General features: G+C 62.3%; 51 protein-coding genes and 23 tRNA genes (1 of these 74 cut by a window edge). 50 read left to right on the top strand and 24 right to left on the bottom strand.

What is annotated here, in order from left to right; translation table 11 throughout:
• Positions 1-1,047, bottom strand: partial view of an allophanate hydrolase gene (atzF, locus tag AC1DU8_RS21510; protein ID WP_457282328.1) — the 5' portion only. The gene continues 651 nt to the left of window position 1, outside the view; 1,047 of the gene's 1,698 nt are visible here — the first part of the coding sequence; it begins with the start codon at positions 1,045-1,047; the stop codon falls past the left edge of the window.
• Between the two features lie 248 nt (positions 1,048-1,295).
• Between atzF and AC1DU8_RS21505 the strand changes: the two genes are divergently transcribed.
• The 6 genes from AC1DU8_RS21505 (at position 1,296) to AC1DU8_RS21480 (ending at position 9,160) form a co-directional block, all read left to right on the top strand.
• The gene (locus AC1DU8_RS21505; protein WP_457282327.1) at positions 1,296-2,003 is read left to right on the top strand and encodes a haloacid dehalogenase type II; all 708 of its coding nucleotides are present in this window, start codon (positions 1,296-1,298) and stop codon (positions 2,001-2,003) included.
• 76 nt (positions 2,004-2,079) lie between these two features.
• Entirely contained in the window at positions 2,080-4,308 is a 2,229-nt protein-coding gene (locus tag AC1DU8_RS21500) for a malate synthase G (RefSeq protein WP_457282326.1), read from the top strand.
• 495 nt (positions 4,309-4,803) lie between these two features.
• Positions 4,804-7,347 (top strand): DUF1631 family protein, encoded by a 2,544-nt coding sequence (locus AC1DU8_RS21495; protein ID WP_477727230.1) that lies wholly within the window; start codon positions 4,804-4,806, stop codon positions 7,345-7,347.
• Between the two features lie 76 nt (positions 7,348-7,423).
• Positions 7,424-8,242, top strand: coding sequence for a fused MFS/spermidine synthase (locus tag AC1DU8_RS21490; RefSeq protein WP_457282324.1), 819 nt, complete (start codon positions 7,424-7,426; stop codon positions 8,240-8,242).
• A gap of 172 nt (positions 8,243-8,414) precedes the next feature.
• Positions 8,415-8,852, top strand: a complete 438-nt coding sequence (locus AC1DU8_RS21485; protein WP_457282323.1) for an OsmC family protein — start codon at positions 8,415-8,417, stop codon at positions 8,850-8,852.
• Positions 8,853-8,881: 29 nt separating this feature from the next.
• Entirely contained in the window at positions 8,882-9,160 is a 279-nt protein-coding gene (locus AC1DU8_RS21480) for a hypothetical protein (RefSeq protein ID WP_457282322.1), read from the top strand.
• Positions 9,161-9,181: 21 nt separating this feature from the next.
• On the opposite strand, the gene AC1DU8_RS21475 is transcribed toward AC1DU8_RS21480, so the two are convergent.
• Together AC1DU8_RS21475 and AC1DU8_RS21470 are read right to left on the bottom strand one after the other, a co-directional pair.
• On the bottom strand, positions 9,182-9,517 hold the full coding sequence (locus AC1DU8_RS21475) for a hypothetical protein (protein WP_457282321.1): 336 nt from the start codon (positions 9,515-9,517) through the stop codon (positions 9,182-9,184).
• Positions 9,518-9,650: 133 nt separating this feature from the next.
• Complete coding sequence (locus tag AC1DU8_RS21470) at positions 9,651-11,036, bottom strand: zinc-binding metallopeptidase family protein (RefSeq protein ID WP_477701587.1); 1,386 nt, start codon at positions 11,034-11,036, stop codon at positions 9,651-9,653.
• A gap of 277 nt (positions 11,037-11,313) precedes the next feature.
• Between AC1DU8_RS21470 and AC1DU8_RS21465 the strand changes: the two genes are divergently transcribed.
• The 3 genes from AC1DU8_RS21465 to AC1DU8_RS21455 are packed head-to-tail and all read left to right on the top strand — an operon-like array spanning position 11,314 to position 13,806.
• A complete protein-coding gene (locus AC1DU8_RS21465; RefSeq protein WP_411881369.1) occupies positions 11,314-11,505 on the top strand; it encodes a 4-oxalocrotonate tautomerase in 192 nt (63 codons plus the stop codon).
• A gap of 17 nt (positions 11,506-11,522) precedes the next feature.
• Positions 11,523-13,010 (top strand): MFS transporter, encoded by a 1,488-nt coding sequence (locus AC1DU8_RS21460; RefSeq protein WP_477727229.1) that lies wholly within the window; start codon positions 11,523-11,525, stop codon positions 13,008-13,010.
• A 1-nt stretch (position 13,011) separates the two neighbouring features.
• The gene (locus tag AC1DU8_RS21455; protein WP_457282318.1) at positions 13,012-13,806 is read left to right on the top strand and encodes a class II glutamine amidotransferase; all 795 of its coding nucleotides are present in this window, start codon (positions 13,012-13,014) and stop codon (positions 13,804-13,806) included.
• Between the two features lie 19 nt (positions 13,807-13,825).
• On the opposite strand, the gene gshB is transcribed toward AC1DU8_RS21455, so the two are convergent.
• The 9 genes from gshB to AC1DU8_RS21410 all read right to left on the bottom strand — a co-directional run bounded on the left by gshB (position 13,826) and on the right by AC1DU8_RS21410 (position 20,784).
• Positions 13,826-14,791, bottom strand: a complete 966-nt coding sequence (gene gshB / locus AC1DU8_RS21450; RefSeq protein ID WP_457282317.1) for a glutathione synthase — start codon at positions 14,789-14,791, stop codon at positions 13,826-13,828.
• Positions 14,788-16,035, bottom strand: coding sequence for a benzoate/H(+) symporter BenE family transporter (locus AC1DU8_RS21445; protein WP_457282316.1), 1,248 nt, complete (start codon positions 16,033-16,035; stop codon positions 14,788-14,790). The genes gshB and AC1DU8_RS21445 overlap by 4 nt, the downstream gene beginning before the upstream one ends.
• A 136-nt stretch (positions 16,036-16,171) precedes the next feature.
• Entirely contained in the window at positions 16,172-16,789 is a 618-nt protein-coding gene (locus AC1DU8_RS21440; protein ID WP_457282315.1) for a DUF2238 domain-containing protein, read from the bottom strand.
• Positions 16,786-17,259: an OsmC family protein gene (locus tag AC1DU8_RS21435; RefSeq protein ID WP_457282314.1), complete on the bottom strand. Its 474-nt coding sequence runs from the start codon at positions 17,257-17,259 to the stop codon at positions 16,786-16,788. The genes AC1DU8_RS21440 and AC1DU8_RS21435 overlap by 4 nt, the downstream gene beginning before the upstream one ends.
• A 15-nt stretch (positions 17,260-17,274) precedes the next feature.
• On the bottom strand, positions 17,275-18,207 hold the full coding sequence (locus tag AC1DU8_RS21430; RefSeq protein WP_457282313.1) for an alpha/beta hydrolase: 933 nt from the start codon (positions 18,205-18,207) through the stop codon (positions 17,275-17,277).
• A 34-nt stretch (positions 18,208-18,241) separates the two neighbouring features.
• Positions 18,242-18,730, bottom strand: a complete 489-nt coding sequence (locus AC1DU8_RS21425) for a nuclear transport factor 2 family protein (RefSeq protein ID WP_457282312.1) — start codon at positions 18,728-18,730, stop codon at positions 18,242-18,244.
• A gap of 85 nt (positions 18,731-18,815) precedes the next feature.
• Positions 18,816-19,331, bottom strand: coding sequence for a CinA family protein (locus AC1DU8_RS21420; RefSeq protein WP_477666898.1), 516 nt, complete (start codon positions 19,329-19,331; stop codon positions 18,816-18,818).
• On the bottom strand, positions 19,328-19,864 hold the full coding sequence (locus AC1DU8_RS21415) for a phosphatidylglycerophosphatase A family protein (protein ID WP_477666897.1): 537 nt from the start codon (positions 19,862-19,864) through the stop codon (positions 19,328-19,330). Before AC1DU8_RS21415 ends, AC1DU8_RS21420 begins: the two co-directional genes overlap by 4 nt.
• A 5-nt stretch (positions 19,865-19,869) precedes the next feature.
• Positions 19,870-20,784 (bottom strand): LysR family transcriptional regulator, encoded by a 915-nt coding sequence (locus AC1DU8_RS21410; protein ID WP_457282309.1) that lies wholly within the window; start codon positions 20,782-20,784, stop codon positions 19,870-19,872.
• Between the two features lie 147 nt (positions 20,785-20,931).
• Here AC1DU8_RS21410 and AC1DU8_RS21405 point away from each other — a divergent pair, with 147 nt between their 5' ends.
• Together AC1DU8_RS21405 and AC1DU8_RS21400 are read left to right on the top strand one after the other, a co-directional pair.
• Positions 20,932-21,123 (top strand): hypothetical protein, encoded by a 192-nt coding sequence (locus AC1DU8_RS21405; RefSeq protein ID WP_457282308.1) that lies wholly within the window; start codon positions 20,932-20,934, stop codon positions 21,121-21,123.
• A 78-nt stretch (positions 21,124-21,201) separates the two neighbouring features.
• Positions 21,202-22,599, top strand: coding sequence for an esterase-like activity of phytase family protein (locus AC1DU8_RS21400; RefSeq protein ID WP_457282307.1), 1,398 nt, complete (start codon positions 21,202-21,204; stop codon positions 22,597-22,599).
• A 28-nt stretch (positions 22,600-22,627) separates the two neighbouring features.
• Here the strand turns inward: AC1DU8_RS21400 and thiL are convergent, their stop codons facing one another.
• From thiL to apaG, 5 genes are all read right to left on the bottom strand, one after another.
• On the bottom strand, positions 22,628-23,620 hold the full coding sequence (thiL, locus tag AC1DU8_RS21395; protein ID WP_477701579.1) for a thiamine-phosphate kinase: 993 nt from the start codon (positions 23,618-23,620) through the stop codon (positions 22,628-22,630).
• A gap of 35 nt (positions 23,621-23,655) precedes the next feature.
• Positions 23,656-24,795, bottom strand: coding sequence for a YbdK family carboxylate-amine ligase (locus tag AC1DU8_RS21390; RefSeq protein ID WP_457282305.1), 1,140 nt, complete (start codon positions 24,793-24,795; stop codon positions 23,656-23,658).
• Positions 24,785-26,044, bottom strand: coding sequence for a cation:proton antiporter (locus AC1DU8_RS21385; protein ID WP_457282304.1), 1,260 nt, complete (start codon positions 26,042-26,044; stop codon positions 24,785-24,787). The genes AC1DU8_RS21390 and AC1DU8_RS21385 overlap by 11 nt, the downstream gene beginning before the upstream one ends.
• A gap of 398 nt (positions 26,045-26,442) precedes the next feature.
• Complete coding sequence (locus AC1DU8_RS21380; protein WP_457282303.1) at positions 26,443-28,404, bottom strand: site-specific recombinase; 1,962 nt, start codon at positions 28,402-28,404, stop codon at positions 26,443-26,445.
• Positions 28,405-28,425: 21 nt separating this feature from the next.
• Positions 28,426-28,821: a Co2+/Mg2+ efflux protein ApaG gene (apaG, locus tag AC1DU8_RS21375; protein ID WP_457282449.1), complete on the bottom strand. Its 396-nt coding sequence runs from the start codon at positions 28,819-28,821 to the stop codon at positions 28,426-28,428.
• Positions 28,822-28,918: 97 nt separating this feature from the next.
• On the opposite strand from apaG, the gene rpe reads away from it, so the two are divergent.
• From rpe to AC1DU8_RS21355, 4 genes are all read left to right on the top strand, one after another.
• Entirely contained in the window at positions 28,919-29,614 is a 696-nt protein-coding gene (gene rpe, locus AC1DU8_RS21370) for a ribulose-phosphate 3-epimerase (RefSeq protein ID WP_457282302.1), read from the top strand.
• A 97-nt stretch (positions 29,615-29,711) separates the two neighbouring features.
• Positions 29,712-31,292 carry an adenylate/guanylate cyclase domain-containing protein gene (locus AC1DU8_RS21365; RefSeq protein ID WP_457282301.1) on the top strand — a complete coding sequence of 527 codons (1,581 nt, stop codon included), beginning with the start codon at positions 29,712-29,714 and terminating at the stop codon, positions 31,290-31,292.
• 126 nt (positions 31,293-31,418) lie between these two features.
• Entirely contained in the window at positions 31,419-32,171 is a 753-nt protein-coding gene (locus AC1DU8_RS21360; RefSeq protein ID WP_457282300.1) for a response regulator, read from the top strand.
• 42 nt (positions 32,172-32,213) lie between these two features.
• Positions 32,214-34,742 carry a PAS domain S-box protein gene (locus AC1DU8_RS21355; protein ID WP_457282299.1) on the top strand — a complete coding sequence of 843 codons (2,529 nt, stop codon included), beginning with the start codon at positions 32,214-32,216 and terminating at the stop codon, positions 34,740-34,742.
• Between the two features lie 157 nt (positions 34,743-34,899).
• Here AC1DU8_RS21355 and AC1DU8_RS21350 read toward each other — a convergent pair whose 3' ends face one another.
• Entirely contained in the window at positions 34,900-35,331 is a 432-nt protein-coding gene (locus AC1DU8_RS21350; protein ID WP_457282298.1) for a hypothetical protein, read from the bottom strand.
• Positions 35,332-35,806: 475 nt separating this feature from the next.
• On the opposite strand from AC1DU8_RS21350, the gene AC1DU8_RS21345 reads away from it, so the two are divergent.
• The 23 genes from AC1DU8_RS21345 to gph all read left to right on the top strand — a co-directional run bounded on the left by AC1DU8_RS21345 (position 35,807) and on the right by gph (position 39,860).
• A tRNA-Gly gene (locus tag AC1DU8_RS21345) sits at positions 35,807-35,882 on the top strand.
• 174 nt (positions 35,883-36,056) lie between these two features.
• A tRNA-Thr gene (locus AC1DU8_RS21340) sits at positions 36,057-36,141 on the top strand.
• A gap of 8 nt (positions 36,142-36,149) precedes the next feature.
• Positions 36,150-36,227: transfer RNA gene (locus AC1DU8_RS21335), tRNA-Glu, on the top strand.
• Positions 36,228-36,357: 130 nt separating this feature from the next.
• A tRNA-Ser gene (locus tag AC1DU8_RS21330) sits at positions 36,358-36,448 on the top strand.
• A gap of 10 nt (positions 36,449-36,458) precedes the next feature.
• Positions 36,459-36,537, top strand: a tRNA-Gln gene (locus AC1DU8_RS21325).
• 10 nt (positions 36,538-36,547) lie between these two features.
• Positions 36,548-36,622: transfer RNA gene (locus tag AC1DU8_RS21320), tRNA-Ile, on the top strand.
• A gap of 21 nt (positions 36,623-36,643) precedes the next feature.
• A tRNA-Arg gene (locus AC1DU8_RS21315) sits at positions 36,644-36,722 on the top strand.
• A 21-nt stretch (positions 36,723-36,743) separates the two neighbouring features.
• Positions 36,744-36,823: transfer RNA gene (locus AC1DU8_RS21310), tRNA-Arg, on the top strand.
• Positions 36,824-36,850: 27 nt separating this feature from the next.
• Positions 36,851-36,926, top strand: a tRNA-Pro gene (locus AC1DU8_RS21305).
• Between the two features lie 28 nt (positions 36,927-36,954).
• Positions 36,955-37,030, top strand: a tRNA-Asp gene (locus AC1DU8_RS21300).
• A gap of 80 nt (positions 37,031-37,110) precedes the next feature.
• Positions 37,111-37,188, top strand: a tRNA-Leu gene (locus AC1DU8_RS21295).
• An 11-nt stretch (positions 37,189-37,199) separates the two neighbouring features.
• Positions 37,200-37,284: transfer RNA gene (locus tag AC1DU8_RS21290), tRNA-Leu, on the top strand.
• A 17-nt stretch (positions 37,285-37,301) separates the two neighbouring features.
• Positions 37,302-37,378 (top strand) — tRNA-Trp (locus AC1DU8_RS21285).
• A 9-nt stretch (positions 37,379-37,387) separates the two neighbouring features.
• Positions 37,388-37,473 (top strand) — tRNA-Cys (locus AC1DU8_RS21280).
• 14 nt (positions 37,474-37,487) lie between these two features.
• Positions 37,488-37,566, top strand: a tRNA-Arg gene (locus tag AC1DU8_RS21275).
• A gap of 35 nt (positions 37,567-37,601) precedes the next feature.
• On the top strand, positions 37,602-37,787 hold the full coding sequence (locus AC1DU8_RS21270; protein ID WP_457282297.1) for a hypothetical protein: 186 nt from the start codon (positions 37,602-37,604) through the stop codon (positions 37,785-37,787).
• 27 nt (positions 37,788-37,814) lie between these two features.
• A tRNA-Asn gene (locus AC1DU8_RS21265) sits at positions 37,815-37,890 on the top strand.
• 13 nt (positions 37,891-37,903) lie between these two features.
• Positions 37,904-37,978: transfer RNA gene (locus AC1DU8_RS21260), tRNA-Ile, on the top strand.
• Between the two features lie 15 nt (positions 37,979-37,993).
• Positions 37,994-38,069: transfer RNA gene (locus AC1DU8_RS21255), tRNA-His, on the top strand.
• Between the two features lie 7 nt (positions 38,070-38,076).
• Positions 38,077-38,151: transfer RNA gene (locus tag AC1DU8_RS21250), tRNA-Lys, on the top strand.
• 26 nt (positions 38,152-38,177) lie between these two features.
• Positions 38,178-38,253, top strand: a tRNA-Val gene (locus AC1DU8_RS21245).
• A gap of 32 nt (positions 38,254-38,285) precedes the next feature.
• Positions 38,286-38,846: an HNH endonuclease gene (locus AC1DU8_RS21240; RefSeq protein WP_477727228.1), complete on the top strand. Its 561-nt coding sequence runs from the start codon at positions 38,286-38,288 to the stop codon at positions 38,844-38,846.
• Positions 38,847-39,149: 303 nt separating this feature from the next.
• Entirely contained in the window at positions 39,150-39,860 is a 711-nt protein-coding gene (gph, locus tag AC1DU8_RS21235) for a phosphoglycolate phosphatase (RefSeq protein ID WP_477727227.1), read from the top strand.
• Positions 39,861-39,906: 46 nt separating this feature from the next.
• Here the strand turns inward: gph and AC1DU8_RS21230 are convergent, their stop codons facing one another.
• Positions 39,907-40,494 carry a chalcone isomerase family protein gene (locus AC1DU8_RS21230; RefSeq protein WP_477666893.1) on the bottom strand — a complete coding sequence of 196 codons (588 nt, stop codon included), beginning with the start codon at positions 40,492-40,494 and terminating at the stop codon, positions 39,907-39,909.
• Between the two features lie 464 nt (positions 40,495-40,958).
• Here AC1DU8_RS21230 and trpE point away from each other — a divergent pair, with 464 nt between their 5' ends.
• From trpE to trpD, 6 genes are read left to right on the top strand one after another with little or no spacing between them, the layout of a single operon-like run.
• Positions 40,959-42,458, top strand: a complete 1,500-nt coding sequence (gene trpE / locus AC1DU8_RS21225; RefSeq protein ID WP_477727226.1) for an anthranilate synthase component I — start codon at positions 40,959-40,961, stop codon at positions 42,456-42,458.
• Positions 42,455-42,775 (top strand): chorismate mutase, encoded by a 321-nt coding sequence (locus tag AC1DU8_RS21220; protein ID WP_457282292.1) that lies wholly within the window; start codon positions 42,455-42,457, stop codon positions 42,773-42,775. Before trpE ends, AC1DU8_RS21220 begins: the two co-directional genes overlap by 4 nt.
• A gap of 3 nt (positions 42,776-42,778) precedes the next feature.
• Entirely contained in the window at positions 42,779-43,360 is a 582-nt protein-coding gene (locus tag AC1DU8_RS21215) for an aminodeoxychorismate/anthranilate synthase component II (protein ID WP_457282291.1), read from the top strand.
• Positions 43,361-43,420: 60 nt separating this feature from the next.
• Positions 43,421-44,470 (top strand): low-specificity L-threonine aldolase, encoded by a 1,050-nt coding sequence (gene ltaE, locus AC1DU8_RS21210; RefSeq protein WP_477727225.1) that lies wholly within the window; start codon positions 43,421-43,423, stop codon positions 44,468-44,470.
• A 12-nt stretch (positions 44,471-44,482) separates the two neighbouring features.
• Positions 44,483-45,133, top strand: coding sequence for a LysE family translocator (locus AC1DU8_RS21205; protein ID WP_457282289.1), 651 nt, complete (start codon positions 44,483-44,485; stop codon positions 45,131-45,133).
• Positions 45,134-45,174: 41 nt separating this feature from the next.
• Positions 45,175-46,215 (top strand): anthranilate phosphoribosyltransferase, encoded by a 1,041-nt coding sequence (gene trpD, locus AC1DU8_RS21200; RefSeq protein WP_477690182.1) that lies wholly within the window; start codon positions 45,175-45,177, stop codon positions 46,213-46,215.
• A 33-nt stretch (positions 46,216-46,248) separates the two neighbouring features.
• On the opposite strand, the gene AC1DU8_RS21195 is transcribed toward trpD, so the two are convergent.
• The 4 genes from AC1DU8_RS21195 to AC1DU8_RS21180 all read right to left on the bottom strand — a co-directional run bounded on the left by AC1DU8_RS21195 (position 46,249) and on the right by AC1DU8_RS21180 (position 51,227).
• A complete protein-coding gene (locus AC1DU8_RS21195) occupies positions 46,249-47,310 on the bottom strand; it encodes an ABC transporter ATP-binding protein (protein ID WP_477702635.1) in 1,062 nt (353 codons plus the stop codon).
• Positions 47,311-47,367: 57 nt separating this feature from the next.
• The gene (locus tag AC1DU8_RS21190) at positions 47,368-49,287 is read right to left on the bottom strand and encodes an ABC transporter permease (protein WP_477727224.1); all 1,920 of its coding nucleotides are present in this window, start codon (positions 49,285-49,287) and stop codon (positions 47,368-47,370) included.
• A 52-nt stretch (positions 49,288-49,339) separates the two neighbouring features.
• Positions 49,340-50,380, bottom strand: a complete 1,041-nt coding sequence (locus AC1DU8_RS21185; RefSeq protein WP_477666891.1) for an ABC transporter substrate-binding protein — start codon at positions 50,378-50,380, stop codon at positions 49,340-49,342.
• Between the two features lie 67 nt (positions 50,381-50,447).
• On the bottom strand, positions 50,448-51,227 hold the full coding sequence (locus AC1DU8_RS21180; protein ID WP_477666890.1) for an inositol monophosphatase family protein: 780 nt from the start codon (positions 51,225-51,227) through the stop codon (positions 50,448-50,450).
• Positions 51,228-51,410: 183 nt separating this feature from the next.
• On the opposite strand from AC1DU8_RS21180, the gene trpC reads away from it, so the two are divergent.
• Entirely contained in the window at positions 51,411-52,217 is an 807-nt protein-coding gene (gene trpC / locus AC1DU8_RS21175) for an indole-3-glycerol phosphate synthase TrpC (protein ID WP_457282283.1), read from the top strand.
• A gap of 11 nt (positions 52,218-52,228) precedes the next feature.
• Positions 52,229-52,960, top strand: coding sequence for a uracil-DNA glycosylase (locus tag AC1DU8_RS21170; protein WP_477727223.1), 732 nt, complete (start codon positions 52,229-52,231; stop codon positions 52,958-52,960).
• Positions 52,961-53,038: 78 nt separating this feature from the next.
• Here the strand turns inward: AC1DU8_RS21170 and AC1DU8_RS21165 are convergent, their stop codons facing one another.
• Positions 53,039-54,154, bottom strand: a complete 1,116-nt coding sequence (locus AC1DU8_RS21165; protein ID WP_457282281.1) for a patatin-like phospholipase family protein — start codon at positions 54,152-54,154, stop codon at positions 53,039-53,041.
• 342 nt (positions 54,155-54,496) lie between these two features.
• On the opposite strand from AC1DU8_RS21165, the gene AC1DU8_RS21160 reads away from it, so the two are divergent.
• The 4 genes from AC1DU8_RS21160 to AC1DU8_RS21145 all read left to right on the top strand — a co-directional run.
• Positions 54,497-54,582, top strand: a tRNA-Tyr gene (locus AC1DU8_RS21160).
• 117 nt (positions 54,583-54,699) lie between these two features.
• Positions 54,700-54,773, top strand: a tRNA-Gly gene (locus AC1DU8_RS21155).
• Between the two features lie 64 nt (positions 54,774-54,837).
• Positions 54,838-54,912 (top strand) — tRNA-Thr (locus AC1DU8_RS21150).
• A gap of 91 nt (positions 54,913-55,003) precedes the next feature.
• Positions 55,004-55,255, top strand: a 252-nt coding sequence (locus tag AC1DU8_RS21145; RefSeq protein ID WP_477727222.1) for a GTP-binding protein, incomplete at its 3' end; no start/stop codon positions are given.

Genomic DNA, 55,255 nt, shown 5'->3' with positions numbered 1-55,255 from the left:
CGTGATGGGGTCGCGCTGCATGGCCTGCAGCGTGTAGTGCGTGGGCGCGGTCGGCAGGAGCAGCACGTCAATGTCGCGCCACATTGCGCCCGCCTGCTGGCCCAGCGCGCGCAACTTTGTTTGGGCTGCATACAGGTCGGCGGCGCTGTATTGGCGGCCTGCGCCGATGATGCTGCGGACCGGTTCGATCACTGCGTCTTCATGTGTGTCGAAAAAATCGCGTACGGCGGTGTAGCGTTCAGCCACCAGCGCGCTTTCATAGAGCAGCGCGGCCGCCTCGGCCAGCGGCGCGAAATTGATGGGCACCGGCACGCCGCCCAGGGCCTGCATGCGGGTGACAGCTTCGCCAAAAGCCTGCTCGGCCAGCGCGTCGCCGCAGAAGCCCAGTGTTGAAGGCACACCGAAACGAAAGCCTGCGGGCAAGGCGGTGTCGGCCATCGCCAGCACGCGCGAGTAGGGATCCAGCGGGTCGTAGCCCATGGCCGCTTCGAGCACGCGGGCGGCCGTGGCCACGGTGCGCGCGAAGATGGAGACGCAGTCCACGCTCTGCGCGGCCGGCACCACGCCGCGCGCGCTGACCAGACCCCTGGACGGCTTCAATCCCACGATGTTGTTCAGGCCGGCTGGTACGCGCCCCGAGCCGGCCGTGTCTGTACCCAGTGCAAAGTCGGCTTGCCCGGTCGCTACTACATAGGCGGAGCCGGAGCTCGATCCGCCTGATACATAGTCGGGGTTGATGGCGTTGGGCACCGCGCCATACGGCGAACGCGTGCCGTTCAAGCCGCAGGCGAACTGGTCCAGGTTGGTCTTGCCCAGCAGTTGCGCACCCGCATCGAGCAGCTTTTGCACCACGGCGGCGTGCGCCGTCGGCGTGTAGGCGAAAGCGGGGCAGGCGGCGGTGGTTGGCACGCCCGCTACATCAATATTGTCTTTGGCCGCAAATGAGAGCCCGGCCAGCGCGCCGCCGCGGCCGGTCGGGAAAGACGATGTCCTGGTAATCCAGGCCTCGGGAGCCCAGCCGGCGTCCGTGCCCGCAGATGTCGTCACCTGCTCAGGTGCAGCAAGCGATTGAGGAGAGTTCGGCGATGAAGAGATGTGCACCAATTGAAAGCATCCATACTTGTGTACAAGATGAGATGCAAGAGCTGTGCCAATCCGTAGAGCCGTCCCAGCACTGCCAGTGACGAAAAGGACTTTGATGTCTGCTTGTTATCCGATTAGGCGTATGAATGTCATGGATAAAGCGATTCTTGGGTAATTAATCACGCTCGATGTATCAAATACAGTAGAGGCTTATGGAAAAGTCCCGCTCCAACCCACAGCCCAAGCTTCGTGCTGTGCTGTTTGACGCCTACGGCACGCTGTTTGACGTGTACAGCGTGGGCTTGCTGGCGGAGCAGTTCTTTCCGGGCAAAGGCGAAGTGCTGGGCGTGCTGTGGCGCGACAAGCAGATTGAGTACACGCGCCTGGTGACCATCAGCAACGGCGGCGCGCATTACCGGCCGTTCTGGGACCTCACACGCGCAGGCCTGCGTTATGCGTGCAAACGCCTGGGGCTGGATTTGAATGCCGCCCGTGAGGAGCAGCTCATGAACCAGTACCGCCACCTGTCGGCGTTTCCCGAAAACCGGGAGGTGCTGCAGGCGCTGAAGGCGCGTGGCATCACCACCGGCATCCTGTCCAACGGCGACCCCTCCATGCTGGATGTGGCCGTCAAGTCGGCCGGGCTTGAAGGTCTGCTGGACCACATCATCAGCGTGGACAGCATTCGCAAATACAAGACCGCGCCCGAAGCCTATGCGCTCGGGCTGAAAGCCACCGGGCTGGAGGCGAAACAGATCGCCTTCGTGAGCTGCAACAGCTGGGACGCACTGGCGGCCACCTGGTATGGCTACCAGACGCTGTGGGTTAATCGTTACCAACTGCCGTTTGAAGAGCTGGGCACGCAGCCCCTGTACACCGGCAGCAGCCTGCGTGAAGTGCTCTCGCTGCCGCTGCACTGATTTCGCAGGCTCGTTCTATTTTTTGTCTTTTAGTTTTTTTGATTCTTCTGATGCTTTTGAGAAAAGGGACCGCACCATGAACACAACCACCAACACACGCACCTCCAGCCACCGTCTGCAGGTCGCCACCGGGCTTTACCGTTTCATCGAAGACGAGGTGCTGCCTGGCACGGGTGTGCCCAGCAGCGCTTTCTGGAAGGGCTTTGACGCCATCGTGGCCGATCTGGCGCCCAAGAACCTCTCCCTGCTGGCAGAGCGCGACCGCCTGCAGGCCGAGATGGACGCCTGGCACAAGGCCCACCCCGGCCCCATTGCGGACATGAAGGCTTACCGCGCTTTCCTCGAAAAAACCGGCTACCTCGTGCCTTCGCCGAAGAAGGTCACCATCACCACTGCCAACGTGGACGCCGAACTCGCCAGACAGGCCGGCCCGCAACTTGTGGTGCCCATCCTGAACGCGCGCTATGCGCTTAATGCCGCCAATGCGCGCTGGGGCAGCCTGTATGACGCGCTCTACGGCACCGACGCCCTTTCCGAGGATGACGGCGCCACCAAAGGCAAAGGCTACAACCCCGTGCGCGGCGCCAAGGTGATCGAGTACGCACGTTATGTGCTGGATCGCACCGCGCCGCTGAAAAAGGGCTCGCACATCGATTCGATCGCCTATGCGGTCAAGGGCGGCAAGCTCGTCGTTACCCTGAAAGGCGGCAAGACAACGGCGCTGGAAGACGCCAGCCAGTTCATCGGCTACCAGGGCAAAGCCTCCGCGCCGTCGTCGGTGCTGCTGCAGCATAACGGCCTGCACATCGACATCCGCATTGACCGCGGCACGCCCATCGGCAAGACGGATCCGGCCGGCGTGAGCGACCTGGTGATAGAGGCTGCGCTGTCGACCATCATGGACCTGGAAGACTCTGTGGCCGTGGTGGACGCCGACGACAAGGTGCTGGCCTATCGCAACTGGCTGGGCATCCTGCAGGGCACACTGACCGAAAGCGTGACCAAGGATGGCAAGACCTTCACCCGCGGCCTGAACCCGGACCGTGAATACACCTCGCCGAAAGGACCCAAGGGCAAAGCAGTGGTACTGCACGGCCGTTCGCTGATGTTCGTGCGCAATGTGGGCCACCTGATGACCAACCCGGCCGTGCTGTACACCGCCGCGGATGGCAGCACGAAGGAAATTCCGGAAGGCATCCTGGACGCCGTGATCACGACCACGATCGCCATCCACGACCTCAAGCGCAAGGGCAAGCCCGGCATCAGGAACTCGCGCAAGGGCTCGGTCTACATCGTCAAGCCCAAGATGCACGGCCCCGCTGAAGTGGCATTCGCCGCCGAACTTTTCAGCCGCGTCGAAAAGATGCTCGGCCTGCCGGGCAGCACGGTCAAGCTCGGCATCATGGACGAAGAGCGCCGCACCAGCGTCAACCTCAAGGCCTGCATCGCCGCCGCTTCCAGCCGCGTGGCCTTCATCAACACCGGTTTCCTGGACCGCACCGGCGACGAAATGCACACGGCCATGCAGGCCGGCCCGATGATCCGCAAGGGCAACATGAAGATCAGCCCCTGGCTCAGCGCCTACGAACGCAGCAACGTGCTGGTCGGCCTGGCCTGCGGCCTGCGCGGCCGCGCCCAGATCGGCAAGGGCATGTGGGCCATGCCCGACCTGATGGCCGACATGCTCAAGGCCAAAATCTCGCACCCGCAGGCCGGCGCCAACACCGCCTGGGTCCCCTCGCCCACGGCCGCCACGCTGCACGCGCTGCACTACCACCAGGTCAATGTGGCGGCGGTGCAAAAAGACATCGAGAAGACGGTCGACCTGAAGTCCGAAATCGCCCGCCTGCTGCCCGAGCTGCTGCTGGTGCCGGTCTCGCCCGACGCTCAATGGACGCCTGCCGAGAAGCAGCAGGAGCTGGACAACAATGCCCAGGGCATCCTCGGCTACGTGGTCCGCTGGATCGACCAGGGTGTGGGTTGCTCCAAGGTGCCCGACATCCACAACGTCGGCCTGATGGAAGACCGCGCCACGCTGCGTATTTCCAGTCAGCACATCGCCAACTGGCTGCTGCATGGCGTGGTCACGAAAGCGCAGGTCAAGGAAACCTTTGAACGGATGGCCGCCGTGGTCGACGGCCAGAACGCGGGCGATCCGCTGTACAAAAAGATGGCGGGCAACTTCGAGGCGTCAGCGGCCTACAAGGCAGCGTGCGACCTGGTCTTCAAGGGCCTGGAGCAACCCAGTGGCTACACCGAGCCGCTGCTTCACGCCTGGCGGCTGAAGGTAAAAGCCGGCTTGTGAGCTGTTAAGTCTGCGGCAGGGGTGCGGACGGGGGCTTGCGCCTGCTGAAGCCTGTGCCTGACAGAGCCAGCTTGCTACTGAATTGATAGCTGTTAGCGCAGGCTGCTATTGGCCTGCAGGCCAAATACTCTTGGAAATCTGGGTTCGGCCCGCTGGCGCCGGTGCGCCCCCCATGGCGGATGACAGCCGGTCAGGCGTTGATAACCCCTGAGCTTGCGGAGGTGTTGCGCCAAACTGACCTTTACAGAGAGCCGCCGATCTTGCAAAACCGGCCGCTCATCGCCATTCGCGGGATTTAAGGGCTGGTTATGGACCGTTCCGTGACAAAAACCCTGTAATTCATATGTATGCGTTGGAAACCAAGTGAAACACTTTGCAAGTACTTCAATGAAATCGCGGTTGGCCCTTACGCTAGCGTCTCCCCCTTCTCCGGCCACAGATCGGTTGCAAGCCGGCCGGCAAATGTGATTAATACCAATTTTCCCGAACTCCTCGATGGCTTCGCAACCTGACGTCCTTCAATCCTGTCTTCAGGCGGCTGCCAAAGCAGCCCGGCCTGCGCTGGAACGGTGCATTGATGACGCCGTGGCGGGGCTGCAGATTGCCGAGTCACAAAGCCCAAAAGTGGCCGAGCGCGACGAACTCGCGGCGGCCTGGCGGGGACTTCAACAAAACAAGCCCGTCTGGGTCGTGCAATACCCGGCAGACCTGCTGGTGCATTTCAAGGCGAATGTGGCTGTTGCGGTGCAGGCGGTGCGCACGCCGGCAGCATCGCCAGACCAGCTCGCTGCTTCAGCCGCCGCCGCATCCAGCACCTTTGCCGCCCTGTCTTATGCCAGTTTCGCCCTCGTCGACGACGAGGACGTGTCCCAGGCCATTGAATCGTCACGGCTGCTCCAGCTGGTGCTGCCGGCGGTCGACCACGTCCTCGCCGAACTCAACAAGCTGATCAGCACCGTGCAGGGGCTGCCGAATGTGCGCCCGGAGCTCAATCCGCTGCGCCCTGAAGTGTTTGCACAAACCCTGCGCGAAATGATCACCGCAAGCAATGCGGGCCCGGCCGTCGTTTCGCTGTGGCTCAGGTATCTTGCCGAGCCTCTGGGGCGCGAACTCGGGCAGGTCTACGAACGCCTGGTTAACCAGCTGGAACTTGCCAACGTGCAGGGTGCCAGCTACCGCGTATTGCAGACCCCTGCAAGCGCAGCCCCCGGCCGTGGCAGGGGCGCGGGCGGCGCGGGCAACGGGTCGGGCACCGGTACCGGCGGCGCAGGCGGCGGTGAGGGCGGAAACGGTGGGAGCTCCGTGGAATCCGGCCACCACCAGCCGCCCCCGCAATATGCCGACCTCTCCAACTATGAGATCCGGGACGAGCTGTTCCAGGATTTCCTGTTCCATGGCGGCAGCAACGCCCATCACGGGCTGGCGCCGTCCTATTACGAAACGGTCGAGGAAGAGCTGGTTGCCCTTCAGGAAGCGCCCGACTCTTCGGGCGCGCCGCTGGGTGAGTCGCAAGCCCCGCCCTCACATGAATACCAAAACCTGCCGGCGGTAGACCGTCCGCAGCGGATGGTCGATGAGCGCAGCCAGCTCAGCCCGCAGGTTTGGGGCTCGTACGCCCGCCCCCGCGAGCGCGCCATCGTCCGGACCCAGCTGAAGAAAGAGGCCAAGCAGGTCGGTCAGGTGCTGGGCCTGGAAGTGGTGCGCAAGCTGGTCAAACAGGTCGCGCAAGACCCGCGCCTGCTGGTGCCGGTGCGGGAGGCCATCGTGGCGCTGGAGCCTGCGTTGCTGCGCCTGGCCATGGTGGACCCGCGCTTTTTCAGCGACGAAGGCCACGCCGGGCGCCGCGTCATGGAGCGTGTGGCGCAGCGCAGCTTCAAGTACAACGACGAATTCAGCCCTGAGTTCCTGGCGTTTTTTGAGCCGGTCACGCGCGCTTTCAACGGGCTGAACAGCCTGACGATCGAAGATGCCCAGCCTTTCGCGATGGCACTGGCCGAGCTCGAATACGGCTGGGACGAGCAGGACCAGCTCGAAGCGGAAAACCGCAACAACGTGCTGCAGGCCCTGCGTTTCGCCGAAGAGCGCCAGACGCAAGCGGACCAGATCGCCTTTGAGCTGAGCACACGCTCGGACCTGGACAAGGTGCCGGGCCTGGTGCTGGACTTCCTGTTCGGCCCCTGGGCGCTGGCCATGGCGCACGCCAGACTCTCCGATACACGCAACCAGGTTGATCCGATGGGCTTCGGTTCGGTGGTGCCTGACCTGCTCTGGAGCGTCAAGCGGGAAGTCACCCTGAAACGCCCGGCCAAACTGATCGAGATGATTCCCAGCCTTTTGGGCAAGCTGCATGAGGGGCTGGAGTTGCTGGGGCAGGACCCGCGCGAAAGTGAGCCTTTCTTCGAGGGCCTGATGATGCTGCACCGGCCCGTGCTCAAGCTGCGACGCCTGAAAAGCCGGCGTGACGCCGAAGAATCGGGCGCCGTGCCACTGGAGGCCGAAGAAGATTCGGCCACGCCTGAACAGCGTCTTGCCAAGGCCGCCGCGCACCCCTGGCTTGCGCGCGACGACCTGGACGCCGCAGGGTTTGAAGACACCCTGCCGACTGTGCCCGGAGAACTTGCTCCGATCGAGGAAGACGAACCGCCGCCGATAGAACCCATGCAAGCGGCAAATGAGCCCGACTCCAGCCATCCGGAATACCTTGCCGCGGCGGCAGCCTCCGCAAATGCAGTACCGGCCATGGCTCAAAGTGAAGCCGAGCGCCTGTTGCTCAGCCTGCGTTCCGGCCACTGGGTGGATATGTACTCCAGGCGCCGCTGGCTGCGAGCCCAGCTGATCTGGGCCAGCACCAAGGGCACGCTGTTCATGTTCGTGAGCCACGGCGGCCAGCCCCACTCGATGACCAAGCGTAGCTGCGAACGGCTGATCCGTGAACGCCTGCTCCGGCCGGTCGACAGCCAGGGTGTGGTGGCGCAGGCCCTGGATGCGGTCGCTTCGGAAGTCGCAACCACAGCGCAGCCGGAATCCCAGCCGGTCTGAAGGGGGAGGCCGCACGAGGTGGCAGTTACCTGCCGCCGGATACATGGCGGAACCCACCCGTACAGCTTAAAGCCTCATGACCTCCTGGCCCGACCTCAATCAATTTCCTGCCGCCGCTGTACCTGCTGGCCCTGCTGAATTGCAGCAGCCAGCGCATGCCCAGCCCTTTGTGCATGACGACGGAAGCACCCGGTCGCTTCACTTCACGATGGGTGAACTGCAAAGCCGCATGCTGATGCACAGCCCCTGGCACCTGGAAGTGGACTACACGCTGACGATGATGGGTTTCCTGCTCTTTCGGCCCGTGCCCCTGCACATCGGAATGATCGGCCTCGGAGGCGGCTCCCTGGCCAAGTTCTGCCACCGGCAGCTGCCGTCCAGCCAGATGACTGTGCTGGAGATCAACCCTCAGGTGGTGGCGCTGCGGCGCGAATTCCACGTGCCCGACGATGACGCGCGGTTCCGCGTCATCGCCGCTGACGGGGCCGATTTTCTGCAGGCCGGTACCTCCCGGTTCGACGTGCTGCTGATCGACGGGTTTGACCACCAGGGGCAACCGCCGGCCCTCTGTTCGCAACGCTTTTATGACGACTGTTTTGCCGCGCTGTCGCCGGGCGGCGTACTGGCGGTGAACCTGCACTACGATGACCCGGACTATCCGCTGCTGGCGGGCCGCATTGCGCGCAGTTTCGATGGCAATTCCGCAGAAATTCTTGCCCAGGAAAAAACCAACAGCATCGTGTTTGCCTACCGCGGGAAGCCCGTTTCCGCGCGCAGGCTCTCGGTTGCGCAAGCTCTTTCCGCACTGGCGGACGACGAGGGCCGGGCCCAGCTCAGGGCCGAGTTTGGGCGGATCACCTGGTACATGAAAGACCCGGGCGCAGACGACGCCTGACCGGTGCATCCCGGCTCACACCGGATCCGGCCACGGCGGGAAGGCCTTACCCCGACGTGCGGTGCTGTCCGACGGCCAGCCCCCAAAAAAACAGGCACGCTGGAACGTTCAACATTTCATTTCACTGTCCTGCACGGATATACCCTGCACGCGCACAAACCTGGAGAACCCCATGACCGAAAAAACCGCATCTGTTCACTGGGAAGGCCGAGGCAAAAAGGGCCAGGGCCAGATCAGCACCGACACCGCTGCACTCAAGTCGTATCCCTACGGCTTTGGCAGCCGCTTTGAGGACGACCGCAGCGGCACCAATCCTGAAGAGTTGCTGGGCGCCGCGCATGCAGCCTGTTTCACCATGGCATTTTCTTTTGCCTGCGACAAGGCTGGGTTCGGCACCAGCTCGGTGGACACCCGCGCCAGGGTCCGTCTGGTGCCGCAGGGTGATGGCTTCCTCATCGACCGCATTGCGCTGACCCTGGAGGCCGTGATTCCGGATATCGATGAAGCGAAATTCCAGGAACTCGCCGAAGGCGCCAAAAAGGCCTGCCCGCTCTCCAGGGCCCTGGCCAGCGTTCCCGAAATCACCCTCGCAGCGACATTACGCCGGTAGCTTTTTCCGCACCCAGAAAGAAACCCGATATGAATCCCAGGACGAATTTTTCTTTTGAGGTTCAATATGCCGCACAGTCAGGCGCCGCGCAGGACGAGCGCGACGGCCTGATGGGGTCGCTGGGCCCTTCGCTGCAGAAGCTGTTTGCCGCAGACGACCCTTCGGCCACCGTGACGGTGAGCGACAGCCACAAGGGTGACGGCAACAAGATCATTGAGTTGACGACCACCCTGCAGGATCCCCAGGTCGCCGCAACACTCCAGGCGTTTTCGAAGCAGCACGGCGTGGCCGTGAGTGCACTCGAATAGCCGGCCCTGGTGCGGCCTCGCTCAGGCTTGCCACACACCGTAACCCGCTTCGCGCAGGGCAATACCCAGTTCGACTTCCATGTCGCGCGCCGCGTCGTAGGGCATGGGGTTGTACATCTCGTACAGCTTGGGTAAAAGCCGCACGCCGAAATCACGGGCGAAACGGTTGGATTGAATGCCGGCCTTGTGTTTGTCAAAACGCACATCCGGGTCCAGCCCGGTCATGCCCACATACACAAAAGGCTTGCCCAGCTGGTAGTCCGGATTGGCGCGGCGAAAGCGTGCCACGTTCCACACTTCGGGCCCAAGCTCGATCACATAGACGCTGTAGTGATGGCCTCTGGGTCGGGTGGGCATGAATGGGCGGGCGTGGAGGGTGGGCGTTGTGCCGACTTTAACGCATCGCAATCCATTCAGGCGCTATCAAAAAAATAGCTGCTTGCGCGCGTCCTTATTGGCCTGCAACTTCTTTCTGCCTGAAAATCGCGCGCTAGCCTTGCTGTTGCTGTTGCTGCTGCGATTCCTTCATTTCTCCATTTTCTTCCTCTGTTGGGCTCTGGGTCTGCGTCTGTGCCTGTGTCTCATCCGGGGCCTGCTCCTGCAGCCAGCTGCCCGACGACACCACCAGGTGAATGAAGTGCAGCTTGGCGACCGCCTCCGTTGGCAGGATGAAGGGATAGAAATCGGGCTGGCCCATGCTGCGCGACATCTCGTTGAGCATGGTGGTCAGCCGCGTCCAGTGGTTCAGGAAGGTGAGGAACTGTTCGGCATCCGGGTGATCCGGTTGATACAGCGCATCTATCGTGAACGGCGTGAACTCCAGGTCGAAGTGATCGACGCTCAGGCCGAAACTTAAAGCGGTGTCGATCGCATCGCGCATGTGCAGGTAATGCGCCCAGCACTCGGCCCAGTCCTCCCAGGGGTGAGTACTGGCGTAGGCGCTCACGTAATGCAGCGGCCAGTCCGCGGGCGGGCCCTCGTCGTAGTTGCGCTGCAGGCTGGCCTTGTAGTCCAGGGTTTCGTCGCCGAAGAGTGCGTGAAAGCCGTCCATCCAGGCAGTGCCGGCCAGCAGGCGGTCCCAGTAGTAGTGGCCCACTTCATGGCGGAAATGCCCAAGCAGCGTGCGATAGGGCTCGCGCATGGCCTTGCGCACCGCCTCGCGCTTGGCGTCGTCGGCCTCGTCCACGTTGAGCGTGATGAGGCCGGTGTTGTGGCCCGTCATGATGTGCGGGCCGTTCACCGGCGAACGCAGGAAGTCGAACATCAGGCCGCGCTCGGTGTCTTCGCTCATGCGGGACGCCACCGGCAGCCCGAGCAGGATCAGCGCGGACACCAGGCGGCGCTTGGCCAGCTCGACCAGCCCCCAGAGGTAACCGTTGTCGGGCAGGGCTGGGTCCGTCAGGTCCGGAATGGTCCGGTTGAGGCGGCAGGCCCGGCACATGTCGGCGGGGTCCTCCACCGGCACCAGCCAGTTGCACGATGCGGGGGTTGAGAGATTGAGGCATCGCCTGTAAAGAGGTTCGCCGTTTTCGGCAGGCTGAGCGGGCGGTGCCTGCGTCGCCTCGGCTTCCTCAACGGGTGCGGCAGGCGCAGATTCCTGGCCAGGAATTTCCTCGAGCAAAGGCGGCTGGATGTCGTCGGGCGGCGCGCCGGCCGGTGCGCCGGCGGCCTGCCATTCCTGCCAGGTGCCCTCTTGCGGCCCAGGCATCAACGGCAGCAGCAGGCCGCGCTCACAGTCATAACCCAGCGGCGTGCCGCAGGCCAGGCATTTGCTGTTGCGAAAAAAGACGGGCTGCCCGCAATGGCAACGGTAGTTGCGCCCGGCCAGCAAAGGCAGGGGTTGGTCGGTGGATCTGGATGGCGTGGTGAAAAACAAGTGGCTTGCCCGAATGAATGGTGGGCCCGCAAGGCCGAAAGCGCAAAGCACCTGGCAGGAGAACACCCGGCAGGAGAACCCGAGGGTACAGGATAGCCCCGGCGAAGCCTCCGGGGCCCGGCGCCAACACCTGTCATGCTGTCAGTGGAGGCCGACAAAACAAGGCCGGGCTCTTGCTTTTATCATCGGGTATCAGACATGTTTGCGGGCCAGTTAACCGGACACCCGTAAAACCCTGTGTTCAACCCGCATCAACCACCACACCCCAGAGGACACCATGCCCACTTACCACGTCGAAATGATGGAAGGCCGGACCATCGAGCAGAAGAAAAAGCTCGTCGAGGCCATTACCCGCGTCAGCGTCGAAATTCTCGGCGGCCAGCCTGACTCGGTGGACATCCTGATCACCGACATCAAGCGCGAAAACTGGGCGACCGGCGGCAAACTCTGGTCCGAGCCGAGAGACTGACGACGGACACCCGGGCCATGCCCGCATCCCTTGCCGGCCTGCAGGCGCGCCACGGTCCGCGTTACCGGCGGTTGCTGCTGCTGTCGGTCATGATCGGCACGATGGCTTCCATCATGTCGTCGACCATCGTGAACGTGGCGATTCCCGACATGAGCCATTACTTCACGCTGGGGCAGGAGCGCGCGCAGTGGGTGAGCTCGGGCTTTATGGTGGCCATGACGGTCTCCATGCTGACCACGCCCTGGCTGCTTTCGCGCTACGGCTATCGCCGCACCTATGTGGGCACCATGGTGCTGCTGATGGCCGGCGGCATTGTGGGCGGTCTGGCCAACAGCTTTGGGCTGGTGCTGGGTTCGCGCGTGGCCGAGGGCCTGGCGGCCGGTGTGGTGCAACCGATTCCCGCGATCATCATCATGCGGGCCTTCGGGCCACACGAGCAGGGGCGCGCCAGCGGCCTCTTCGGCATGGGCGTGGTGCTGGCGCCGGCGCTGGGCCCCAGCGTGGGCGGGGTCCTGGTCGACCTGTTTGGCTGGCGCTCGATTTTTTTCATGGTGGTGCCGCTTTGCCTGGTATCTCTGTGGATGGCTTACCGCTACGTGCCCGACACAGCGCCCGGCGGCGTGGAGCCCAACCGCAATGGCGCGATGATCGACTGGCGCGGCCTGTTGCTGGGCGCGGTGGGCACGCTGTGCCTGCTCAACGGCATGGTTGAGCTGCACGGCGCCGGGCGCGCGCATGCCTTTGTATTGCTGGGCGCCGCGCTGGTGGCGCTGGCAGCATTCATCTGGTGGCAACGTCGCCTGGCGGCTTCGGGCGGTGCACCGCTGATGAACCTGGCGCTCTTTGGCTACCGGCCTTTTGCCATGGGCAGCATCGTGGCTTTCATCTACGGCACCGCGCTGTTTGGCTCCACCTACCTGCTGCCGGTGTACCTGCAGCTGGGCTTGAATCTCTCGGCTTCGCACGTCGGCACCATCCTGTTGCCTGCGGGCCTGGTGTTGGCGGCCACGATTGCGGGAGTGGGCCGGCTGGCGGACAAACACCCGACCTGGCTGCTGGTCAGCACGGGGCTGGCTTTGCTGGCAGCCTCGTTTGCATTGATGCTCACGGTGAACCTGGCTTCGGGGCTCTGGATGCTGGTGGCGTGGGCCACGCTGGGGCGTATCGGGCTGGGTTTTATCCTGCCTTCGCTCAACCTCGGGTCACTCCGGCCACTGCATGAGCATCTGTTATCGCAGGGCGCAAGCGCCATCAACTTCCTGCGCATGCTGGGCGGCGCGATCGGTGTGAGCCTGTGCGGCATCGTGCTGGAGTGGCGGCTTGCGGCCCATGGCGATTCGCTGGCCAACGCCACCAGCAGCCCGGCGCGGCTGGCTGCTTTCAATGAAGCCTTCCTGATGCTGGCCGCCCTGTGCGTACTGGCCGTGGTGGCCGCATGGCAGCTTCGCGTGCCGCCCCCCGCCCAACCTGATAACTTACCGAATAACAAGCAGGAAGCGGACTGACATGTGCCAACTTCTCGGCATGAACTGTAATGCCCCAACGGATGTGACCTTCAGTTTCAGGGGCTTCGCGCAGCGGGGCGGCCACACCGACCACCATGCCGACGGTTGGGGCATCGCTTTTTTTGAAGGTGACGACAGCGTGGCCGGTGGCAGCGACCGCGGCCTGCGCCACTTTGTCGACCATCAACCGGCCTGCAGTTCACCGGTGGCCGAGCTGATCAGCCGCTATCCGATCAAAAGCCGCAACGTCATCTCACATATCCGCAAGGCCACACAGGGCCGTGTCGCGCTGGAGAACTGCCACCCCTTTGTGCGCGAGCTGTGGGGCCGCTACTGGGTGTTCGCCCACAACGGCGACCTGAAAGATTTTTCACCCCGCCTGCACGGCAGCTTCCGGCCCGTCGGCACCACCGACAGCGAACGCGCCTTTTGCTGGATCATGCAAGAGATGGCCAAGTCGCACGCGGGCGTTCCCAGCGTGCAGGAACTGAGCATCACGCTGCGGGAACTTGCCGCGCACATCGCCACCCACGGCACTTTCAACTTTTTGCTCAGCAACGGTCAGGCCTTGTGGGCGCACGCGTCCACCAACCTCTATTACGTGGAGCGCAAGCACCCCTTTGCGCATGCCACGCTGAGCGACGAGGACGTGAGCGTGAACTTTGCCGAGCACACCAGGCCGACCGACCGCGTCGCTGTGGTGGTCACGGCGCCGCTCACCACCAACGAAACCTGGACGTCATTTGCGCCCGGGGAACTCAAGGTGTTTGAAGGCGGTGCGCTCATCGCCGCCTGACAGCCGCAGCCCTGGGCTGTCAGGCGCCGGCTGTCGTGACAGCCTGTTCCAGTGCATCAATGAACATGGCCGCCACGTCAAAGCCTGCCTGGTCGTGGATTTCCTGGAAACAGGTCGGGCTGGTGACGTTGATCTCGGTCACATAGTCGCCGATCACGTCGACACCGGCCAGCAGCAGGCCGCGCGCGGCCAGCACCGGCCCCAGTGCTTCGGCAATTTCAAAATCCCGCTTTGAGAGCGGCTGCGCCACACCCACGCCGCCGGCCGCCAGATTGCCGCGCACTTCGCTGCCTTGGGGAATGCGCGCCAGGCTGAAAGGAACCGGTTTGCCTCCGATGACCAGCACGCGCTTGTCGCCCTTGACGATCTCGGGCAAAAATTTCTGCACCATCACGCTTTCGGCGCCGTTCCTGTTCAGTGTTTCGGTGATGCTACCCAGATTCAGGCCGTCTTCCCTCACGCGGAAGATGCCCATGCCGCCCATGCCGTCCAGCGGCTTGAGGATGATGTCCTTGTGTTCGGCATGAAAGCGCTTGATGTCGGCCGCGCTGCGCGTGACCAGCGTCGGGCCGCTGAATTGCGCGAACTCGAGGATGGCGAGCTTTTCAGGATGGTCGCGCAAGGCGGCGGGCTTGTTGAAAACCCTGGCCCCTTCGCGCTCGGCCTGCTCCAGCAGGTGCGTGCTGTAAAAGTATTCACTGTCAAAAGGCGGGTCCTTGCGCATGACCGCCGCATCAAAACCCGCAATGGCTTCGCGGCCGTCGGGCCGGGCGGCATCGGCCGTGAACCACACATCTGCGCCGCCTGTCAGCGTGATGTGGCGCACCTGGGCCGTGACTTTCGCGCCGGTCTGCCAGCTCATGTCGGCCGGTTCACACGCGCTGATGCGGTGCCCGCGCCGCTGCGCCTCCCGCATCATGGCAAAGGTGGTGTCCTTGTAAATCTTGAATGACTCGAGCGGATCGGCAACAAAAAGAAGGTTCATGGTGTGGAACGTGTCCCTGGGTTTGGCGCCGCCCCGGAGCGGGCTTCGCGGCGCTGTTGGCCATATTGTTGTACAAAGAGTGCAATCGCGCCCGCGACGACACCCCAAAAGGCCGAGCCCACACCGGCTATTGCGACGCCCGACAAGGTGACGAGAAAAGTGATAAGCGCCGCTTCCCGGTGCGATTCCTCCTTCACCGCCGCGGCCAGGCCGTTGCCGATGGTACCCAGCAGCGCCAGTCCGGCAATGGCGACGACCAGCTCCTTCGGAAAAGCTGTCAGCAGGCCGGTGATCGCTGCGCCGAATATGCCGATCACGATGTAAATGGCGCCGCAGCAAACGGTCGCGGTGTAGCGCCTGGCGGGGTCCTCATGCGCTTCCCGGCCCATGCAGATGGCCGCCGTGATGGCGCTCAGGTTGAGGGCAAACGCGCCAAAAGGCGCCAGCACCAGCGTGGCCAGGCCGCTCAGCGTGATGATTTTTGACACCGGAATGCCGCCGTCCGGACTGTCGGGCCCATAGCCCGCCGCATGGATGGCCGCCACGCCCGGCAGATTCTGCGAAGCCATGGTCACCACAAACAGCGGAATGGCCAGGCTGACAGTGGCGGCCAGTGTGAACTTCGGCATCACGAACACCGGCATCGCCAACGAAAAAGCGACCTCAGACCACGCCAGTTGCCCGCGCGCAGCGACAAACACAATGGCTCCGACCAGCGTCAGCACTACCGCATAGCGCGGCATCAACCGCTTGCCCAATAAGTAGATCGCCAGCATCAGCAGCACCAAAGGCAAAGCCGTTTGCGCTGCCGCAAAGGCCTGGATGCCGAAGCGCGCCAGCACACCGGCCAGCAACGCGGAGGCGATGGCCACAGGAATACGGTTCATGACTTTTTCAAACCAGCCGGTGATGCCGAACAAGGTGATCAGCGCCGCGCTGACCATAAATGCCGCAACCGCCTCTCCCATCGAGAAACCGCCAGCCAGCCCTGCAGTAGCCAGCACGGCGGCACCCGGTGTGGACCAGGCCACCATCACCGGCTTCTTCAACCACAACGACGGCACAAGAGAGCACAAACCCATGCCGATGCCGAGCGCCCACATCCACGAGGCAATCTCGGCAGGCGTGGCGTTGAAGGCAAGGGCTGCCTGAAAGACGATGGCAACCGAGCTGGTGAAGCCGACCAGTACTGCCACGAAGCCCGCGGTGAAGGCGGCGAGGTTGAGGTCTTTGAAAAATTGCATGGAGGGATTCTGGCAGGGTTGGCACGCAGGGCATGAGGTCGCAAGAGGAAGAACCGCCTTCCAGATGGATTTCATCCGTTTGCTATGAATTCAATAGCGGCTTGCGCCCGACCCAATTGCCCTGCGGCCCAAATGCCTACAAACCCGACAGCTTGCGCATTTGCCGGTCATGCCACCGGCCCAGCAGCGTGATCGCCACCGCAGCTCCGATCAAGGCCATGAACATGTCCGACTGCGTGTCCCAAGGGTCCCCCTGGGTTCCCAGAAATTCATCCGCGCCCTGACCCAGCGCCAGGGCCGCCCACCACTCCACCAGCTCATACACCGCGCTGATGGCCATGGCCACGCACACCGACAGAAACCCTGCCATGCGGCGGCTGCCCAGGTAGCCACGCTGCAGCAATACCTCGCGTGCCACCAGCGCTGGCACCAGCCCCTGCATGAAGTGGCCGACCTTGTCGTAAGGGTTGCGGCCCAGGTGAAACAAATCCTGCAGCCAGAAACCCGGCGGCACCCTGGCATAGGTGTAGGCGCCACCCACGATCAGCACCAGCATGTGCAGCGCAATCAGCACATACAGCAAGGTCGTCAGCGGGTAGCGCCGGCCCGTGGCCAGCAGCACCGGCGCGGCGATGACGGCGGGCGCCACCTCGAGCATCCAGGTGCCCCGGTCATACGGTGCCATACCCGACCACACCAGCGCGGCCAGTACCAGCAGGCCGAGAGCGATCAGCAGCGGCCTGCGGTCAGTCATGCGTCGCCATACACAGGCTCGCAGCGCACATCGGTTTTCACCGAGTTGGCGATGAAGCAGGCGTTGTGGGCCTCGTGGTGAAGCTTGTCGATCTCGGCGCGTGTCGGCATGCGTTCACCGGCAAACGCCACGTCAGGCCGCAAGGTGACGGTGGTCATGGCGATTTTTCCTTCAGCGTTCTTTTCCATCACGCCACTGGCCGCATCAAAGTAGCGTGTCACGGAAAACTTGCGTTTGGCCGCGATCGACAAAAACCACAGCATGTGGCAGCTCGACAGCGAGGCGACGAATGCCTCTTCCGGGTCCATGGCCGATGCGTCCGACATCGGCAAGGGCACCACATGCGGTGAAGAAGAGCCCGGCACTTCGAGGCCGCCGTCGAAGCGGATCAGGTGCCTGCGGCTGTAGCGGTTTCCCGGGAAATCGCCGCCGTTGATTTCCCACAAAACCTCCGCCGTGTAAGTCGACATGGCCGCCCTTTGAAGTCAGCGAAAGAAGTTGTGCAGCGCGGTGGCCGTCGCCACGGGCTGTTCTTCGGGGATGAAGTGGCCCGCCGGTACGGCATGGCCCGAGACCTCGCCGCTGCATTGCGCCTCCCACAGCGCCAGCGGGTCGAACATCCGGTGCACCACACCGCGTTCGCCCCACAGGAGCAGCAAATCGCAGGCCACCGTCAGGTGCTGCGCGCGGCTTTCGCGGTCGTGGTCCAGGTCAATCCCGGCGCTTGCCCGGTAGTCTTCGCAGGCCGCATGCAGCGCTTCGGCGTTGCAAAAGCAGCGTTCATATTCGGCCAGGGCCTGAGGTTCGATGTAATTGAGCCCCGCGCTGCCCCAGCCGCCGAGCTTGGCGTGCAGGTAGGCTTTGGCGGTTTCGGGATGGTTGGCGCCCATCATGATTTCGGGCAGCGGCGCCGGCTGCAACATATGGAACCAGTGGTAATAGGCACGCGCAAACGCCATGTAGGGCTCCGTCATGCTGCGGCCTTCGTACATGTCCAGTGTGGGGGCGATGTCGATGATGCAGAGTTTTTGCACGCGTGCCGCATAGTCCAGCGCCAGCCGGTGCGCCACACGCCCGCCGCGGTCGTGGCCGCAGAGGTAAAAGCGGTCCACACCCAGGGCATCCATCACCCCGACCATGTCGTGCGCCATGTTGCGTTTGCTGTAGTTGCTGTGGTCGGGCAGGCCTGCGGTTTTGGAAGAGTCTCCGTAACCCCGCAGGTCGGGCATGACCAGGAAATAGTGTTTTGCCAGGCGCTGCGCCACGCGGTGCCACATCACATGCGACTGCGGAAAACCATGCAGCAGCAACAGGGCCGGGCGCAGCGGATCGCCCGGCACGACCCGGGAAAACCGCGCGTTGATGGACGCGCCGTTGACCTCAAAGCTGCGTGATTCAAAACCGTCAAACCAGGACATGAAAACTCCCGTTCAAATCAACTCTTGCGCGGGCCTAGTGTCGCGTCACCAGGTATTTTTGCAGATTCGCCGCCGCCTGTGCCCGCACCTTGTTGCGCAGGAAAGGCGTCCAGCCCAGCAGCAGGCCGGGCGCGCCCAGCGCCTGCCGCGACCAGGTCCAGAAATCAAAGTGATCACGGTGCCGCGTGATCAGGCCCTGTTCATTGAATTCAAACGCGCCGTCAATGCTGTTGTGCACCATGCGCCCAGTGGCGCTGAAGCGGTAATAGGCGTCCCAGTGTGATTTTCCCGTGCTCGCGCCGGCTTCCAGCCCGCTGTAGGTGAGTTTCCAGACATCCATGCCCTTGGCTTTTGTGGCGTCGCACAGCATGTGCCACATGCCGGTGACCTCGCGGTGCCCCCGCAGTGAAAACGCCGCGTCGTCGAAAGCGGCGTCCGGGGCGTAGCAGGTCGCCATGGTGTCGGAATCCAGCCGTGTAAAAGCGCTGTAAAACTTCTCGAGGGTGGCCTGGTTGGGGTGCATGGTGTCTCCTGGGTGGTTGTTTTCGGGTGGCCTCGTGGCTTCGCGACTCTATAGCGCTTTGGTAGGGGCCGGCGTCGCTCACGCGTCAGCCGGCTTCGCGCAGCAATTGCAGCAGCCGCTGCAGCGCATGCTGCACCGTGGCGCTGCGCACCGCGGCACGGTCGCCGTCAAAGCGCCGGACTTCAGACACCAGCCAGCCGGGCAGCGCAAAACCAAACCATACCGTACCGACAGGCTTGGCGGCACTCCCCCCTGTCGGGCCGGCCACTCCAGTGACGGCCACCGACACTTGCGCACGGGAGTGGCCCAGGGCGCCGGAGGCCATCGCACGGGCCACTTCTTCGCTGACAGCGCCATGCACGGCAATCAGCGCAGCATCTACACCCAGCAGTTCGTTTTTCGCTTCGTTGGAATAGGTGACAAAGCCGCGCTCGAACCAGGTGCTGGAGCCCGCCAGGTCGGTGCACACCGCCGAAATCATGCCGCCGGTGCAGCTTTCGGCCGTCGCAAGCATCCAGCCCTTTTTGAGCAATAAATCGGCCACCAAGCCAATAGAATCATGCGCCAGTAGCTCCTCTTTTGATAGCAATTCATTGCTCACCAGAATCTCCAGAAGGCGATCACCAGCAGGGCGCAGAACGCCGCCACGAAGTCGTCAAACAAAATCCCGAAGCCGCCGCGCCAGCCAAAGCCCTTGAAAACCTGGTCCGCCCATGCTACCGGGCCGGGCTTCACGGCGTCAAAAAAGCGGAACAGCAAAAATGCAGCAAGTTGTGCTTCGAAGCCCGCCGGCATGACCAGCCACAACACCAGCCAGAAGGCCACCACTTCGTCCCAGACGATGTTGCCGGGGTCGAGCACGTTCATGGCCTTCGCGGTGACGGTGCAGGCCCACCAGCCAATCAGCGTAGAGGCGGCAATCAGCCAGCCCATGTCGACCGGCGACAGCCATTGCTGCAGCACCAGAAAAGCCAGCCAGGCCCAGAGTGTGCCGGCCGTGCCGGGCGCCACCGGGCTCAGGCCCGAGCCGAAACCGAGGGCGATGAAATGCGCAGGGTGCGACAGCAGGAACCGGGCGTTGGGCCGGAACCGCGGTGGGCTGAGGGTTTCTGATGGGGGAGTGAGTTCGGACATGGGGATCATGAGGCTGGGGCCGCGCTGGTTTTCTCCAGCCACTCGGCCCAATGGTCGATACAGGCCTTGATTTTGGGCAGGCGGTGGCGGTTGGTAAGCGTCACGGCGTAAATCGGGCTGGGCTGGTCGTCGACAAAGTCCGCAAGCACCGGGACGAGCAAACCCTGGCGCACCAGCGGTTCGGCGACCAGTGTGGCGCAGCGTGAAATGCCCAGCCCCTGCAGCGTCAGCGTGGCGGTCATGCCGGTATTGTCGGATCGCCAGGATGCCTTGGGCACGATCACGCTGGGTTTCCCGTCAATCACGAAGGGCCAGTGGTTGAGCATGGGCACGCCGCTGTTGGTGATCAGCCGGTGGCTGTGCAGCTCATCGGGGTGCCGGGGTGTTCCGTAGGCCTGAAGATAGCCCGGCGCGGCATACAGCCGCCGGCCCAACGCACCGATTTGCCGTGCAACGACCGTGTCGGTCACCGGTGTACCGGTGCGAATCGCGATGTCGATGCCATCGCGCGCCATGTCCACCAGGCGGTCTTCCACCTGGAGGTCTACGCACAGCTTCGGGTAGCGCTGGTGAAGGCTGTCAAAACTGGGCGCCAGCAGGTACTGGGCGACCACCGTGCTGGCCGCCACACGCACCCAGCCGGTGGCCTGCCGCGACTGGCTGGCAAATTCGCCTTCCAGCTCGTCGAGCGTTCCCACGATGCGGCGGCAGTACTGCAGAAAGGTTTCGCCCTCGGCGGTGGGCGCCAGCCCGTGCGTGGAGCGATGGATAAGGCGCGTACCGCAGGCTTTTTCGATGCGGCTCAGGCTGCGCGAAACCTGGCTGACCGGCACGTCGCGTTCGCGGGCCACAGCCGAGAGGGTGCCCAGCTCGGCCACGCGGGCAAAGAGGAGCATGTCGTCGAAGCCAAGGTTGCGCATGGGTCAATGGTAACCAGTACAAGGCCTGCGGGCGGCTTTGCAGCCAGCGCAAGACCCATTTGCGGACCATGCCGTTTCCGGCGGGCCGTGCTTTTCCTACAGTGCTTTCACCCCCCGCAAACCCCGGGGACAGAAAAGGAAAACATCATGAACCGCACCCTTTCGCTTGACGAGCACAATCGCCTGATCGATCTGGCCGGGCAGCGAGCCAGGCAACTACGCCGCGAGGCCGTGGAGAATTTCGGCAATGGGGCCGCCCCGGCCGCCCTGCGGGCCGCAACCCGGTTTGTACAGAGTCTGGCGCGCCATGCCCGGCTGCGCAAACACACCGAGACCTGAACACGCGGGCGCACCCGCCTGTCACAGCCGCTTCACAGAAAGGCGTCAAAGTCCACCGCTTCAATACGGAGGATAAGCATGTCGGTTTTGACAAAGATGAATGGATTGACCCTGGCGGCGGCTTGCGCGTTGTGCCTGGCTTCAGGTGCCGGGCGCGCGCAGACACAGGCGGCCCCGGCGGTGGAGGCGGTTCTTGCCGGCCATGCAGCCCTGAGTGCCACCACGGCCGTGGCAGCGCCTCGCGATGCAGGTCCTTTTTTCGCCACGGCCGGGAAATTTGCCAATGCAAAACGTCAGCGCAATGAGCGGCTGGGCAGCGAAAGCGCCAACACTTTTGTGGGCGACCCCAAATACCCGCGTGCTTCCGGCGGCACCCTGCCCATGAAGGGGCAGTCGGTGCAGGGGTTTTCGGGTATTGTGTCCCTGGGCAAAGGCGACTTCCTGGCGCTGACCGACAACGGCTTTGGCAACAAGGTCAATTCGCAGGACGCGCTGCTGATGGTGCACCGGTTGTCGGTGGACTGGGCCAAAGGCCAGGTCCGGCGGCGCAGCACCGTCTTCCTGAGCGATCCCGACAAGCGCGTGCCTTTTCACATCCAGAACGAAAACACGCAGCGCCGTTATCTCACCGGCATCGATTTCGATCCCGAGTCCATCCAGGTGGTGGGCAACGAATGGTGGATCGGCGACGAGTATGGTCCCTACCTCTTGCGCACGGACTTTCAGGGCCGCGTGCTGGGCGTGACCGAGACGGTCATCAACGGCAAGCTGCTGGCATCGCCCGATCACTACATGCAGGGCCGTTTGCCCAACCTGCCGGGCGAGGCCCTGTTTGAGGTGCGCCGTTCCAACGGGTTTGAAGCCATGGCCCGATCGCCCGACGGCAGCAAGCTGTACCCGATGTTTGAAGGCCCGCTGTTCGATACCGCCGCCAAAAGCGTGGAAAAGGCAGGCGACAAAACCTATGTACGCATCAATGAGGTGGATGCAGCCTCGCGCAGTTTCACCGGCAAGCAGTGGAAGTACCTGCTGGAAGAAGTGGGCAACGTCGCCGCCGACTTCCAGTTGCTGGACGCCACGACCGGTCTGGTGATTGAACGCGACGACAGCACCGAAGGCCAGTCGCCGGCGTGCCCAGGCGAAGCGCGCACCGACTGCTTCACCCGGCCCGCGCGTTTCAAGCGTGTCTACAAGATCGACCTGGCGGCAAGCGATGCGGACGGCTTTGTGCGCAAGGTGGCCTATGTCGACCTGACCCGCATCGCCAATCCGCAGCGGCTGGCCAGGCTGGGGCCCAATGAAGCGGTGTTTTCATTGCCGCACCTGGGCCCTGAAGGGCTGGCGATTGTTGACGCCACGCACATCGTGCTGGTCAACGACAACAATTTCCCGTATTCGTCAGGCCGTGAAATCGGCAAGCCGGATGCCAATGAGCTGACCTTGCTGGACATTCGCACCCTGGTGGACGCGAAGTAAAGGCGCAGACGCTTTCTTCCGACGCTTCTTACTTCCGGGCAAAGTGATCAAACGAGGAAAACTGCTGCGAAACAGCTTTTCCCTGTGCGTCGATCAGGCGAAGGCCCGGCTGGGAGTCGATTTGCCCGATGCGGGTGACGGGCGTTGCGGCAAGCCGTGAAGCTGCCCGCACGGCCTCACGCGCGGAGGGCGGCGCGGTGAAGGCGAGCTCATAGTCATCCCCGCCGGCCAGTACGCATTCCAACTGCTTTTCATGGGGAATTGTGCCTTCAGGCCAATCAGGATGAGCGCAAGCAGCTATCAAATTGATAGTGGCCGAGCTGTCGATGGTGGCACCGGCGCCGGACGCCTTGAGGATGTGCTGCAAGTCACCCAGCAGGCCGTCGCTCACGTCGATGGCGGCAGAAGCAACACCCCGCAGGGCCAGGCCGAGGGCGACGCGCGGCGTGGGTTGTTCGAGCCGCTGGCGGGTCTGTGCAAGGACGCCTGGAGGCAGGGCCAGGGCGCCGCGCAGCGCCTCCAGGGCAAGCCGGGCGTCACCCAGCGTGCCGCTGATATAGATGTCGTCGCCGGGCTTTGCGCCGGAACGCAGCAATGCCTGGCTCTTGCCGCCGACCACAGGCACTTCGCCAAACACCGTGATGCAGATGTTGAGCGGACCCTGGGTGGTGTCGCCGCCCACCAGTTCACAGCCGTGCGCGTCGGCCAGCGCCAGCAGGCCCTGCGAAAACGCGGCCAGCCAGGCCTCGTCGATACGGGGCAAGGCCAGGGCCAGTGTGAATGCCAGGGGCTGGGCGCCGCAGGCGGCCAGGTCGCTAAGGTTGACGGCCAGCGCCTTGTGGCCCAGCGTAAAAGGATCCACATCCGCAAAGAAATGCCGGCCCTCGACCAGCATGTCGCTGGAGATGGCCAGCTGTGTGCCGGGCGCGGGCTGCAGCAATGCGCAGTCGTCACCGACACCCAGGACGGCCCGGCCGGCGGGGCGCGTGAAATAGCGTGCGATCAGGTCAAATTCACCCATATGCCGAGCATACAAGGGTATCCGGCAAAGCCGGATCAGGGATGTTGTTGGTGCGTGACGCCACCGCGGAAACGGTCGGCCGCCTGGCGTATGACTTCGGCCAGCAGGTGTTCCTCGCCTTGCTTTTCGCGCAGCCAGCGGGCGTCATTGTCGGCGCGCTCCACGCTGTTGCGCAGCAGGTGCAGCGACGCACCGGCACCCATGCCGGTGGCATGGCGTTCAATCTGTGCCATGGTCAGCAGGATGTGCTCGCGCAGCGGCATGTGCCCGCCCGTGGCCGGGTCGACATAGACTGCGTCCAGCCCGAAGCGGCAGGCCTGGAAGCGGTTGTAGGTGTAGACCAGGTAATCGTCTTCGACCGGCATGAAGGGCTGTTCGTGCATGAACCAGGAGGCCAGTGACTGCACAAAGCCGGCCAGCGCGGTGGCACGCTCCACGGTCAGCGGGGTGTCGAACACGCGGATCTCGATGGTGCCGAACTCCGGCTTGGGCCGGATGTCCCAGTAAAAATCCTTCATGCTCTTGACCACGCCGGTGCGCGTCATCTTGTCGAAGTAGACGGTGAAGTCGTCCCACGTCAACGCGAACGGTGCACGTCCCGACAGCGGAAAGGCAAACACGGAGTTGAGCCGCGCCGAATCAAACGCTGTGTCTTGCCCCTGCACATAAGGCGAAGACGCCGACAGGGCAATGAAGTGCGGGATATAGCGCGACATGCGGTGCAGCGTCAGCAAGGCACTGTCGGCGTCGGGGCAGCCCACGTGCACGTGCTGGCCGAAGATCGTGAACTGCTTGGAAAGGTAGCCGTACAGCTCCGACAGTTCGCGAAAGCGCGGTTTGTCGTAAATGCGGCGCTCGTGCCATTGCTGGAACGGATGCGTGCCGCCGCCCACCACCGCAATGTTGAGCTTGTCGGCGCTCTTGACGAGCGCGTCGCGAATCTGCGAAAGCTGGCCCAGCACCTCCGAGGCGTTATGGCACACGCCGGTCGAGATCTCGATCATGCTGGACGTCATCTCCGGCACCACGGCGCCGGGTAGCGGAATTTTGGCCATCAGGCGCAGCATGTCTTCGGCATACGGCGCGAGGTCGTAGTCGTGGGTATTGACGAGCTGCAGTTCAAGCTCGACACCCAGCGAGAGGGCTGCGGACTTCTGGAAAGGTTCAAGACTCATGAACAGGTCCTGTTGAAGGGCTGCGTGTGAGCGGCGCCCAGGGTTTGGAGCTTTCGCCTGAGCGGTAGATGGCCACGGTGGCGAGCACGGCACCCAGCACTTCCATCAGCAAGATCGCAGGCAGGGCCACGCTGGCAATCTGGCGCCCGGTCGCGCCTGAGGCCGCTGCAAACTGTGAGACCAGCAGCAGCGCCACCGATGACATCGGCGACATCGCGCAGCCGACCCAGAGGGCCTGCTTCCAGCTGGCGCCGCTGCCCACGTTGCCGATGGCGACACCGGCAATCTTGGCAACCATGCGGGCCACGACCATGCCGATGACGAGCCCGGCAACAGGCCCGCTCCAGTCTGCTTGCGCGGCGACGACGGAGACCAGCACAAACATCAGCATGGTCAGCATCGACGAGGCCGTGCCCATCTGCCGCGGCCATGACCAGGGGCGCGGGTTCAGTTGCTTGAGCAGCATGCCGCCCAGCAGGGCCGCCAGCGGCGCCGAGCCGCCGAAGTGGGCTGCAAGCGCCGCACCTGTGGCGATCAGTGCCAGCAGCAGGATGGCGGTGTTTTCGCTGGTGGGGCTCATCACCCGCAAGGCGATGCGCAATGTGAGGGCGAGCACAGCGCCGACCACGACAGACAGGCCCAGCACCACCAGCACTGCATAGAGCGGGCTTGACAGCGCGGCTTCGCCCCGCGGCATCAGGCCGGCGCGGGCGCTGCACAGTGTGAGGGCATACAGGGTGCCCAGCGTTGACAGCACCAGGGCGCGCTCCGTCACCGGCCCGGCGGCGCCTGTGTCGATCGCCACGCGCGAGAGAACGGCCGGTGAAGCGGCCATGGCCAGCAGCGCGAGCGACTCCGCAACGATCTCGCGCACACCCAGCTTGCTCAGGGCCCAGTGGACAAAAACATAGGTGAGGGCAGATTCAGCCAGGCTTTGCACCAGCACCATGGGGTTGTGGCGAAACCAGCGCAGCGGAATGCGCCCGCCCGCTTCAAACAGCACCACGGCAACGCCCAGCTCCAGCAGGAAAAGCCCGGTGCCCTGCAATGGCCACACGGCGCCGGTAAAACCGGCCAGGCCGGCCAGGCCGCCGACGAGTGAATAGCCGATGACCTTGGGCAGGCCGGTGTAGCGGTTGGCGAGGTGGCCGGCGGCGGCGGCTACCGCCAGCAGGATGGACCATTGCACGGTCGGCAAACCTGCCGACGGCTTGATCCACTCAGCCCATATGGCCAGGATTTCGTTCATACGGGGTTGTCTCCACTGTCGTCAGGACTTCTTCTACAAGCATGCCTGTGTCTGCGGCATGTTGCGCGTTGAGTGGCCAGCCTTGGCGGCGTGAAGCCCGATGGTGTTCTTGAAAAGAAACGTTGCATTAATTTACAGGCGCCTCGCGGCGGGGGCTGTAGGACAAGACCTGAACATGAAGCACACCCCTATCGGGCTCACCGCGTGTAGCCCTTTTCCCCTTGCAGGGGACGGCGCCTGCGGCCCGGCAAAGCCGGTTCCGCGGCCCCTGCTTGCTTGAAGAATTCAGTGGGCACTACCAGAGGTGCCGCGGGACTGGCTTTGCCAGACCGCAGGCGCCGCCCCCTCGAGGGGGGAGCAGGCTACACGCAGTGAGCCTGGACGGGGGTGCTGCTTGTTTAGGGCATGAAGAAGCTGCGCGGGTGGCTGCGCAGGCGTGCCCAGATGGCGATGCGTATGCGGGCCCGGTCCAGGTTGCTCACGTTGTGCGCCTGCAGGGCCAGGCGAAACGCCAGGTAAAAACTCACGCCGAGGTTGAGCGCGCCTATCAGGGGAATGGCAAGAATGCAGGACCAGATTTGCCAGTGCCGGAATGCTTCGAGCCCGAGAGAGGCGCCGGCCGCCGCCAGTTGTCCGGTTGACAGGGTGACGTGGCGGGCCTGGAGTTCAAGCCCGAAGAAACCGGTGAAGGCCGGTATGAGGCCGAGCATGAAACCCAGTGCGATGTTGGACGCGAAACCCGAAATGTTGTCGCGCATGAAGCCGGACCAGCGCGCAGCGCGCTCGCCCCCCAGCACGGAAGTGATGCGCGGGTTGTGGCGCATCGCCGAGTCAAGATGATGCAGTACAAACCAGTTCTCGGTCCAGCCCCCGATCATGCTGGCTGCGAACAGGATGCCGCCGGTGAACCCGGCCCATAGCAGGGCGGGGCCCATCACGGTGAGGGTTTCCAGCACGTGGTGCGCGTCGGCGACGCTGATCATGGGCCGGCCCAGAACGACCTGGATCAGCGTGTTGACGAGCAGCACGGCCGGAACGACCATGAATACATTGCCGCACACCGCCGCAACTTGCGAACGCACCAGGTGCGTCACCTCGTCGACAAACGCTTCAATGGGGCCGGTCGTATCGACCGAACCGATGTCCTTGAGCTTGGCCGCCATCGCCGGTGCGGTCATGGCAGGCTGCTTGGTGGCCAATGTGAAATGCAGCAGCTGGATGACAACAAAGCTGCCGGCATAGACGACGCTGGACCAGAAGCCGCCCCAGAAGGCAGAAAGACCAACTGCCACGACCATGAATTTCAGGAGCGTGGTGAAAGCGGTGATCGCTCCGCCGCCCATGGCCTTTCCCAGCATTTCGCGGTATTCCTCGCGGGTACGGGTGATGTAGGTTTCCCCGGTCTCTGCGCTGCGCTCAGCCATCTTGGCCGACAGCAGCGTGGAGTTGGCGCTGATCAGCGCGCCTATGCTTTTACTCTCCTGCGCCGTGATGACGCGGCGCGTCAGTAGTTTCAGCGCAGCCATGCCGGGTTTGGCCGAAAGCAGAGCGTCCAGCAGTTCGCGCACGCGCAGGATGCGTTCGCGCAACTGGCGCAGGCGAAACACCATGCCGACGGAGATACCGTGGTCTTCAAGATGCACGTAAATGCTGTTGACGGCCTGGCGGCAGGCGTCCAGTCGCTCACGGTACTGTGCGATGGCGGATTGCAGTTGGGCTTCGTTCCGGTCAGGCTTGAAGAACGCGTTGCGCAGCTCGTCGATATCAGCGGGCAAGGCATGGAAGGCCCGGGCGTGTGGCGTGGCGCGGTTCATGCGCAGACGCAGCTCCGGCGCAAAACCGGTGGCGCGAATCTGCGCGGTGCAATACGTCAGGGCGTCCATCAGGCTGTATTGCCAGTGCAGTGCATCCAGCTTTGGGCTGGCCGACAACAGCTGCGTGAGGCGGCTGATCTGGGCGTCTTCCAGTGCGCCCATCCACTGGGCATCGAAACGTGTGGGGGCGACCAGTGGGAAAAGCTCCGAAGCATCGGTGGTTTCGGGCGTTCCGGGTAGCAGCTTGCGACGCAGGCGTTCGGCCAGCTCGCTGACAAACGCCGTGCGCGGAGCAAAGCCGAAGTCGGCCAGCAAGGTGGTGATGTCAACGGTCTGCATCAGCGTTTGCCACCAGGCTTGCAGCCGTGTGCGCACTTCGGGTTGCATCTCCACGGCGTCCATCAACGCCTGTACTCGTGACACGGCCGCAGGCACGGAAGTCTGGTCGCCGCGAATCCACTCGAAAAGCTTGATCAGCCAGACGTGGCGCTGGGCCAGGTCGGCGTCGGGGTCGAGCGCCTTCAGGAGGGAAGCAAGATCCTTCATCAGCCGATCAAACCCATCCGTTCAGTGCAGCACCCGGCCGTGCGGGGCGCTGCCGTTGTGTGCTTCCAGAACGAACATGGCAATGGGTACGTCAAAACGTTCGCCATCTTCGGCCACACAAAAATAGCTGCCGTGCATGGTGCCGGTGGGCGTGCGCAGGCGCGATCCGCTGGTGTACTGGAAGGACTCACCCGGCTTGAGCAGCGGCTGGTGACCCACAACGCCAAGCCCTTTGACTTCCTCGTTGTGGCCGTTGGCGTCGCTGATGATCCAGTGGCGGGAAATCAGCTGGGCGGTCACGTCGCCGGTGTTGGTTACCGTGACGGTATAGGAAAACCCGTAGATGTGGTCTTCCGGGGCCGACTGGTCAGGCTGGTATTGCGGAACGACTTCGCAGGAGAACTGGTATTTGGGCATGGCAGGTAAACGGTTGGCGTCCATGTTAACCGCCTGCCCGGGAGGCTGCCATGCGTGCGGGCATGACGCGGCGGCGGCTTGCTGCGACAATCCGGCCATGCCTAAAAACACGCCACCCACTTACCGGATCGCCCCCTCCATTTTGTCTGCCGACTTTGCCCGGTTGGGTGACGAGATCAAAGCCGTGATTGCTGCAGGAGCCGACTGGATCCACTTCGACGTCATGGACAATCACTATGTGCCCAACCTGACCTTTGGGCCGATGATTTGCCAGGCCCTCAAGCCTCATGCAAAAAAAGCTGATGGCACTGCCGTGCCGGTGGATGTCCACCTGATGGTGCAGCCCGTCGATGCACTGGCTGCAGCCTTTGCCGATGCAGGTGCCGACTTCATCAGTTTTCACCCCGAGGCGTCGGGCCATGTGCACCGCAGCGTGCAGGCCATCAAGGCAAAAGGCTGCAAAGCGGGGCTGGTGTTCAACCCGGCTTCTCCGCTGGATGTGCTGGACTGGGTGATTGAGGATATTGATCTCATCCTGATCATGAGCGTCAATCCGGGCTTTGGCGGACAAAGCTTTATTGACTCCGCGCTGCGCAAAATAGAAGATGCGAGAAAACGCATTGATGCTTCGGGAAAAGACATTCGCCTGGAAGTCGACGGGGGCATCAAGACCGACAATATCGCGCGCGTGGCATCGGCCGGTGCCGATACCTTTGTCGCGGGCAGTGCGATTTTCGGGAAACCCGACTACAGGGCGGTGATTGACGCCATGCGGGTGGAGCTGGTGAAATAAGGCAGACTGCAACGATGCAGACCCCTGTCTCCCATATCTCTCTGCCCGAAAACCGGTAGGGCCGCAACTGGCCCGGCATTCATGGAAGAGCCGCATCATGACTGAACCTGTGAAGCCGCCGGTTAGCGAGACGCCCTCCGCGCGGAGGGCGCGCATCCTGGTGGTGGACGATACCGAGGACATACGTTATTTTCTCGCGACGCTGCTGCAGGACCGGTATGAGGTGATTGCCGCTGCGTCGGGCGAGGAGGGCCTGCAGGCGGCAACTTCAGGTGTGCGCCCCGAGATCATCCTGCTGGATGTGATGATGCCCGGCATGGACGGCTACGAGGTGATGCGGCAACTGGCGGGCGATCCGCGCACGGCTGATATCCCGGTGATCTTCCTGACGGCGCTTGCCAGTGTGGAGGAGGAGCAATATGGGCTGGACCTGGGGGCCACCGACTACATCACCAAGCCCGTCAGCCCGCCCATCCTGTTGGCGCGCGTCAGGATGCATCTTGAACGCAGCGCCAATGCCAAGCGCCTGAAGACCCTGTCAGAACAACTGTCGCGTTACCTGGCACCGCAGGTCTACCAGTCCCTCTTTGACGGGTCGCGCCAGGCTGAAATCGAGACGCAGCGCAAATGGCTCACGGTGTTTTTTTCGGACATCAAGAACTTCACCGAATCGACCGGTAAATGGCAACCGGAAGAAGTCACGTTCCTGCTGAACAGCTATTTTGAAGAGATGTCGCAAATCGCGGCCGACTATGGCGCCACGCTGGACAAATTCATCGGCGATGCCATCGTGATTTTTTTCGGGGACCCGCACACCCTTGGCCGGCAGCAGGATGCCGTGCAGTGCGTCCGGATGGCGGTGGCCATGCTGGTGCGGCTTGATGAGCTTCAGGTGCGGTGGAAAACGATGGGTATCGACAAGGCTTTTGAAATACGCATCGGCATTCATTCCGGGTTTTGCGATGTCGGAAATTTCGGCAGCAAGCTGCGTATGGACTACACCATTATTGGCCGGGAGGTGAACCTTGCCGCGCGGCTTGAGCAGGCCGCAGAGCCCGGCCAGATGCTGATCTCCCGCGAAACCCATGCACTGGTCCAGGCGGAAATCCAGGCCGAAGCACGGCCTGCCGTCACGGCCAAGGGATTTGCGGAGCCCATTCCGGTCTATGCCGTGCTGAAACCGGCGCGCTTGCCGCAGGCTGTTGCGACAGCGACCCCGCCAACGTTGCAGCCGCCGCCGCGGGATACCGTCAAAACGCCGGGTACGGGAATTCCCATGGCGGATGCCGCAGACGCCACGTTGCCTGAGAGCATTGCCGGCCTGGATCTCAGCGTCGGCCTGACCCGCGCAATGGGCATGAAGGGGTTTTATCTGTCGATGCTGCGCCGCTACCTCGACGGCCGCCGGGATACTCCCCGGCACATTCGCGAAGCGCTGGATGCGGGCGACCTGAAGAATGCCGAACTGCTCAGCCATTCCCTGCGGGGCGTTTCGGCCCAGATCGGAGCCATTCGCGTGCCGGCGGATGCGGCCGCGCTTGAGCAGGCCATCAATGAGGGCCTGCCGCGCCAAAGTCTGGACGATTTACTGGGGAAACTGGAGTCATCCCTGGGCGAGCTGATTGCTGCGCTGCAGTCAGGGTTACCACCGACGGATCCGGCCGCCGCAGGCTCTTAGCGAGGCGATCCATGAGGGGCCGGACCTGCAGGTGTATCGTTTCCTTACATCGCAAGCCACTAGAATCAGAATGCATTCAGGCTCATGCCACGACTGTTACCCGTTACCCGCGAAAGGACATCCACAGTGCATCCAAACAACATTTATGCGGTTACACCCAAAGGTCAACAGGAACTGCGCAGTGCCGCCACGTCGATTTCGCAGCCTGAGATTGAATTGCTGGTGCGCCTTGATGGCATCCTGACGGTCGCGCAGATCCGGCAGAGCATGGGTGAAGCAGGCAGTGCCACAGTAGACGGCACGCTCGATCTGCTCTATGCCAAGGGGCTCGTGGAAATGGTTCAGCCCGATCCGTTTGCGGCCTCACTGCAACTCCACCTCAGCCCGTTGGCCCTGACAGCGGCGGACGCGGAAGCCGACTCCTGTGCGGCCACGCTCAAGAAGTCCAACTATTACGTGCGTATTGCGCGCAAACGCGGAGCACCCCGTGCCCACGCAGCTGGCGAACGCCTGTCAGTTGTTATCGTGGACGACGAGGAGCACCTCGCCAAATTTCTGCAAAGTTATCTGACGTTCGAGGGGTTCGACGTTCGCACGGCCGGTTCCCGTGCCGAGATCGTGGCGGAATTTCGCAAGCAGCCGATTCCCGATCTGGTGCTTCTGGACGTGATGCTTCCGGATGCGGACGGCTTCGACATCCTGCTGCGGATTCGCTCCCATCCCGTGCTCAAGGACGTTCCGGTCATCATGCTGACCGCCAAGGCAACGCGGGAGTCCGTGCTGAAGGGCCTGGCGGGTGGTGCCGACGGGTATGTCACCAAGCCTGTAGAGACGGAATCACTGATTCAGGCCGTCCGCACCGTGCTGGGCACCCAATAGCACGCCTTTGCGGCGAACAGGCCTGAAGAAGCTCCAAGCGCCATGAAAATGCCCTTTCGCTCAAGCATCAACGTGGCCCTGTGTGCCGGAATGGTCCTGATCGCCCTGAGTATTGCGGCATCCTATGTCACCATCAATTCGCTGATTAGCGATGCGCAGAGTGAAAGTGAAGCGCGGGAAAAGGCGCTCGTTCTCCAGCGCGTGGTTTCAGGATTCAAGGCGACGGAATCCCTGCAGCGGCGTTATTTGCTGACCAATGCCCCCAGCGACCTGGCTGACTACCGGCAGTCCCTTGCACAGATCCAGCAGGCGCTCGAAAGCATGCGGCCCGGCCAGGATGTTGTCACCTCCGCTGCAGATTGGCTTGCACTGAAAGATGCGATCACGCGAACGGTCGGCTTGATGGAACAGACTGTTACGGCACGCCAGCAATCCGGTTTGGAAGCCGCTATTGCCGTCGTGGGTGGCCCCTTGAACCGCCAGCTCCACGATGAAATCGAAATCCTGGTTGGCCGTATCAAGGGGGGTGAAGAGTCAGCCCTTGAACGCACCAAGGCCGAAACCCGCCAGACTGCTCAAACCGTCAAGCAGCTGATTTTGATGGGCGGACTGCTGTCGCTCAGCATATTTGGCTGGGCGATCCAGAGGATTCTCCGGACGCAGGAAAAGCGCCGCCGTGCTGAGGCGCAGCTTTTGGACAGCGAAGCCATGAGCCGGGCCGTGACTGAGAGCATGGCCGAAGGGCTGGTCACGGCAACGGGCGAAGGCCTGATCGTCCACGCGAACAGCGCAGCACGTCATCTTTTTGGTTACCGGCTCGAAGATCTGGTTGGCCAGGAGGTCACCATGCTGCTGCCGACGCGGTACCGCATGGGGTTTAGTGCCTTTTTCTCCGGGCTGGGCGGCCGCCAGCGCGGCTTCCGGGAGTGGGACGTCAAGATCCTGGGCCAGCGCCACGACGGGACCGAATTCCCCGTCAATGTGTCCTTTGGCGATGTCAATGTGAGCGGAAAGCGGCTTTTCACGGCCATCATTCACGACATCTCCGAGAGCGTGCGCATTACCGAGGCTCTTCGCAACAGCGAGGAACAATTGCGCCAGCTGACCGATACCGTTCCGGCCCTGATTGCCTATATCGACGGAGGGCAGCGCTTTCAATTCCACAACCGCGCCTACGAAGAAGCGTTTGGTTTGAAAGCCGAACAAATCGAGAACCGGCCGATGCAGGAAGTGCTGGGGGCCGAACTGTATGACCAGGTCAGGGTGCATGTACGCGAAGCACTTTCCGGTTACTCGGTGCGTCATGAGTTCGAGTATGTGACAGCCGGCGGTGACCGCCGCGAATACGTCATGAACTACTTTCCCCGATATGGGGAAGGTGATGAGCAGGACATGGTCATCGGGTTTTCCTCGCTTGGGACGGACGTCACCGAGCTCAAGCGTATCGACCGCATGAAAACCGAATTTGTTTCAACCGTCAGCCATGAGCTGCGCACGCCGCTGACGTCAATACGCGGGTCATTGGGACTGGTATGGGGCGGTGTGGCCGGCGAAATTCCGGAAAAAGCCAAAAACCTCGTAGGCATTGCCCAAAGCAATTGCGAGCGGCTGATCCGGCTGATCAATGACATTCTCGACAGCGAGAAAATCGAATCAGGGAAGATGCGTTTCGAGCTGCAGGCGCAGGAGCTTGAGCCATTGCTGGAGCGGGCCCTGGCAGATAACGAGGGCTTTGCCGCTCAACACGGCGTCAAGCTGGCCCTGCATAGGGCCGAAAATTCCCTGCAGGTCTGCGTTGACAGCGACCGGTTGATCCAGGTGGTGACCAACCTGTTGTCCAATGCCATCAAGTTTTCTCCTCCGGAGGGGACGGTCGATGTGACTGTGCGCAAGCGTGGCCGTCGCGCCCGGGTGGAGATCTCCGATAAGGGCCCCGGGATTCCCGACGAATTCCGGCAGCGCATCTTCCAGAAGTTCTCGCAGGCCGACTCCTCCGACACCCGCCAGAAAGGCGGGACCGGGCTTGGCCTGAGCATTTCCAAAGCCATTCTTGAGCGCATGGAGGGCAACATCGGTTTCACGACCGAGAGCAATGCGGGAACGACGTTTTACTTTGATTTGCCCGAATGGCGCGAAGCACCCCCTGTCACCGCACCGGTGGGGCTGTATGCACGTCCCCGCGTGCTGGTGTGCGAGGACGACCCGGATGTCGCCAAGCTTATCGGCATGATCATGGACAAGGGCGGGTACGACGCGGACATGGCGCATACCGCGGATCAGGCACGCGACTACCTCAAGATGGAGACGTATGCCGCCATGACGATGGATATCAAGCTGCCTTATGAAAACGGCCTCACCGTTGTTCGTGAGCTGCGCGCCAACAAGCGCACCGCCACGCTACCGGTGCTGGTCTTGTCGGTTATCGCTGCAGAGGCCCGGCAGCATGCCGAAAACCAGTCGCTCGGCGTCTCGGAGTGGCTTGAAAAGCCGCTGGATGAGCAGCGCTTGCTGAAGTGCATCAAGCGCGCCATCAAAAGCCGCTCCAACGGGAAACGCGGGGGCGTTCTTTGATGGCACCGGCGCTGTGCCGTCTGGACCGCGATCTGGAATGAAGAAATAAGTATCTCCAAATCGAGGCTTTGAGCGGGTAATGCAGATTTTGCGAGATGAGGTTCCGCCGGCGTTGTTGCAGTCCTCACCCCTCAGTATCCGGCCCGGCAGAAATTCGTCATTTGTCACCGGGCTTGGCCATGTGGGATAGATCATCTCCAGTCTGTCCACCAAAGCCCCGCTTCGCAAGTTGCATCAGCAGCCGCCGGCCCTTGGCATCCGTCGTCCGCCACGCAATGCGGGCGAGTTCGATAAAAGCGTTTTCTGCAGGATTGATTGCGTCTCCGCCGTGATCCGTATCCATCCAGCCTTTTGGCTTTCCGGACTTGCTCTCGATCTGCGCGGCCGCTGCATCGCCGATGTTCCGCGCGGTGCCCTTTGCGTCACCCTTGAACTGGCTCAGTCCCCCGGCGCTGAGGCCGAGCTGTCTGGCGATACGGCCCAGCATGCCGACAGGTGATTCGCCGGCGGCCAACTCCTTCTCACTGAACTCCCGAATGATGATCAGCAGGTTGTTGCGCCGGTTTCTATTGACGTTCTCGGAGTCCATGTGACGTGGTTGCAACAATCCAGATTATTTTGCATCGACCCGTTGACGACGGTGTAAAAAGATTTTACATTACCTTTCATCGCTACTTTGACATCAACCCTTTCCACGCACTCATCATGAAACCGATAGCCGCCAACGCAAGAAACAACACCCCCGTCTGGGGCGGTGCTGCCGTGCGTCGCCGTGACGTTCATCTGGGCCAATGCCGTGGGCTGAGTTCTTTTGCGTTGTCCATTTTGCGGACCGCCATGCCCAAGCAGAACCACGAGGATTCCACACAACCGGGAGAAGGAGACGCCTGAGCGTACCTTCTAAATCTCTGACACCCAGAGGCCCGGTATCCGCAAGGAACCGGGCCTTTTTGTTTTTCCCTGACGGTGATCGTGCCGTCGATGCGCTTCAAGCGCGGGAGTCTTTAAAAATTTGCAGCGGGACAGCAGCCAAACACTGGATGGCAGCGAGTCCCGCAAAAATTGCGGACATAGCTCAGTAGGTAGAGCGTGAGCCTTCCAAGCTCAATGTCGTCGGTTCGAAGCCGTCTGTCCGCTCCATTTCGGGTGTGCCTGTTTCACGTCACCTGCGCGAGACCGAGGAGACGGTCTGGTGGCGTGTGTGCTGGCAGCCGGGGTTCATGGCCCCGGATATGCAGTGCAGTGGGAGACCCTCGGTCGGTGTCATGCCGTCCGCCCACATGCAGGTACAGCCGAAATGGATTCAGTTTTTTCGCCCGCGCAGCTCAGTCGATGGAGCGGTAAGGCAGCCGCCTTGTAAGCGGCGGGTCGGCCGTTCAAATCGCGACCGTGGGCGCCAGGGTATTTGTCACGTTCGTCTAGCTGGCTCAGGACACAAGGTTTTCATCCTTGTAGACAGGGGTTCGAATCCCCTACGTGACGCCAACTCCAGCGCTGGCAGCCAGGTAATTGGCTGGCAGCTGTTCAGTAAAGAAGCGCAGTGCTTGCAAGAGCGTAGTGCGGAAACCGGCCTCAAAGATAGGGTGGCACCGGAACTCGTAACCGGGAATTTTTGGGAAGATTGGCCGAGAGGTTCAAGGCACTCGCTTGCTAAGCGAGAGCCCATGAAAGTGGGCTCATGGGTTCGAATCCCTTATCTTCCGCCATCTCTTTGATGGGCCGTTCGCCAAGCTGGTCCAAGGCATCGGGTTTTGATCCCGACATTTCGGTGGTTCGAATCCATCACGGCCTGCCATTTTTTTTCGGGTTGCATAGCTCAGTGGTAGAGCAGCGGGCTCATAACCCGCCGGTCGTTGGCTCGGTCCCAACTGCAACCACCACCTGCATCACCCAAGCCATTTGCGTGCATGGCTCAGCGGGACTCAGAGCGCGACCCTCCGGAGGTCGAGGCCGGCAGTTCGAGTCTGCCTGCGTGCACCAGCAATAACCCAATAGATTTTTCTCGCGTTAGCTCAGTCCGGAATCAGAGCATCTGCCTACGAAGCAGAGGGTCGGAAGTTCAAATCTTTCACGCGAGGCCATTCAGTTTTCATTCAGCTCGATTCAATCCGTGTGTGGCGCAGTTGGTAGCGCGCGTGCTTTGGGAGCATGAGGTCGCAGGTTCGAGACCTGCTACACGGACCATCTTCATTCCGGTCTTCTTCATTCTTTTGGTCTGTTAGCTCAGCTGGTAGAGCACTTCCCTGTCCAGGATGTGGTCACGGGTTCGATTCCCGTACAGGCCGCCACCATTCATGCCGTGCTACCTCGGTCAATGGATCAATAACCCCATGCGCCGGTTCGAATCCGGGCTGGACACCAGATAAATGCTCAAGTGGCGGAATCGGAAGACGCGCCTGCTTCAAAACCAGGTCTTTTGGGAGTTCGAGTCTCCCCTTGAGTACCAGAACAGTTTTAGCCCCGGTGGTGGAATGGGAAGACACACTGGCTTTAGAAGCCAGCGCTTTCGGGCATGCCGGTTCGATGCCGGCCTGGGGCACCATTTTTTTAGATTTTCATGGGTGTGTAGCTCAACCAGGCAGAGCAGCGGCCTCCAAAGCCGAAGGTTAGAAGTTCGATTCTTCTCGCGCCCGCCAGCGATTTCCGGCGGTGTACCCCAGTGGTCGAAGGGAGCGGATTGCAAATCCGCCTGCGTCAGCACGCGTCAGTTCGAATCTGACCACCGCCTCCATCTCATTACTTTCAGCGCCTGTAGCTCAGCCAGGAAAGAGCGCTGGGCTTCTACCCCGGTTTGTCGGCCGTTCGAATCGGCCCAGGCGCGCCACATTCCCCGTTCAACCAACCTCAAGGAGATTTGCCATGACAACCAGAATCACAGCGGCCTCCCGGAGGGTGGCCAAACCCCGCGGTCGCATTGTTCGTGCCTTGCTGCGCAGCATCGTCGCCGCCGGCAGCGCGCGGCATCGTCACGTCTTGCCGAAGCGCGGAGATGCACAAGATGACCGCGACCTCGATCAGCGCGTCCGCGAATGCGGCGAGTGGTGAGCACGCCTGGTTCCCTCTCCCCGTTAGTCCACGATAGCTCAGCTGGTAGAGCGCGCGACTGTTAATCGCGTCGTCCCTGGTTCGACCCCAGGTCGTGGAGCCAATTTTTTCTTCATAGCCGCGTAGCTCAGTGGTAGAGCAGTGCCTTGATAAGGCACAGGTCGCTGGTTCGATGCCAGCTGCGGCTACCAATTTTCTTTTTTCTGGTGCAAGTGGCGCAGTTGGCAGCGCAGCGGGATGTGACCCCGCGGGTCACCGGTTCGAGTCCGGTCTTGCACCCCACCCCCCTGCGGGCATAGCTCAGAGGAAGAGCAACCGGCTTTTAACCGGTAGGTCGAGATTTCGAAATTCTCTGCCCGCACCACTCGTCATTCAGCTCTTCGGTTTTTCGGCTCTTTAGCTCAGCAGGTAGAGCAGCGCCCTTACAAGGCGATGGTCGGGAGTTCGATCCTCTCAAGAGCTACCAAATTCATTCTTTTCACCTTACAGGAGGCCACGATGCATCACGTTCTGCAGCTCGACATCCAGGGGACGCCCCAGGCCTGGATCACGGCTGAAGATGCGGCGTTGCACTATGCCACCGGTACTGTGGCGTGGGAGGAGGGCGACAGCCCCCTCGTCACGCTTCGCGGTGGGTGGAATGTGGCGCGTGGCCGGCAATCGCTGATGGTCATCCAGCCCATCATCGCCCTGCGCGGTTCGCCGCGGCGCAACCTGATTGAGGTCACGCCGGCCGTATCGAAACCCAAGCTGTTGCGACGGGACCGTTGCACCTGTGCTTATTGCGCTCAGGTCTTCCTCGAAAAAGATCTCGAGGCCGAGCACATCATTCCCGACAGCAAGGGTGGAGCCTACAGCTGGACCAACCTGGTCAGCGCATGCCGTTCGTGCAATGCCCGAAAAGGCGCCCGCACCCCCGAGCAGGCTGGAATGCCGCTGGTCTACCTGCCTTACGTTCCGTCGCTGTGGGAAGACTTCCTGCTGCGCGGCCGCAATGTACGGGCCGATGTCCATGAGTGGCTGGCCGCCCGGCTGCCCAAAGGATCCAGGCTGAATTGAGTTCAGCAGCCGAAGCGGCGCGTCGCGAAAGTGGTGCGCCGCTTTTTTATTGCCGATAGTCCCCTGGATCATCGGCATGCCGTCCAGCATGCCTGTGCGCGGCCCACTGCCGCCGCCATATGGCAGGATCGGCCCGGAGTCACGGCGGCAGAAGGCAACAGGCTATCTGCCTTTAAGATCAACCCGATGAGGTACTGGCGGTGACTGGTCTTGGGGAGAATTCCTGTGCCAGGAATGACCCACCCGTATCATCAGTTCGGGCCGCTATCTGTTTTGAGCGTTACTGCCTTGTATTGAACCTTAATGATTTTTGACAACGACCGTTTTGACGCTGCCATCATCGACCTGGATGGCACCATGGTCGATACCCTTGGCGACTTTGTGGCTGCCCTCAACCTGATGCTGGCCGAAATGCTGCCGGGCCACCCGCCGGCGTTCGGGCTTGATGCTGCAGCAGTGGAGCGCATGGTTGGAAAAGGCTCGGAGCATCTCGTCAAGACCACGCTGAAATATGTCCAGGAGAAGATGGGTATTGCGCTGACAGCTATCGATTTAATAGCGCTTTACGATGCGGCCTACGTCGCTTACCAGCGGCACTACACCCGCATCAATGGCTGGCACTCCACGGTTTATCCGGGTGTCCTGGAGGGCTTGCATGTGTTGCAGCGGGCGGGATTGCCGCTTGCCTGCCTGACCAACAAACCCCTGGCGTTTGCCCGTGAGCTGCTCAAGCTCAAAGGCCTCGACGGTTTTTTTGCGGAGGTGTTTGGCGGGGATTCATTCGAGCGGAAAAAGCCCGACCCGTTGCCCTTGCTGAAAACCTGCGAGAGCCTCGGTACTTCGCCTGCCCGCACGCTGATGATTGGCGACTCCAGCAACGATGCCCGGGCCGCCCGGGCCGCAGGCTGTCCGGTGTTGCTGGTGACGTATGGGTATAACCATGGCGAGCCGGTCCGCACTGTGGACGTCGATGGCTTTATTGACTCGCTGGCGGAGCTGCGGTTTCAGAAATGACAACGGGGCTTGCGCCCCGTTGATGGTGTGGTTTGCGCCCGGTGCTTCAGGCAGGCTTGCCCAGCATGGCGTCCCTGAGTTTCCAGTCAGCCGGTTGTGGGCCCAGCCAGATGCGAACGAGGGCGTTGAAGAATTCAAGCTCCTTGAAGGGCTCGCCTTGTGGTTTGCCTTTGACGGAGATCACGGTGCCGGTGCCGGGAATCCAGTCGATGGTGAAGCCTTCGCCGGCTACCAGCTTTTTCTGGTCGGCAAAGAGCTGGCCCATCCTGATGAGGCCGGGGATCAGCTTGGACATTTCGCCTTTTGGGGTGTTCTCTGTGAAGGCGGTGGTAAAGCCTTTGCCCAGCTCATTGGAGTCAATGTCGCGCAGCAGGGTGATGCTGATGCGCTTGGGGCCGGGCATGGCGTAGACCTCTTCGGGGGTGGCGGCTTTTTTCGGCAGGTACATCGCGGCCACATAGACCTTGAACACCGCCTTGTAGCGAATGCCGGCGCCATTGAGCTGCAGCTTGGTGCCGTGGACCTCCACCGGGTCGTCGAGTTTGACGCCCGAAACCTCCATCGGTGCGGCGAGGGTGCCCAGTGAAAGCATCAAGCCGGCCAGGCCCGCAAGGCATCGCGTTGTCAAAGTCATGAGTTGTCTCCAAGGGTGTTGAAATAGAACGAGCGTTCTTTTTTTATGTCTCATTTTGAAGGCCAAGGAGGGCCTGTCGCAAGAGGGTTTGCGAGATAAGCATTAGTACCAGTCCGTAGTATTGGCGCCAATAACGCTTTTAAATGGCGCTTTATCAGGGCACGGACGGGCCGGGTTACCGCTGTCTTTGCTACACTTTGCCTCTCATGTTCATTCATCGCATCATTCAGACAGGTTGTGGCGACCGGGGAGCCTGGCCCTGGCGTACCTGTCATTTCTCGCACGCCTGAGGCGCACGCGGGCTGGCACACTGCCACTTGCCCGTGTATCTGCCGCGGTTTTTGCGACACCCCCCTTGATGCGCTCCGGCCCTGCCGGAGCATCCCGGCCCCATGCTTCGGGGTATTTTGAATGACAGGTGGCTACGCCTTTGAGCGCGTTGCCTCCTTGCGAAGGACTCATCCGTGATCACAGAACTCGAATTTAAAAGCCTGGCCAGCCAGGGCTACAACCGCATTCCCTTGATGGTCGAGGCGTTTGCCGACCTCGAAACACCTCTTTCCCTTTATCTCAAGCTTGCGCATTCCAGAGACGGCGGCAAGTTCAGCTTCCTGCTGGAATCGGTAGTGGGGGGCGAGCGGTTCGGCCGCTACAGTTTTATCGGCCTTCCCGCGCGCACGCTGGTGCGGGCATCCGGTTTTGGGCCAGATACCCTGACCGAAGTGGTGACGGACGGCAAGGTTGTGGAAACCTCCAAAGCCAATCCGCTGGACTTCATCAGCGACTACCAAAAGCGTTTCAAGGTCGCCCTGCGGCCCGGCCTGCCGCGCTTTTGCGGCGGCCTGGCGGGGTACTTCGGCTACGACACCGTGCGTTACGTCGAAAAGAAACTCGAAGCCTCCTGCCCGCCCGACACACTGGGCTGCCCCGACATCCTGTTGCTGCAGTGTGAAGAGCTCGCCGTGATCGACAACCTGTCGGGCAAGCTTTACCTGATTGTTTATGCCGACCCGGCGCGGCCGGAGGCCTACGCGAATGCCAAAAAACGCCTGCGCGAACTCAAGGACCAGCTGAAGTATTCCGTCAGCGCGCCGGTGGTGAAACCGTCGCAGAGTTATCCCGCTGAGCGTGACTTTGCCAAGGCAGACTACATCGCCGCCGTGGAACGCGCGAAGCGGTTGATCGAAGCCGGCGACTTCATGCAGGTGCAGGTCGGCCAGCGCATCAAGAAGCGTTACACCGAGTCCCCGCTGAGCCTGTATCGCGCGCTGCGTTCATTGAACCCCTCGCCCTACATGTATTACTACCATTTCGGCGACTTCCACGTGGTGGGGGCGTCTCCTGAAATTCTGGTCAGGCAGGAAAAGGTCGATGAGGGGCAGAAGATCACGATCAGGCCGCTGGCCGGCACGCGGCCCCGTGCCTCTTCGCCTGAGGCCGACAAGGCCGTGGAACACGAACTGGTGAACGACCCCAAAGAGCGCGCTGAACACGTGATGTTGATCGACCTCGCCCGCAACGACATCGGCCGCATCGCCAAAACCGGCACAGTGAAGGTCACCGAAGCCTTCGCGGTCGAGCGCTACAGCCACGTGATGCACATCGTCAGCAATGTCGAGGGCACGCTGCTGGACGGCATGTCGAGCATGGACGTGCTCAAGGCCACCTTCCCGGCGGGCACGCTCACCGGCGCGCCCAAGGTCCATGCCATGGAGCTGATCGACCAGCTCGAGCCGACCAAGCGGGGCCTCTACGGCGGCGCCTGCGGCTACCTCAGCTATGCCGGCGACATGGATGTGGCGATCGCCATCCGCACGGGCATCATCAAGGACCAGACGCTGTATGTGCAGGCGGCTGCCGGTGTGGTGGCCGATTCCGTGGCCGAACTCGAATGGATGGAAACCGAAGCCAAGGCGCGCGCGCTGCTGCGGGCGTCCGAGCTGGTGGAGGAGGGCCTGGAATGAGCACGCTGTCCCATCCCGTCATTGAGCATTGCGACACCATGGCCGATGTGCGCCGCCACATCGATGCGCTGGACGACCGCATCGCGCCGCTGATCGCCGAGCGCAGCGCTTATGTGGCGCAGGCCGCGCGCATCAAGCAAAGCGCCAGCCAGATTGTCGACAACGCACGCATCGAGTTCATCGTTGATCGTGTGCGTGCACAGGCCCGTGCGGCCGGCGCCCCCGAGGCCATCATGGAAGCGACCTACCGCGCCATGATTGCCGCATCCATTGATTTTGAGCGCGGCGAGTTCACACGCCTGCGCCAGGGAGACTGAACCATGAAGCGCACCAAACTCCTGATGATCGACAACTACGACAGCTTCACCTATAACATCGTCCAGTATTTTGGCGAGCTCGGTGCCGAAGTCGAAGTGTTTCGCAATGACGAGATCACGGTGGCCGAAATCGCCGCGCGCGCTCCTGACGTGCTGGTGGTGTCGCCCGGTCCGTGCTCACCGGCCGAGGCCGGTATTTCGGTGGCGGCGATCCAGCATTTCGCCGGCAAGCTGCCGATTCTGGGCGTCTGCCTGGGCCACCAGGCCATAGGCGCCGCTTTTGGCGGCAAGATCGTGCGCGCCCAGCAGCTCATGCACGGCAAGACCAGTGTCATCACCACCACACAGCAGGGCGTGTTCGCCGGGTTGCCTGAGCAGTTTGTGGTGAACCGCTACCACTCGCTGGCGATCGAAAAAGAATCGTGTCCCGACGTACTGGCCGTCACGGCGCGAACCGACGATGGCGAGATCATGGGTGTGCGCCACACGGAGTTGCCGATCCAGGGTGTGCAGTTCCATCCGGAATCCATCCTCACCGAGCACGGGCACGCCATGCTGAAAAACTTCCTGGAGCAGACGGCATGACCCAAGATGCTATTACTTTGATAGCTGGTCGCGCTTATTCATATTGCCCTGGGGGCAAAAATGACTGATAAAAGAGTCGTTGACCTGCGCAGCGATACCGTCACCCGGCCCACGGCCGCCATGCGTGAGGCCATGCTGGCTGCACCGCTGGGTGACGACGTTTTCGGCGACGACCCGGCCGTCAATGCGCTGCAGGAAAAGATTGCCGGATTGCTGGGCTTTGAGGCCGCGCTCTTCGTGCCCACCGGGACGCAGAGCAATCTTTGCGCGATCCTCTCCCACTGCCAGCGCGGTGACGAATACATCGTCGGCCAGATGGCGCACTGCTACCGCTGGGAAGGCGGCGGCGCGGCGGTGTTCGGCAGCGTGCAGCCGCAGCCGCTGAACCACCACACTGATGGCACGCTGGCGCTTGCCGAGATCGAGGCAGCGATCAAGCCCGACGACGCGCACTTCGCGCGCACCCGGATGCTGGCGCTCGAGAACACCCTGGGCGGCAAGCTGCTGCCGTTTGCGTATGTGCAGCAGGCGACCGTGCTCGCGAAGAATCACGGCCTGGCCCGCCACCTGGACGGTGCGCGGCTCTTTAACGCCGCTGTGGCGCAGGCTGCGCAAACGGGCAGCAACCCGCTGGCGGAGGCGCGCCGCATTGCGGATTGTTTTGACAGCGTATCGGTTTGCTTCAGCAAAGGCCTGGGCGCGCCGGTAGGTTCGGCCCTGTGCGGCTCGCGCGAATTCATCGCGCGGGCGCACCGCATCCGCAAGATGGCCGGCGGCGGCATGCGGCAGGCGGGCATGCTGGCTGCAGCAGCGTCGCATGCACTGGACCACCATGTCGGACGTCTCGCGCAAGACCACGCCCTGGCCAAATACCTGGCCGACGGCCTGACGGGCATTGACGGCCTGCAGGTAGAGGCACCACAGACCAACATTGTGTTTGTCGACCTGACCGGCGCGGCGCGGGACCGGTCCGCTGCCTTGCTCAAGCACCTGGCCGGCCAGGGCATTGAGGCCACGGGGCTGTACCGCCTGCGTTTTGTCACCCATCTGGACGTGGACACTGCCGGCGTGGACCGTGCCATCGCTGCCATCCGGCAGTTTTTTAACTGAAAGGACTTAGCCATGCCTGACTTTCAACACCTGTTGCTTTTCATCGCGGCTGGCTGGCTGCTGAACCTGACGCCGGGCCCTGATGTGCTTTACATCGTGACCAATTCACTGCGCTCGGGCGCGCGCGCCGGCATTGTTGCCGGCCTCGGCATCACGGCTGGCTGCTTCGTCCACATCTTCGCGGCGGCCGTGGGCGTCGGTGCCTTGCTTGCCACTTCGGCCACGGCATTCACCGTGCTCAAGTGGATAGGCGCGGCGTACCTGCTGTGGATAGGTGCGAAAATTTTGTTTTCCAGGGCACCGCAGGCCACCACCGACCTCGCCGCGGCGGCTGCCGCCCAGCCGGAGCGGCGCCTGAAAGCGGTGTTCATGGGCGGCTTCTGGACCAACGTGCTGAACCCCAAGGTGGCGATTTTTTTCCTGGCCTTCGTGCCGCAGTTCATCGCCCCCGGCACCGACAACAAGGCCCTGGCCTTTGTTTTGTTGGGGGTGCTGTTCAACCTGAACGCCATTCCGGTCAATTCGGGCTGGGCCCTGGCCGCGGCCTGGATGGCCCGGCGCGATGCCGTGCAGCGCGGGATGCACTGGCTGGACCGTGCAGCCGGTGCCATGTTCATTGCCTTCGGCCTCAAGCTCGCCTTGACCGACCATCCAGCGAGCTGAGTCATTTTCTTCCAGCCCAGAATAAAGAAACGAGACACGCCATGCCCAACACCCACAAGATCACTCCGCAGGAAGCCCTGCAGCGCACCATCGAACACCGCGAAATCTTCCACGACGAAATGCTGCACATCATGCGGCTGATCATGAGCGGTGAGATGTCGCCCGTGATGATGGCCGCGCTCATCACCGGCTTGCGCGTCAAGAAGGAAACCATCGGCGAGATCACGGCCGCCGCGCAGGTGATGCGCGAGTTTTCGACGAAAGTCAATGTGGCCGACAAGACGCATCTGGTCGATATCGTAGGCACCGGCGGCGATGGCTCGCACACCTTCAACATCTCGACCTGCTCCATGTTCGTCGCGGCGGCGGCTGGCGCCAAGGTCAGCAAGCACGGCGGGCGCAGCGTCAGCAGCAAGTCGGGCAGCGCTGATGTGATCGAGTCGTTGGGCATCCATATCGGCCTGTCGCCCGAAGCCATTGCGAAATGCATCGACGAGGTCGGTGTGGGCTTCATGTTTGCGCCCAACCACCATCCGGCCATGAAGAACGTTGCGCCCATCCGCAAGGAACTCGGCGTGCGCACCATCTTCAACATCCTGGGCCCCCTGACCAACCCGGCCAGCGCGCCCAACATCCTGATGGGCGTGTTCCATTCGGACCTGGTCGGTATCCAGGTTCGCGCTTTGCAGCGCCTGGGCGCCGAGCACGCGCTGGTGGTCTACGGCAAGGACGGCATGGACGAGGTCAGCCTGGGCGCGGCCACCGTGGTTGGCGAGCTCAAGAACGGTGAAATCACCGAGTACGAAATCCACCCCGAAGACTTCGACATGCCCATGGCCAGCAACCGCGCATTGCGCGTAGACACCCCCGAGCAGTCCAAGGCCATGCTGCTGGGCGTGCTGGACAACCAGCCGGGCGCGGCGCGCGACATCGTGGTCCTGAACGCCGGGGCGGCGCTGTATGCCGCCAATGTGGCCGACTCCATGAAGGCTGGCATCGTACTGGCGCGTGCGGCGCTGGAGTCGGGCGCGGCCAGAGCCAAGCTCGATCAGCTGGTCAGCCACAGCAAGAAGCTCGCCTGACAGCTTGCCGGCGGCGCATGGCTGCGCAGCTATCTATTCCCGTGCGGTCACGCGCGCGTCGGTTGCGGCGAAATGCAGGCCGACCGTGCTGCCTGGTTCGGCCACGCTCAGCAGGGCGTCACTGAACACCAGCAATTCACCCAGCGGCGTGAGCACCACGCTTTCGATCCGGCTACCCAGATAAGCCTGCCGCAGGACTTTTCCTGTCAGCGTGCTTGCTTCCAGTTCGCCGATACGGATGCGGTGTGGGCGTATGGCCAGCGCCACAGCGCCGTCCGGCATGCCTGGCGGCGGCACCACCCGCACATCAACCTGGTCGGCGCGGAAGAAATGCTGGCCCTGCAGTGTGACCAGTTCGCCGTTGATCAGGTTGGCGTCGCCGATGAAGTCAGCCACAAAACTTGAGACGGGCGCTTCGTACAAATCGCGCGGCGCGCCCATCGTTGCAATGCGTCCCTTTTGCATGACCACAATGCGGTCCGACACCGCCAGCGCTTCTTCCTGGTCGTGCGTCACGTAGACCACGGTGAGCTTGAGGTTCTGCTGAAGGTCGCGGATGTCCTGGCGCACCTTGCGGCGCAGCTTGGCATCCAGGTTCGACAAGGGCTCGTCAAACATCAGCACGGCCGGCTCCAGCACCAGTGACCGTGCCACTGCCACACGTTGCTGCTGCCCGCCGGACAGCTCCGACGAGAGCCGGTCGGCGTAGTCGGCAATGCCGAGCAGATCCATCTTGGCTTTTGCCAACGCCACGGCCTGCGGTTTCTTCATGCCGGATGCGAGCAGGCCGTAACACACGTTCTCCAGCGCACTCATGTGCGGGAATAACGCGTAGGACTGGAAAACCAGGCTCACGTCGCGTTGATTGGCCGACCTGCCGGTCACGTCCCGTCCATCGATGCGGATCACGCCCTCGGAAGGTAGCTCCAGGCCGGCGATCAGCCGCAGCAGTGTTGTCTTGCCGCAGCCGGAAGGCCCCAGCAAGGTCACCAGCTCTGCCTTGTCGATGGTGAGATCAAGCGGATGCAGCGCAACCACCTTGCCGAAACGCTTGACGACGCCTTGAAACTCCACAGCGGCGGGGGACGGGGTCATGGCAGGGCCTGTTAAAAAATAAGTGAAACGAAAAAGATGTGACGATGGCGCAGAGGCTCAAGCGGTCGACACCGCGCGCCGCCCCAGCTCCGCATTGCCAATGAAGCGCTGGATCAGCAGGACACAGGCCAGCATGATCACGATGAGCACGGACGAATAGGCAATGGCCAATGCGTATTCGCCGACTTCGACACGGCCCGCGATGTAAACCGTCGCAAGGTTGTGCTGGGCGGTCGCCAGGAAAATCACCGCGCTGACGGCTGTGATGGCATGCGTAAAACTGAACACCAGGCTGGCAATGATGGCCGGGCGCAAGAGCGGCAGGATGACCCGCGCGAACGTGCGTGATGTGCTGGCGCGCAATGTGGCGGATGCTTCGTCCAGCGACCGGTCAAGCTGCGACAGGGCTGATACCGTGGCCCTCACGCCCACCGGCATGTTGCGAAACACCAGGCACAGCACGATGATGGCGAAGGTGCCGGTGAATTCAAGGGGCGGCACGTTGAAGGCGACGATATAGGCCACGCCGATGACGGTGCCCGGCACGGCGAAGTTCACCATGGTCAGGAACTCGAAGGCCCGCCGACCCTTGAATGCATGTCGGCTCACGACATAACCTCCCAGCAGGCCCAGCGCGGTGGTCAGGGGTGCGGCAACAGCGGCAACGCCGAGCGTGGTGAACAGGCTGTTCCACGCCGAGCCCGAAAACACCAGGCCCCCGGCGCCCCAACTCAGCCCAAACCCGGTCTGAAAGTGCTGCAGCGAGGGCGTCAGGTCAAACCTTCCGATGTCCTTGACCACGCCGCCGATCAGGATGATGCCGTATGACAGCACGGTCAGCGCGACCCAGGGCAGAACCAGCGCCAGCGCCCCCCACTTGACGCCGGTGGGCAGTGCGGCGGGCAGGCCGCTATCGCCTTTTCCGCTCACGGATGTATAGGAAGCTTTGCCGATCCAGCGCTGCTGCAGTGCAAAGATGCCGACCGTCAGCAGCAGCAGGGTGACGGCGAGGATGGCGGCGCGCGAAGCGTCGTGCTGCGCCCCGGCGATGGCGAAGAAAATCTTCGTCGACAGCACCTCGAAATTTCCGGAGAGCACCAACGGGTTGGCAAAGTCCGCCAGGCTTTCCACAAAGCCCAGCAGGAAGGCATTGGCAATGGCGGGGCGCACCAGGGGCCAGGTCACGGTGCGAAATACATGCCACGGCGAACCCCTCAGCACCTGGCCGGCTTCTTCCAGCGTCGGGCTGACCAATCGCAAGGCGCCGCTGATCAGCAGGAAGGCCAAAGGCGTAAAGCAAATCACCTGCGCCAGCAGTACGCCCGGCAGGCCGTAGATCCAGCGCGACCTTGCAATGCCGAACCAGTCGCTCATCAGCTGCGTCACCATGCCGGTGCGGCCGAAGAGAATGATGATGGCCAGGCCGATGACGAAAGGCGGCGTGACCACCGGCAGGATGGACAGCACGCGCAGGCTGCCGCGAAAACGCTGACCGCCGCGCTCGGCCAGCAGGGCCAGCGCAAAACCGAAAAGCGTGCTTCCGATGCCTGCAAGGGTGGCCAGCACGATGGAGTTGATGGCCACGCCGCAACGGACGTTGCCGGCGATGCAACCCGCGCCCCAGATGTCCTCGCTGAAAAACCGGGCGGCGGCAGTCTGGATCAGCCAGTTCCCCCGCTCGTCCACAAAAGCCGCCAGCAGCATGCGCCCGATTGGGTAGATGACAAAAATGGCCAGCAGCAGGGACAGGATGCAGACAATGCCGGAAATGGCGGCATCACTCTTGAAAGCGCCGGCGCGTGTTGCCAGTAGGCTTGCGACGGCGGCCAGCACGCACCCGCCGGCAACATAAGCTGAGCTCTGGGTCCACGGCATCAGCAGCACGCCCGCTGCAATGCCCAGTGCTGCCAGCAGCCAGCTCAGCGGATCAGCCCGCACGCGTGGGGCGGCTGCCATCACTGCAATGGGTGTAGTCAAGGTGCGACGTGATTCATCAGTGAGCAATGGAATTGCGGGATGTGCTCAGCGCTCACTTGGGCAGTGCCCCGATGTCCTTGTCCCATTTGCCCAGCAGGCGCGAGCGTTCGGCCGAAGCGCCGTACTTGGCGAAGTTGTAGTCGATCAGTTTGACGTCGGCCAGCTTGGGCGCCTGCGGCGGCAAGGATGCTTTTTTATTGGAGGGGTTCTGGTACGAATGCGCGACCGTGGCAATGTCCTGCGCTTCAGGTGTCAGGGCCCAGTCGTACCATTTTTTGGCGTTGGCCAGATTTTTGGCACCCTTGATGATGCTCATGCTGCCGATCTCGTAGCCCGTACCCTCGCACGGTGCGACCACCTTCAGGGGCGCGCCTGCCACGGCGTGCGTGACGGCGTCGTGCAGGAAGGTGATGCCGATCATGCTTTCGCCGGTGGCTGCCGCACGGGCCGGCGCAGCGCCCGACTTGGTGTATTGGTTGATGTTGCGATGAAGGGCCTTCAGGTAGTCGAACGCCTTGTCTTCTCCCATGATCTGCACGAGTGTGGCGAGCAGCGTGTAGGAAGTGCCCGAGGAGTTGGGGTTGGCGACCTGGACTTCCCCCTTGAACTCCGGCTTGATGAGATCTGCCCAGCATTTGGGTTCGGGCAATTTGCGTTTGGCCAGCTCGACGGTATTGAAGCTGAACCCCAGGGCGCCGGCATAAACGCCGACCGTGCGGTACTTGGAGGCCTCGGCTTGCCGTACTGCCCAAGGGTGCAGGTCGGCCAGTTTGGGCGATTTGTAGGGCTCGGTCAGACCTTCTTCAGCGGCCTGAAGATGAGGGTCGCCCGTGCCACCCCACCACACGTCACCGCGCGGGTTGGCTGCCTCGGCCTTGATCTGGGCATAAGTTTCGCCCGAGCTCTTGCGTGTCATTGACACCTTGATGCCGGTGGCCTTTTCGAAGGCGGTCACCATGGGCCGGCACCATTCTTCCTGGACGTTGCAGTAAACCACCAGTTCTTCGGCTGCGCGGACCGAAGGCGATATCGCGCACGCCATGGCCGCCAGAAGCAATCCCGGAACGAGTGATTTGAATGTGAACTGTCTCATCTATGTCTCCTTCTTTATGTCGTCAATAGCGCCTGGGGGTGCGGCGTTGAGGCCACCTTAGCAGCCGTCAGCGCAGCGGTATACCCGTTAAAACGCTTAGTTCGGAGGCCAGCCTGGCGTTGGTGGCCAGCACCGCGCTACCTTGGGTCAGTCCGCCTTCGGCCCAGAAATCGTTAACGCGGCCGCCTGCCTCGCGCACCAGCAGCAGGCCAGCCGCGACGTCCCATGAATTGATATGCGCTTCGGCGTAGGCTTCGCAGCGCCCGGCGGCCACATAGGCCAGCCCCAGCGCGCCGGAACCCGCGCGGCGCACCGAACAGCCCGCATGCATGCACTGGCTGACCAGCGCGAGGTAGGGGTCTGGCGACAGGCGCGAAGACCAGCCAATTTCGACCGTGGAGGCGGCCAGCTCGGCCAGCTCGCTGACCTGAAGCCGAACGCCGTTGCACCATGCGCCATGGCCGTTTTGCGCGATGAAGAGCTCGTCGTGCATGGGCTCATAGATGGCGCCGGCTTCGAGCTCGCCGTTGACCATCAGGCCCAGGGAGATGCAGAAATGCGGGATGGCCCGGGCGAAATTCGCCGTTCCATCCACCGGGTCGACAATCCAGAGGCGAGCTGTGCCGCCGGTTTCTCCTCCTGCTTCCTCCCCCAGCACGGCGTCTCCCGGAAAGCGCCGTTCGATCTCCGCGCGCACATACTGTTCTACCGCACCGTCGGTGACGGTCAGGTAGTCCTGCCGGCCCTTGAGCGAGTAGGCGGGCTTGTCTGGCGCGTTGAAGGCGTCGCGCATCATGGCGCCGGCCGAACGGACAATTTCTTCAATGGCGTCAGTGAGTGCGGTCATGGGAAGGGTGTAGGGGATATCCGATGGAGGTCGCCTTGTGTGCGAGCCGGGTCAGGCGTGGCACCCAAAGCGGGTAAAACGAAATGTTAGTGCCGGGGCGTATCCGGCTGTAGCGGGTTTGCGCTAAGACGCCGCGAAACCTGGCCCTGCGAGTCGCCCGGCCGCATCTGCCAAAATCGGGGCATGTCCGATATCCTGAACCAAATCATTGCCGTCAAGCGTCAAGAAATTGCCGATGCCATCCGCCGCAAACCGCTGGACGTGATGCGCGAAGATGCCGAATCGCGTGTCCTGACGCGTGACTTTGTGGGTGCGCTGCGCGCCAAGATCGCAGCGGGTCAGCCCGCGGTGATTGCCGAAATCAAGAAGGCCAGCCCGTCCAAAGGCGTGCTGCGCGCCGACTTCATTCCAGCCGACATCGCGCAAAGCTATGCCGAAGGTGACGGCGAGATCAGCGCGGCCTGCCTTTCGGTGCTGACCGACAAGCAGTTCTTCCAGGGCAGCATTGATTACCTGAAGCAGGCGCGGGCCTCCTGCAGCCTGCCGGTGCTGCGCAAGGACTTCATGGTGGATCCTTACCAGGTGTATGAAGCGCGCGTCATGGGCGCTGACTGCATTTTGCTGATTGCTGCCTGCCTGGACGACGCGCAGATGCAATCGCTCGAAGCGCTGGCGATGTCGCTGGACATGGCGGTGCTGGTCGAGGTACACGACGAAGCCGAACTGGAGCGTGCGCTCAAGCTCAAGACGCCGCTGATCGGCATCAACAACCGCAACCTCAAAACTTTCGAGGTCTCGCTGGACACCACGCTGGGCATGCTGGCCAGGGTGCCGGCGGACCGCCTGCTGATTACCGAGTCGGGCATTGCCACGCCGGCGGACGTGCAGCGCATGCGTCAGGCAGGTGTGAATGCATTCCTGGTCGGCGAGGCCTTCATGCGCGCGGAAGAACCCGGCCTTGCACTGGCTCAATTGTTCGGTAAAAGATAGGCTGTAAAGCCATGAACCAGCTGCTTGACGCCATGAAGGCGCCTTTGCCCAACCGGCTTACCACTGCTGACCCCGCCGCCTGGCCGGTGGCGCCCGGCTGGCGGCCGACCACCGATGCATTTTTTGGCAGTCCGACCGGCCAGAAGTTGTTGGGTTTTCTGCGAGGCCGCCTGGAGGAAGGTGTGACGATCTTTCCGCCGCAGCCGTTGCGCGCGCTGGAGCTTACGCCGCCCGAAGAAGTGCGTGTTGTCATCCTCGGTCAGGACCCGTACCATGGGTTGGGCCAGGCCGAGGGGCTGGCGTTTTCCGTAGCACCCGGTGTGGCCCTGCCGCCCTCGCTGCGCAACATCTTCAAGGAGTTGCAGCGCGACCTCGGGACGCCGCCGCCCCAGTTTCCGGTGCCCGGCGGCAGCCTGGTGAAGTGGGCGACACATGGGGTGCTGTTGCTCAACACCTGCCTGACGGTCGAGGAAGGGCTGCCGGCCAGCCACGCCGGCAAGGGCTGGGAGGTATTGACCGATACCCTGATCCGCCAGGTGGCGGAAGGCGACCACCCGGTGGTGTTCATGCTGTGGGGTGCACATGCCCAGAGCAAACGGTCGTTGATTGATGCGAAGCGTCACAAGGTGCTGGTGGCCAACCACCCGTCGCCGCTGTCGGCCATGCGGCCACCCTTGCCCTTTATTGGCTGCGGCCATTTCTCACAGGCGCGTGAATGGCGTGACGCACACCCGAAGGCCTGATTTGCTATTGTTTTGATAGCTGTTCGCGCTCGTCCTGCCTTGCTAAAAGGCCAAAAATCCTTGAATTTTGAGGGCTGGCTAAAACTCCGCCGGAAGGCTGCCCACGTAGTCGCGCCGGATATTGACCGTGCTTTGCAGGCCCAGCGCCTCAAAGTGACGGCGCAGCCAGCGCTTGGCCGCGCCCTGGCCCATTTCAAACAGCTTTTCGATCATGGCCGTATCGGCCGACATCTTGCTGGATGAGGGCAGGCTTTCCAGCGCCTCGCCGCCGTCGATGCGGTGCAGCAGCAGGCTCTTGTATTTCTCGCCCTCCTGCAAGCGGCCATCGGCCAGCAGGCGGTTGATGAAATCGATGGTCCGCATCTGGGACAGCAGGCTGGCGTTGAAGGTCAGCTCGTTCACCCGGTCTGCGATGTCGTGAGGCGTGTGGGGAATCTCGGGGCGCCGCAAGGGGTTGATCTGGACAACGATGATGTCGCGGCTGCTGCAATCACTGATGAGCGGCAGCAGCGAGGGATTGCTCGAAAACCCGCCATCCCAATAGTGCTGGTCGTCAATTTCAACCGCCTGAAACAGCGTGGGCAGGCAGGTGGACGCCATCACCGCCTGCAAAGTCAGGCGTTTGCCGGCAAAGATTTCTGCCCGGCCGGTGGTGACGTGGGTTGCCGATACGAAAGCCTTGGTTGTGTGCATGGCCGCAATGGCGTGAAAGTCGATTTCTGCCTCCAGCAGTTTGCGCAAAGGGTTGATGTCCAGCGGATTAGACTGGTAGGGTGACATCCACTGTGTCATTGCACTATTCATTAAGTTTGCACTCACTTTGTTAGCGGCCCAGCCCCCAATGAGCATCTTGCTGATGCTGTCAGCCATGGAGCCGAGGCTGCCCATGGCGGCAACGCCCTGCCAGACCCGGCTGAGCGACGCACGTGCCGCCTCCCGCGGGTTGGTTTTTTCGGGGGAATTGTCTTTTTGGGCGGTAGCGAATCCGTGTGCCAGCGCTACGGCGTTGACCGCCCCGGCGCTGGCACCGCTGATGCCGTCAAACTCGATGCGCTCGTCCGCCAGCAGGGCATCCAGCACGCCCCAGGTGAATGCACCGTGCGATCCGCCGCCCTGCAAAGCAAGATTGACCCGGCGCAGGGAAGACGGCTCAGCGGGGGAGGAAGGCAGTGCGGGTACGGTGACAGTGCTCATGCGTAGACGGTCTCTCGTTATCCAGGTTGGCCGGTGGCGCAGGAGGGTGCCCGGGACGGCAATATCCATGCGACTCACTCTGGCATTGATGAAAGGCTGCCACATCATGCCCGAAGCCTGGCCGCAACCGCCACGGGAGTGCGGCAGGGTCTGGGGATTAGGGCCGGACCGGGTTATGCCGCGTTTTGGGGGGCTTTCCGCGGTACCTACGGGCATCCCGGGGTGAAGGTTTGGTCGGGAGATGCGCTGGCGAGGCATGCGGCAGCTTTTTTTAATGCTTTTTGCCATGCCTTGGCATTTCGTCCGACATAAAACCGTGGCATAATCCGAGGTTCGCTTGAAGGATGGGTGCCCGAGTGGCTAAAGGGGGCAGACTGTAAATCTGTTGGCTAACGCCTACGCTGGTTCGAATCCAGCCTCATCCACCAGATTTTGTTTTGATTTTGGCAAGCGGGCGGCGCAAAGTAATCACGTAAAAGTGTGTCGCGTAAAGCGTGTTTTGGGTCGTAAGTGATTTTGGTGTGAGTTGAATTTGGCAGAGCTGCGCGGGAGTAGTTCAATGGTAGAACCCTAGCCTTCCAAGCTAATGACGCGGGTTCGATTCCCGTCTCCCGCTCCATAAAGCTGCTTTATGGTTCTGCTTTTGAATCTTGCGCCAGGTTGCAATTGTGGTTTTGAGTTCAGCCCTTTTGGCTCAGTGGTAGAGCACTCCCTTGGTAAGGGAGAGGTCGCGGGTCCGATTCCCGCAAAGGGCACCAAATTTTGAGTCGGTGTGGCGTACGAGGCGCTGTTGCTGGCTGTAGTGGTAACTGGTTTTGTAACTCTTTATAAATTTCTGGAGTTGAAAAAATGGCAAAAGGCAAATTTGAGCGGACCAAGCCGCACGTCAACGTAGGCACGATTGGCCACGTGGACCATGGCAAGACGACGCTGACGGCGGCGATCACGACCGTTCTGGCATCCAAGTTCGGCGGCGAAGCCAAGGGCTACGACCAAATTGACGCGGCGCCCGAAGAAAAAGCGCGCGGCATCACGATCAACACCGCCCACGTCGAGTACGAAACGGCCAACCGCCACTACGCCCACGTCGACTGTCGACTG

The organism is Polaromonas sp. P3_A5 (genome assembly GCF_056403055.1).
Note: the sequence above shows the minus strand (reverse complement) of the source record. Positions and strands in the feature narration are given on the sequence as shown.

Excerpts from the sequence above, each read along its gene's own strand:
- AC1DU8_RS21195 (WP_477702635.1), bottom strand. The coding sequence starts at position 47,310 with ATGACCCCGTCCCCCGCCGCTGTGGAGTTTCAAGGCGTCGTCAAGCGT.
- AC1DU8_RS21480 (WP_457282322.1), top strand. The coding sequence starts at position 8,882 with ATGAATCCCAGGACGAATTTTTCTTTTGAGGTTCAATATGCCGCACAG.
- AC1DU8_RS21400 (WP_457282307.1), top strand. The coding sequence starts at position 21,202 with ATGTCGGTTTTGACAAAGATGAATGGATTGACCCTGGCGGCGGCTTGC.
- AC1DU8_RS21425 (WP_457282312.1), bottom strand. The coding sequence starts at position 18,730 with ATGCACCCCAACCAGGCCACCCTCGAGAAGTTTTACAGCGCTTTTACA.
- AC1DU8_RS21365 (WP_457282301.1), top strand. The coding sequence starts at position 29,712 with ATGACTGAACCTGTGAAGCCGCCGGTTAGCGAGACGCCCTCCGCGCGG.
- AC1DU8_RS21455 (WP_457282318.1), top strand. The coding sequence starts at position 13,012 with ATGTGCCAACTTCTCGGCATGAACTGTAATGCCCCAACGGATGTGACC.
- AC1DU8_RS21355 (WP_457282299.1), top strand. The coding sequence starts at position 32,214 with ATGAAAATGCCCTTTCGCTCAAGCATCAACGTGGCCCTGTGTGCCGGA.
- ltaE (WP_477727225.1), top strand. The coding sequence starts at position 43,421 with ATGACTGATAAAAGAGTCGTTGACCTGCGCAGCGATACCGTCACCCGG.
- AC1DU8_RS21220 (WP_457282292.1), top strand. The coding sequence starts at position 42,455 with ATGAGCACGCTGTCCCATCCCGTCATTGAGCATTGCGACACCATGGCC.
- AC1DU8_RS21180 (WP_477666890.1), bottom strand. The coding sequence starts at position 51,227 with ATGACCGCACTCACTGACGCCATTGAAGAAATTGTCCGTTCGGCCGGC.
- AC1DU8_RS21440 (WP_457282315.1), bottom strand. The coding sequence starts at position 16,789 with ATGACTGACCGCAGGCCGCTGCTGATCGCTCTCGGCCTGCTGGTACTG.
- AC1DU8_RS21490 (WP_457282324.1), top strand. The coding sequence starts at position 7,424 with ATGACCTCCTGGCCCGACCTCAATCAATTTCCTGCCGCCGCTGTACCT.
- AC1DU8_RS21165 (WP_457282281.1), bottom strand. The coding sequence starts at position 54,154 with ATGAGCACTGTCACCGTACCCGCACTGCCTTCCTCCCCCGCTGAGCCG.
- AC1DU8_RS21460 (WP_477727229.1), top strand. The coding sequence starts at position 11,523 with ATGCCCGCATCCCTTGCCGGCCTGCAGGCGCGCCACGGTCCGCGTTAC.
- AC1DU8_RS21205 (WP_457282289.1), top strand. The coding sequence starts at position 44,483 with ATGCCTGACTTTCAACACCTGTTGCTTTTCATCGCGGCTGGCTGGCTG.
- AC1DU8_RS21405 (WP_457282308.1), top strand. The coding sequence starts at position 20,932 with ATGAACCGCACCCTTTCGCTTGACGAGCACAATCGCCTGATCGATCTG.
- AC1DU8_RS21230 (WP_477666893.1), bottom strand. The coding sequence starts at position 40,494 with ATGACTTTGACAACGCGATGCCTTGCGGGCCTGGCCGGCTTGATGCTT.
- AC1DU8_RS21495 (WP_477727230.1), top strand. The coding sequence starts at position 4,804 with ATGGCTTCGCAACCTGACGTCCTTCAATCCTGTCTTCAGGCGGCTGCC.
- AC1DU8_RS21385 (WP_457282304.1), bottom strand. The coding sequence starts at position 26,044 with ATGAACGAAATCCTGGCCATATGGGCTGAGTGGATCAAGCCGTCGGCA.
- AC1DU8_RS21215 (WP_457282291.1), top strand. The coding sequence starts at position 42,779 with ATGAAGCGCACCAAACTCCTGATGATCGACAACTACGACAGCTTCACC.
- gshB (WP_457282317.1), bottom strand. The coding sequence starts at position 14,791 with ATGAACCTTCTTTTTGTTGCCGATCCGCTCGAGTCATTCAAGATTTAC.
- AC1DU8_RS21475 (WP_457282321.1), bottom strand. The coding sequence starts at position 9,517 with ATGCCCACCCGACCCAGAGGCCATCACTACAGCGTCTATGTGATCGAG.
- trpD (WP_477690182.1), top strand. The coding sequence starts at position 45,175 with ATGCCCAACACCCACAAGATCACTCCGCAGGAAGCCCTGCAGCGCACC.
- AC1DU8_RS21435 (WP_457282314.1), bottom strand. The coding sequence starts at position 17,259 with ATGTCGACTTACACGGCGGAGGTTTTGTGGGAAATCAACGGCGGCGAT.
- AC1DU8_RS21185 (WP_477666891.1), bottom strand. The coding sequence starts at position 50,380 with ATGAGACAGTTCACATTCAAATCACTCGTTCCGGGATTGCTTCTGGCG.
- AC1DU8_RS21390 (WP_457282305.1), bottom strand. The coding sequence starts at position 24,795 with ATGAGTCTTGAACCTTTCCAGAAGTCCGCAGCCCTCTCGCTGGGTGTC.
- AC1DU8_RS21270 (WP_457282297.1), top strand. The coding sequence starts at position 37,602 with ATGACAACCAGAATCACAGCGGCCTCCCGGAGGGTGGCCAAACCCCGC.
- rpe (WP_457282302.1), top strand. The coding sequence starts at position 28,919 with ATGCCTAAAAACACGCCACCCACTTACCGGATCGCCCCCTCCATTTTG.
- AC1DU8_RS21410 (WP_457282309.1), bottom strand. The coding sequence starts at position 20,784 with ATGCGCAACCTTGGCTTCGACGACATGCTCCTCTTTGCCCGCGTGGCC.
- AC1DU8_RS21170 (WP_477727223.1), top strand. The coding sequence starts at position 52,229 with ATGAACCAGCTGCTTGACGCCATGAAGGCGCCTTTGCCCAACCGGCTT.
- trpC (WP_457282283.1), top strand. The coding sequence starts at position 51,411 with ATGTCCGATATCCTGAACCAAATCATTGCCGTCAAGCGTCAAGAAATT.
- AC1DU8_RS21430 (WP_457282313.1), bottom strand. The coding sequence starts at position 18,207 with ATGTCCTGGTTTGACGGTTTTGAATCACGCAGCTTTGAGGTCAACGGC.
- AC1DU8_RS21240 (WP_477727228.1), top strand. The coding sequence starts at position 38,286 with ATGCATCACGTTCTGCAGCTCGACATCCAGGGGACGCCCCAGGCCTGG.
- AC1DU8_RS21350 (WP_457282298.1), bottom strand. The coding sequence starts at position 35,331 with ATGGACTCCGAGAACGTCAATAGAAACCGGCGCAACAACCTGCTGATC.
- AC1DU8_RS21485 (WP_457282323.1), top strand. The coding sequence starts at position 8,415 with ATGACCGAAAAAACCGCATCTGTTCACTGGGAAGGCCGAGGCAAAAAG.
- AC1DU8_RS21415 (WP_477666897.1), bottom strand. The coding sequence starts at position 19,864 with ATGTCCGAACTCACTCCCCCATCAGAAACCCTCAGCCCACCGCGGTTC.
- AC1DU8_RS21505 (WP_457282327.1), top strand. The coding sequence starts at position 1,296 with ATGGAAAAGTCCCGCTCCAACCCACAGCCCAAGCTTCGTGCTGTGCTG.
- thiL (WP_477701579.1), bottom strand. The coding sequence starts at position 23,620 with ATGGGTGAATTTGACCTGATCGCACGCTATTTCACGCGCCCCGCCGGC.
- AC1DU8_RS21465 (WP_411881369.1), top strand. The coding sequence starts at position 11,314 with ATGCCCACTTACCACGTCGAAATGATGGAAGGCCGGACCATCGAGCAG.
- AC1DU8_RS21500 (WP_457282326.1), top strand. The coding sequence starts at position 2,080 with ATGAACACAACCACCAACACACGCACCTCCAGCCACCGTCTGCAGGTC.
- AC1DU8_RS21445 (WP_457282316.1), bottom strand. The coding sequence starts at position 16,035 with ATGCAATTTTTCAAAGACCTCAACCTCGCCGCCTTCACCGCGGGCTTC.
- gph (WP_477727227.1), top strand. The coding sequence starts at position 39,150 with ATGATTTTTGACAACGACCGTTTTGACGCTGCCATCATCGACCTGGAT.
- apaG (WP_457282449.1), bottom strand. The coding sequence starts at position 28,821 with ATGCCCAAATACCAGTTCTCCTGCGAAGTCGTTCCGCAATACCAGCCT.
- AC1DU8_RS21380 (WP_457282303.1), bottom strand. The coding sequence starts at position 28,404 with ATGAAGGATCTTGCTTCCCTCCTGAAGGCGCTCGACCCCGACGCCGAC.